Consider the following 56,897-nt stretch of genomic DNA (forward strand, 5'->3'; position numbering starts at 1 on the left):
TCGGCTGGGAGCGACCGCTCGGCCCGATGTACGCCTTCGTCGGCATCAAGGGCATGGCCAAGATGTCGTCGTCGCGCGGTGGCGTGCCGACACCGGCCGACGCACTGCAGATCATGGAGCCGCAGCTGCTGCGCTGGCTCTACGCACGTCGCAAGCCGGCGCAGTCCTTCAGCGTCGCCTTCGACGCCGAGGTCGAGCGGATGTATGACGAGTGGGATTCCCTCGCCAAGAAGGTCGAGTCCGGCAAGGGGCAGCCGGGCGACGTCGCGGCATACACCCGGGCATCGTCGACGGCGATCGGCTCGTTGCCGTCGACCAAGCGACCGGTGTCCTACCGCACGCTCGCGTCGATCGTGGACATCACCACCGGCGACGCCGACCAGACGCTGCGGATCGTGAGCGCGTTGGACAGCGATGAACCGGTCGAGTCGCTCGATGTGCTGCGGCCCCGGCTGAGCTGCGTGGAGCAGTGGGTCAAGACCCAGATGACCGACGAGGAACGCACCGTCGTGCGCGCGTCGGCCGACACCAAGCGCCTGAAGGCGCTGTCGAAGCAGGAGCGCGAAGGATTGCGAATCCTGTTGGACGGCAACGGCGCTGACCTGCATGCGCTCGAGGAGTCCTGGTCGCTCGACGGGCTCACCCACCAGGTCTACGGCGTGCCGAAGGTGCAGCGTGGGCTGGCCGCCGACCAGATCGTCAAGGGCGACAAGGAGCTCGGTGCTGCGCAACGGGAGTTCTTCAAGCTGCTCTACAACCTGCTGGTCGACAAGGACACCGGCCCGCGCCTGCCGACGCTGCTGCTGGCGGTCGGTGCCGAGCGGACGCGGAGCCTGCTCGGCGGCTGAAGTGGTCTTGGCGACAGCCAAGATCGGGTGACCTCGACCAAATTTGTGCCGAGTGACGGCTTCTTCGCCGAGTGACGGTGCGATTCGACCGTCACTCGGCGAAGAAGCCGTCACTCGGCATTGTGGTGGGTCAGTGGGTGCCGGGCTCGTGGGCGGAGTGACTCGCCGGCTCGAGCTGGAACGTCGAGTGCTCGACGTCGAAGTGACCGTGCAGGCACGCCTGCAGGTGGTCCAGCAACTGCGGCGCGTGACCGTCGGCGAAACACTCGTCCTCCACGACCACGTGCACGGACACGGCGGGCAGGTCCGAGGTCACGGTCCACACGTGCAGGTCGTGCACATCGCGAACGTGCTGTGTTTCCAACAGATGCGCCCGCAGGTCGTCCAGGTCGACGTTGCGGGGAGCGCCTTCCAGCAGGATGCGGCCGCTGTCGCGGAGCAGCCCCCAGGCGGCATACAACATCAGGGCGACGACGACGAGCGACGCGATCGGGTCGGCGCGCGTCCACCCGGTCAGGAGTATGACGACCCCGGCGACCACGGTCCCGATGAAGCCGTAGAGGTCGGTGAGAATGTGCTGGTAGGCGCCCTCGACGTTGAGGCTGGAGCGGTTCGCCCGAGCGAGCAGCCAGGCCGCCGCGATGTTGACCACGACACCGACCAGCGCGACCACGACGACCGCGCCGCCCTCGACCTCGGGCGGATGGATCAGCCGCCGAATCGCTTCGAACGCAATGATTCCCGAGACGACGAGCAGGGTGACGCCGTTGCCCGCGGCAGAGAGGATCTCGGCGCGCTTCCAGCCGTAGGTCCACCGGCCACGGGCCGGTTGGGCAGCCAGGTGCATGGCCCACAGCGCCGCCGCGATCGCGCCGACGTCACTGAGCATGTGTCCCGCGTCGGACAACAGCGCCAGTGAGCCGGACATGAAGGCGACGATGATCTCGCCGACCATGAACAGGGCGAGCAAGCTGAGCGCGCCGACGAGATAGCGCCGGTCCGCGTTGACACTCACGCCGTGTGAGTGGCCGGCATGACCGCCGTGTTCGTGACCCTCGTGCTCCTGCCGGGCGGTCGGCTGCACACCGGTATCGCCGCCGCACAACGGTGTCGGGTCGGTCATCGGGGCCGCCTCACAGGAGAATGATGGTGACTCTCATTATCGTCATCTGCGCACTTGCGAATATATGAAGAACTATAGTCGGTGCCCATGGCGGCTTCCGAACGGGTGAACCCCCGACAGGTGAATTCACGCGAGCCCGCAGACCGGCATACCGAGGAGTTGTCCGCGGAGCAGGTCGACGCCGCGGTGACGACGTTCGGGCTGCTCGCGGATGCGACCCGGGTGCGCATCCTGTGGGCCTTGCGAGATGACGAACTCGATGTCGCCACGCTCGCCGAGCTGGCCGGCTGTCGTCCCACGGTCGCGAGCCAGCACCTGGCGAAACTGCGACTGGCCGGCCTCGTCGCCGGCGAACGTGATGGACGCCGGGTCGTCTATCGCCTGCAGGGCGCGCACCTGCGGTCGTTGCTGACCGAGGCGCTCTTCCACTCCGACCACCAGGTCGGCGGCTGACTCAGCCCGACTCGCGGATGCGCTCGTGGTGGTGGATGACCTCGTCGATCACGAAGCGCAGGAACTTCTCGCTGAACTCCGGATCGAGCCCGGATTCGGTTGCCAGTGCACGCAATCGGGCGATCTGTCTCTCCTCACGCGCCGGGTCGGCGGGCGGGAGCTCGTGGGTGGCCTTGTATTCGCCGACCGCCTTGGTGATGCGGAAGCGCTCGGCCAGGATGTGGATCAGGGCAGCGTCGAAGTTGTCGATGGAGCGGCGGTATGCGTCAAGCATGTCGTTCGTCATACGTCGTGCACCTCCAGAACTGTCATGCGATGTGCGGCGCGGGTCAGGGCGACATACAGAACCCTTGCGCCACCTGGTGATTCGGCGATGATCTCGGCGGGGTCGACCACGACGGTGGCGTCGTGCTCGAGACCCTTGGTCGACATCGGGTCGACGAGTATGACGCGCTCGTGCGCTTCCTGCGGCACGTGCGCCAGCGACTCGCGGTGCCGGGCGGGGGAGATGATGGCGATGCTGCCCTCGACCTCGTCCAGGAGGTTCTTGACCGCCCCGCGCACCTCGTCCGGCAACGCGTGCTGCGACGTCGTCACCTGCACCGGCAGGACGCCGGTCTCGCGGACGGCCTGCGGGATGTCGGCATCGGGCACCACGGGCAGGATCTGCTCCGCCGCGTAGTCGAAGATCTCGCGGGCGTTGCGGTAGTTGGTGTCCATGTGGAAGCGCCGGTGCGCCTTGTTGCCGAACGCCTCGTCGCGCGCCCGCACCGACTCCTCGGCCAGCGGCCACGAGCTCTGTGCGGCATCGCCGACGACGGTCCACGAGGCGTAACGGCCGCGGCGTCCGAGCATCCGCCACTGCATCGGGGAGAGGTCCTGCGCCTCGTCGACCAGCACGTGCGCGTAGTCGTCGGAGCGGCTGACCTTGCCGACCAGCAGCCGTTCGCGCGGGTCGCTGGGGGTGACCTCATAGCCGACCTGGTCGCTCCGGAAGCGTTGCTGCACACCGAGTTCGGCGACTCCGCGGTCGTCGAGCTCCTCGATCTCGTAGAAGCCGCGTTCCTCGCGCGGCGCGTCCGGCACGACCCCGACGCGGGAGAGCACGTCGTCGACCAGGCCGACGTCGGCGACCGACCAGGTGCCCTCGGCGAGTGCGACGCGCATCGAGTCACGCAGCAGGGTCGTCTGCTCCGCGCTGAGGATGCCGCGCGTGTATGACGCGACGCGCTCGTCGTCGGCCAGCCACAACAGCACCTCACGCGGGTCGACCGGTCGCCACCAGTCGCGCACGAAGGCCTCGACCTCGCGATGGTCGGTGAAGTGGTCGATGAACTCGGACTTCTCGTCGGCGGTGCTGACCTGCCGCCAGGCGGCTTCGGCGAGTGCCGCGGTCGCGGCCTCGGCGGCCGCGTTGTGCTGGTGATGGCGCAGCACCTGACGCCGGATCCGCAGCAGCTCGGGTGTGTCGATGCGGATCGGCTGGCCGTCGACCATCACCCGCAGCTGCGTCGCGGAGTCGGGCGCAGTGTCGCGGGCGGCACGGCTGAGTACCTGCCGGATGCGTGTCGAGCCCTTCACCTCCGCGGCGTCGGGGGAGTCGAAGCGGGTTGCCGTCATACCGTCGACGAGGTCGCCGAGCGAGCGCAGGGTGACGCTGTCCTCGCCGAGCGAGGGCAGCACGCGCTCGATGTAGGCGGTGTATGCCGCGGACGGGCCCACCACCAGGATCCCGCCGGCTTCGAACTTCCGGCGCTGGGAGTAGAGCAGGTATGCCGCGCGGTGCAGCGCGACCACGGTCTTGCCGGTGCCCGGACCACCGGTGATCTCGGTGACGCCGGAGCTGTCCGCGCGGATCGCTTCGTCCTGATGCCGCTGGATGGTGGCGACGATGTCGCGCATCCGGGCGCCGCGGGAGCGGGTGAGCGCGGCCATCAGTGCGCCGTCGCCGACGACGACCATGCCCTCGGGCGCCTCCGGCACCATCAGGTCGTCCTCGACACCGAGTACCCGTGAGTCGCGGCAGCGCAGCACGCGCCGCCGGATGACGCCCTGCGGCTCGACCGGGGTGGCGCGGTAGAAGGGCGAGGCCGCCGGTGCGCGCCAGTCGATGACCAGCGGGTCGTAGGTGTCGTCACGCACGCCGAGGCGGCCGATGTAGCGGACCTCGCGCGTCTCGCCGTGCTCGTCCGGCTTGTCGTGCTCGAGGTCGAGACGGCCGAAGACCAGGCCTTCGTACTGCGTCTGCAGGCTCTGTCGCCGGCGTCCGGCGTTGAAGACCAGCGCATCCCGCTCGAAGAGGCCGGTGACCTCTTCCTCGCGTGCCTCGCCGGTCCGGTCGGTGCGGCCGCGAGCCAGGCCCTCGGCCTCCACGAGCGCCGCGCGCTCGCCGGCCTTGGTCAATTCGGCATAGACCTGATCGACATGCGCCTGCTCGCCCGCGATCTCGGCTGCGACGGCAGCCGACACCCCGGGAGCCGTTCCCTCGGCTCGATCGACACTCACAACGCCCCCATGAGGTGGGTGGATGGACCACTGCGAATGCAGCGAACCGCCAAGTCTAATCGGCTCATCAGATGAGACCCTGCCGGGCGGCCAGCACGCCCGCCTGGAAGCGGGTGGTCGCATTCAGCCGGTCCAGCAGGACGCGCACACGACGTTCGACGGTGCGTGAGGAGATGCCCAACTGGCGGGCGATCGCGGCGTCCGACACGCCGCCGGCCATCAGGCGCAGGATGCTCCGATCGCGGGGGTCGAGGACGTCGGAATCCGAAGCCGGCGCGTTCGACGGCCGCCATGGCGTGCCGGCCCGCCAGGCGAACTCCAGCACCGCCTGGACGCGCGCACCTCCGGCCGGACGATTGAGCAGGATGCCGACCGGGGAGCCGCCGTCGTCGCCCAGATCGATCATCGCCAGGCCCTGGTCGTTCACGGCGCCGGTGAACGGGACGTCGCGGGTGAGTCGCACGTCGTCGCCCGCCTCGAAGCGTGCCTGCATGATCTCGAGCACGTTGGGCTCGGGCAGCAGGCCCGGGTCGATGTCCAGCCGCACATCCAGCGGATCGCCCTGACTGTTGACGAACGGAGTGGTCGAAACGGTCCGCGGTGCCTCGAGCAGGTAGCGCGACAGCGGCGAGTCGGCGCGGCTGGACAGGACCCATTCCTGTGCGGTGGTGGTGACCTGGTGCAGAGCCTGTGCGACGTCGACCAGCGACTCCAGCAGGACCGCGCCCGAGGTGGTTTCGGTGCGTTCGGCGGAGCGGGTGCGCAGGTAGACCCGGGACAAGGACTGCGCCGTGTTCCGCACCATCCGGGCACGCGCTTCCAGTGCTGCGGCGAACGCGGGCATCGCGACGTCCGGTGGCACCACGGACCACGACTCGCCGTCCAGCGGCTGGATCATCCCGCGCTTCTCCAGGACGGGCAGCAGGCGCTTCAGCTGATCATCCGTAAAGCCTTGGGCCAGAAGGGATTTGCGCGATGGATTGCCGGTCTCGAGGATGGCCAGGTAGAGCGGGGCGACCTCGTCGTCGTCGGGGTCGAGTTGGGCCACCGGGGCAGTGATCGGAGGGGTACGGCGCTTCGGCACAGGCGGCTGCTCCTCGTGCGGTGGTGGCGTGATGACGACGTGATCGCGGCGCGCTGATGGTGCGCTCATGGTGCGCTTCGTGGACATAGTATGGCGGATTGCCGACATTGACGACAGTCCGACAGCAGCTGTTTAACAAGTTCGCCGCGTGCATGTCATAGTGGGTTCAACGACCTTCGGGTCGTGACGAGCGCGGAAGCGTCGCCGAGTCCCCCTCCGGCTGACCCTGTGTTCGTTGGTGGGTCCTTCCCGGGAGACCTCCCCCCTGACTTTCGGGAAGGGCCCACCGCCATTTCTCCCACACTTCGGCGCCCACCGGGTTCATCCGTCCGGCCACGTTAGGCTCATGGCCCGTGAGAGCCCTTGTCATCGGTTCAGGTGCCCGAGAGCACGCCATCGTTCGCGGACTGTTGGGCGACCCCGACGTCACGCAGGTCGACGCCGCGCCGGGCAATCCGGGCATCGCCGCCATCGCGGAGTGCCACCCGCTGGCCGGCGGCGTCACCGACACCACGGCGATCGTCGAGCTGGCCCGCACCCTCGGCAGCGAGCTCGTCGTGATCGGCCCCGAGGTGCCCCTCGTCGCCGGTGTCGCGGACGCGCTGCGTGAGGCCGGGGTCGCCGTCTTCGGTCCGTCCGCGAAGGCCGCGCAGCTCGAGGGCAGCAAGGCCTTCGCGAAGGAAGTCATGGCTGCGGCGGACGTGCCGACCGCGCGTAGTTATGTGTGCGCGACCCCGGAGGAGGCGACCGCCGCTCTCGAGGCGACCGGCGCTCCGTATGTCGTCAAGGACGACGGCCTCGCCGCCGGCAAGGGTGTCGTCGTGACCGATTCGCTGCAGGACGCGCTCGACCATGCGCGCGGCTGCTTCGCCGCCGGCGGCACCGTTGTCGTCGAGGAGTTCCTCTCCGGTCCGGAGGTGTCCCTCTTCTGCATCACCGATGGCACGACGGTCGTCCCGCTGGAGCCTGCTCAGGACTTCAAGCGCGCCGCAGACGGCGACGAAGGCCCGAACACCGGTGGTATGGGGGCGTATTCGCCGCTTCCGTGGGCACCCGAAGGCTTGGTGAGCGACGTCGTCGCGCGGGTCGCACAACCGACCGTGGATGAGATGCGGCGACGCGGCGCGCCCTTCGTCGGTGTCCTGTATGTCGGGCTGGCGCTGACCGCCGCCGGTCCGCGGGTCATCGAGTTCAACGCCCGCTTCGGTGATCCGGAGACGCAGGTCGTGCTCGCTCGGCTGCGCTCGCCGCTCGGAACGCTGCTGCGCGCCGCCGCCGACGGAAAGCTGGACGAGCTGCCGCCGCTGGCGTGGCAGGACGACGCGGCCGTCACCGTGGTCATCGCCAGTGAGGGCTACCCCGCGTCACCGAGCACCGGTGACCCGATCTCGGGTGTCGAGGGTGTTGACGGTGGCTCGGACGAGGCCTATCTGCTGCACGCCGGGACCGCGCGTGACGACTCGGGTGAGTTGGTGTCGGCCGGTGGACGGGTGCTGTCCGCTGTCGGCGTGGGCGCGGATCTGGCCACGGCTCGTGCCGCGGCATACGACGTGGTCGACCGGGTGCAGCTGCGCGGCTCACATCACCGCACGGACATTGCGCTGGCGGCGGCGGAGGGCCGAGTCACGCTGCCGACGGCATAGCGAAGGCCCCGGACAACAGCGGTAGCTGCCGTTCGGGGCCCTCGCGAGAAGCAGAGCGAAAAAGCTCAGTCGAGCGCGTCCTTGGCGTCGTTCGCGGCGCCCTTCAGGTCGCCGTCCTTGAGGTTCTCACCCGCCTGCTTGAAGTTGGCCGACGACTGGGTGGCTTCTCCCTCGGCCTGCTGGCCCTGGTCGCCCGTCGCCTTGCCCATGGCTTCCTGCGCCTTGCCCTTGGCTTGTTCGGCAAGGTTGCTCAGGTTGTCCTTCAGACCCATGTCGAATCTCCTTCGTGGCTGGTGTGTGGCTTACAGCCCGTCCAACGTACCGCGCGGCGGATCGTCCCCCGAATGCCCGGGTCGTTCCGGTGGCTGGGAGAATCTGCGCATGACCAGCGCCCTTGAGCTGCCCGGATTCACCCACGTCTACTCCGGCAAGGTCCGAGACCTGTATGCCCCGCTCGACGACTCGGGCGCCCCGCGGACCGACCAGGTGCTGCTCGTGGCATCCGACCGCATCTCCGCCTACGACCACGTGTTGTCGACCCCCATCCCCGACAAGGGGAAGGTCCTCACGCAGCTGTCGCTCTGGTGGTTCGAGCAGCTCGAGTCGCTGGTCCCGAACCAGATCGTGTCGACCGATGTCCCGGACGCCGTCGCCGGACGTGCGGTCCTGGTCGAGAAGCTCGACATGGTGCCCGTCGAGTGTGTGGCGCGTGCGTATCTCACCGGCGGTGGACTGTCCGAATACGAAGCGACCGGAACGGTTTCCGGTCTCAAGCTGCCGACGGGTCTGGTCGATGCGTCGCGCATCGAGCCGGCGGTCTTCACACCGTCCACCAAGGCGCCGGCCGGGGAGCACGACCAGCCGATGCCGTTCGAGGACGTCGTCGCCGAGGTCGGTGCCGATCGGGCCGCGGAGCTGCGCGACCTCACCGTGCGGATCCTGGAACGCGGTAACGAGATCGCGGCGCCGCGCGGCATCCTGATCGCCGACACCAAGGTGGAGTTCGGCATCCGCCCCGACGGCACCGTCGTGCTCGCCGACGAGGTGCTCACGCCCGACTCGTCGCGCTTCTGGCCGGCCGCCGGCTGGGAGCCGGGGCACCGGCAGGCGTCATACGACAAGCAGTTCGTGCGTGACTGGCTGACCTCGGCGGCCAGTGGCTGGTCGAAGGAGTCCGGCGAGGAGCCGCCGGCGCTGCCCGACGAGGTCGTCGAGCAGACGCGCGCCAAGTATGTCGAGGCCTACGAGGTGCTGACGGGGCGCACCTTCGCCTGACGGTGTGTCTTCCGGATTGAGCGGCATAGTCCCGCATTGAGCGGCGTACGAAATCGGGCCGATTTCGTACGCCGCTCAATGCGTATGTATGCCGCTCAATGAGAAGGGGTGTGAGGGGAGGCTGCGCGGCTGGCTAGCCGACGTGGGCCCGCGCGTTGCGGAACATCCGCAGCCACGGGCTCGGGTCGCTCGCCGGGGCGTCGGTCCACGACAGCTGGATGTTGCGCTGCACCCGCTCGGGGTGCGGCATCATCGCGGTGAACCGGCCGTCCGGCGTGGTGACCGCGGTCAGGCCGTCGGGTGAGCCGTTCGGGTTGAGTGGGTATGTCGTGGCCGGTGCACCCGTCGCGTCGACGAATCGCATTGCGCGCTCGACGGTTTCGAGGTGGCCGCGCTCCGAGAAGTCGGCCCGGCCCTCGCCGTGGGCGACCGCGATCGGGAGGCGGCTGCCCGCCATACCGGAGAAGAAGATCGAGGGGGAGTCGAGCACCTCGACCTGGCTGAGCCGGGCTTCGTACTGCTCGGACAGATTGCGGGTGAAGCGCGGCCAGGCGTGTGCGCCGGGGATGAGATCGGCGAGCGCGGCGAACATCTGGCAGCCGTTGCAGATGCCCAGGCCGAACGTGTCCGGCCGGCCGAAGAACGCCGCGAACGTCTCGCGCAGGCCGTCGTTGAAGAGCACCGAGCGGGCCCAGCCCTCGCCGGCGCCGAGGGTGTCGCCGTACGAGAAGCCACCGCAGGCGACCAGGCCGGCGACGTCGGTGAGGTCGTGACGACCGGCCTGCAGGTCGGTCATGTGGACGTCGATGGCCTCGAATCCCGCACGGTGGAAGGCGAATGCGGTCTCGACGTGGGAGTTGACGCCCTGCTCGCGCAGGATCGCGACGCGCGGCTTCGCGCCGACGTTGAGGTAGGGGGCCGCGATGTCGTCGGTGGGGTCGAAGGACGGCTGTACGACGAGACCACCGCGCCGGGTGCCGACCTCGGCGTGCTCCTGTTCGGCGCACGTGGGGTTGTCACGCAGCGAGCTGATCCGCCAGGACACGTCGTCCCACGCCTGCGCGAGGTCGACCGTCGGCTCGCTCAGCGCGGCGGCGCCATCGATGGTGACCTCGACGGTGGACGCCACGGTGGGGCGACCGATGAAGTGCGCGAGGTCGGCCAGCCCGGCGTCGCGCAGCGCCGCCTCGACGGCTGCACGCCGGTCGGCCGGCACCTCGAGGACGGCGCCGAGTTCCTCGGCGAAGAGCGCGGCGACCGACGGCACGTCGATGCTGACGCCGCAACCGCCCGCGATCGCCATCTCGGTCACCGTCGCCCACAGGCCGCCGTCGGAGCGGTCGTGGTAGGCGCTGACCAGGTCGTCCCGACGGAGTCGGGCAAGCAGGTCGACCAGGTTGAGGAGGTGTGTGGGATCAACGAGATCGGCTGGTGCGCCGCCGAATTCGTCGCGCACCTGCGCGGCGATGGAGCCGCCGAGGCGCGTGTTGCCGGCGCCGAGGTCGACCAGCAGCAGCTCGGTGTCGGCGTCCGGGTGCAGTTGCGGGGTCAGGGTGCCGCGGACGTCCGGGAGGGACGCGAACGCGGTGACGACCAGTGAGACCGGCGACTGCACCTCGCGGGCCTCGTCGCCGTCGGTCCACCGGGTGCTCATCGACAACGAGTCCTTGCCGACCGGGACACCGATGCCGAGCGCCGGGCACAGCTCCATCGCGACCGCGTGGACGGTGTCGAACAGGGCGGCGTCCTCGCCGTCGCGACCGCAGGCCGCCATCCAGTTGCAGGACAGCTTGACGCCGTCGAGTGCGGCGATCGGGGCGGCGATCAGGTTCGTGATGGCTTCACCGACGGCCATCCGGCCGGAGGCGGGACCGTCCACGGACGCGATCGGCGTGCGCTCGCCCGAGGACATTGCCTGACCGGTGAATCCGACCAGATCCGAAAGGGTTACGGCGACATCGGCGACCGGCACCTGCCACGGTCCGACCATCTGGTCGCGGTGGGTGAGGCCACCGACGGTGCGGTCGGCGATCGTGATGAGGAAGCGCTTGCTGGCGACGGTGGGGTGGCGCAACACGGCATACGCGAGGTCGCGCAGGTCAGTCGAGGCCAGGTCGAGTTCCGGTGTCGATCGCGTGACGCGCTTCGCGTCGCGGACCATCCGCGGGGGCTTGCCGAGCAGCACCTCCATCGGCATCTCGATGGGAACGTCGGTGCTGTCCGATCTCGATACACCTCCCCCGCTTCGCTCCTCCGGCACTCGACCAGCAGTTACGATCAGCTGACCGTTGTCGGCGGCGGTGCCGATGACGGCGAACGGGCACCGCTCGCGAGCGGCGAGCTCGGCGAACTGCTCCAGCGAATCCGGTGCGATCGCAAGCACGTAGCGCTCCTGCGACTCGTTGCACCAGATCTCCTTCGGCGACAGGCCCTTCTCCTCCAACGGGACCGCGCCGAGGTCGAAGCGCGCGCCGAGACCGGCGTCGTCGACGAGCTCGGGGAAGGCGTTGGACAGGCCGCCCGCGCCCACGTCGTGGATGGCGAGGATCGGGTTCGCGTCGCCGAGCGACCAGCAGTGGTTGATGACCTCCTGCGCGCGTCGCTCGATCTCGGGGTTGCCGCGCTGCACGGAGTCGAAATCGAGGTTCGCGGCGTTGTCACCGGATGCCATCGAGGAAGCGGCACCGCCGCCCATGCCGATGCGCATACCCGGGCCGCCGATCTGCACCAGCAGCGATCCGGCTGGGAACAGGACCTTTTCGGTCTGGTCGGCGCTGATCGCACCGAGGCCGCCGGCGCTCATGATCGGCTTGTGGTAGCCGCGGCGCACCCCATCGACGGTCTGCTCGTAGACACGGAAGAAGCCGCCGAGGCCGGGGCGACCGAACTCGTTGTTGAAGGCTGCCGCGCCGATCGGGCCGTCGAGCATGATGTCGAGCGGCGTCGCGAGGTGGTCGGGGGCGCCATACGTCTCGCGCTCCCAGGGCTCGTCGGTGCCCGGCAGGTGCAGGTTGGACACGACGAAGCCGGTCAGGCCGGCCTTCGGCTGGGACCCGCGACCGGTCGCGCCCTCGTCACGGATCTCGCCGCCGGCTCCGGTGGCCGCGCCAGCGAAGGGCGAGATGGCCGTCGGGTGGTTGTGCGTCTCGACCTTCATCAGCACGTGCACGTCGTCGGGGCGTTCGACATACGCGCTGGGTGCGTCGGGCGTCTCCGGCAGCCATCGGGTGATGCGGCCGCCCTGCATGATGGAGGCGTTGTCCTTGTAGGCGACCACGGTGCCGGCGCCGGAGACCTTCTCGGTATGGCGGATCATCCCGAACAAGGAGGTCGTCTGCGGCTCGCCGTCGACGATGTAGTCGGCATTGAAGATCTTGTGCCGGCAGTGCTCGGAGTTGGCCTGCGCGAACATCATCAGCTCGACGTCGGAGGGGTTGCGGCCCAGGCCCTCGAAAGAATCGACGAGGTAGTCGATCTCGTCGTCGGAGAGGGCGAGTCCGAGCTCGAGGTTGGCAGCCTCCAGCGCTGCGCGACCGCCGCCGAGGACGTCGATCCGCTGCATCGGCTCCGTGTCGGGCTCGTCGAAGAGCGCGGCCGCCGCCTCGCGGGACGGCAGGACGCTCTGGGTCATCCGGTCGTGCAGGACATCGACCACGGCGGAGCGTTCGGCATCGGTGAGTTCGCCTGCGCGCACTGCGAATTCGGTCACGCGCTCGACCCGGTGGATGTCCAGCCCGCAGCTGTGCGCGATGTCGGTCGCCTTGGACGCCCATGGCGACAGCGTGCCGAGGCGCGGACTGACGACGAAGATCTCGGTCGCGTCGGCGAGCGGCTCGTCGGCAGGGCCATAGGTGAGCAGCTCACGCACCCGTTGCTCCGCCTGCTGGTCGAGAGCGGAGTCGGTGGCGACGAAGTGCACGAAGCGTGCGCTGACTGCGGAGACCGAGGGTGCGACGGCCTGCAGCCGGGTCAGCAGCGCGGCGGCGCGGAACGGCGACAGCGCGGCTCCGCCGTCAAAAGTGGTCAGCACCTGGCCGTGGGTCGGCGTCATGGGTTGTGAAGGCTCCTTGTGCAGTCAATCAAAAACAGCTGGCCGAGGCGGCCAAGGTTGCTGGTCAGGCGCGCAGCGGCGGTCCAGCAACCTTGGACGTACCGCACCAGGGCGAGGCTTTGAGTGTGACGGGACAAGGGTATCGACCGGCGAGGTGGAGCCTGTTGGCGCGCTCGTCACTTAGTCTGACCGTGTGCGACCCCGTCCCCATGTCCCGCGTGCGACGATCGCGGACGTCGCCCGTGCCGCGGGGGTCTCGGCAACCACGGTGTCGCACGCGCTCAGCGGCTCCGGCCGTGTCAACCAGGTCACTCGCCAGCGCGTGCTGGACGCTGCGACCCGACTCGGCTACCGGCCGAGTCCGCGCGCTCAGGCGTTGCGTCGCGGCAGGTCGCAGGCACTGGCGATCGCGTCGTCGATGGACGTCGCCGTGGCCGGCGGTGCCGCGCACCAGGGCTTCTTCCTCGAGCTGGCCGCCGCTGCCGCCGAGCGGGCCTTCGACCACCGGCAGACGATGGTGCTTCTGCCCCCGATGGGGCCGAGCCTCCCGGACGCCCTGCCGGGGTTGTCCGTCGACGGCGTCATCGTGGTCGAGCCAGCCGAGGGCGACCCCATCATCGACCGATTGCGAGCAGACGCAGTGCCGTTCGTCGCGGTCGGAAGTTTTCCGGGTGCGCGGGACGACGAGCTCGTCATACCGCTGCAGACGGAAGCCGTCGCCACGATCCTCATCGAGCACCTCGTCGGGACCGGCAGCCGCAGGCCCGCGTTGTTGCTCGGCGACCGGGATCGCGTGACCTACCGCGACGCCGAGGCGACCTACCGCCGCATCGCCGAGCGGGAGGGGTGGCAGCCGATCATCCGGACGGTTCCCGAGGCGGACGGTGAGGACGGTGGCTACGCCGCCACCCGGCAACTGCTGCGCGACGACCCGGAGGTCGATGCGGTCGCGGCGTGGGTCGACGCCTTCGCGTCCGGTGCGGTCCGCGCCGCTGCGGAGGCGGGCCGGATTCCTCCCGAACTCACGGTCGTCACCCGGTATGACGGACCGCGCTCGCGGGCCACGCGCCCGCCGATCACCGCGGTCCAGCTGCGCCTGCCGGAAGCCGCTCGCGCCGCAGTGGACCTACTGCTCGCCCGGATAGCCGGCGAACCGGCCGGGCCGGTCTCGTTGCCGGCACCCGAGCTCGTCATACGGGAGTCGTCAGGACAGCATCAGCACGACGCCTGACACGAGCGCGAAGGTCAGGACGAGCAGCCGGAGCCGCTTGCTGTCGATCCGGTGGTGCACCCGCGAACTGAGCAGCAGCCCGATCACGAGCGCCGGGATCAGCCAGGCGGCGTCGAGCACGCTTCGGGCGCTGCCGACGCCGCGCACCAGGAGCAGCCCGACCGAGACGAGCTCGCCGAGGAAGAAGGACGCCGCGACGGTCGACCGCAGTTGCGGCGCGGGGGCGTGCTGGTAGACCAGCGCGAGTGGCGGGCCGCCCACCCCGGTGGCCGTCTCACAGAGCCCCGTGGCCACGCCGGCGCCGAGGAACGCGCCGCGTGACGGGTGGAAGTCCGGGGTGATGAGGCTGACGACAGCTGCGAGCACGGTGGCTGCACCGATCAGCAGGCCGAGCCGCCCCTTCGGCACCACGGTGAGCACGAACAGGCCGAGCGGTGTCGAGGCGACGCGGGCGACAGCGATCCAGCGGAAGCCGTGCCAGTCGACCGCGGAGCGCTCGCGCCAGGTGACGAACGCGTTGAGCGGCAGCATCAGCACCAGAAGGGTGACCGGCAGCATGCCGGGGTTGATGAGACCGGCGATCGGGGCGAAGATCAACGCGAAGCCGATGCCGCTCAGACCTTGGACGAACCCGGCCGCGATCACGGTCACGGAGAGTATGACGAGGGCGGTGATGCTCATCGCTGCCGACGCGCTCGCAGGCCCGCACGGCTCGTGGCCGCGTGCGCGGCCGCGGAGGCCCGCTGCAGGAGGTCCTCCTGATCCGAACCGACCAGGCGTCCGTCGATGATCCGTGGCCGCCCGGCGGTGACGACGGCTCTGAGCTGATCGCGATTGCCGGTCCGCACCAGATCCCAGGCTAGGTCGTGGCTCGGGGTCAGCTCCGGGACGCGCAGGTCGAGGACGAGGAAGTCGGCAGGGGCTCCCGGCCGGATCGTGCCGGCGGTGTCCGCCATACCGATCGCATCGGCTCCGCCACGGGTCGCGGCGTCGAGCCACGCGCGCCCTTCGCCGGCGAACGGGTCACCGACCCGGCCGGCGGAGGCGAACCGGGCGGCGGTCTCCGCGGCGTCCATCAGCCGGAACCCGTCGCCTCGGGTCCCGTCGGTGCCGAGACCCGTGCGGACTCCGAGAGCGAGCATGGTGAGAGCGTCGGCGATGGCGTTTCCCTTCCACGAGCTGGCGACCGGGTTGTAGGACCATGCTGCGCCCCGGTCCCGCAGCAGCATCATCTCCTGCGGTGTCAGCAGGACGGCGTGCGCCGCCAACAGCCACGGCCCGACGGCGGAGACCGCGTCGAGGCGCTCGAGCGGTCGTCTCCCCTCGGCGAGGAGGGATCGTTCGACCGACGCCAGGTGTTCGTTGACGTGCGATTGGAGCACCGCCCCGGACTCCTCGCAGAGTCGGGCCAGCCGGTGCAACGTCTTATCGGTGGCCATCTCGGGGACGGCCACGGCGAGCGACGGGACGACCCACGGGTCGTGCTCGTAGCGCGACAGGTGCTGCTCCGCGCGCCGAATGACGTCGTCCGCGGATGCAGCGTCGGGTCCGACGTCGTGGCAGATCAGCCCGAGCACCGTCCGCAGCCCACAGCGACGCGCGACGTCGGCGATGAGACCCACGTCGTGCGACGAGCGGGTGCCGGCCTCGGCGACCGCGGTGAAGCCGCCGCGCATCGACTCGAACGCTGCCAGCTCGGCGCTCAGGGTCAGCTCTTCCTCGGTCAGCGACTGCTCCAATGGCAGCCAGACCCGGCGGAATATCTCCGATGGCTCGCCGTAGGCGAAGGTCGAGCCGAAGCTCTGGGTGAGGTGCTGGTGCGCGTCGACGAAACCGGGGATCACCGCGTGTCCGGGCAAGTCGTGTCGTTCATGTTGTCGATGCTGCGGCGGCAGGTCATCCCGCGGACCGACCCACGAGATCGTTTCGCCTTCGATGGCGATTGCGGCGTCATCGACGAATCCCGTTGCCAGCAGCACCTTTTCGGGAAGTATGACGTAGTCGGTGTCGAGGTCTTCGGGATGGCTGATCATGCTGCCTTCTTGAGTGCGGCGGTGGGACTGGCGGCCTCTCGACGTCGTGCGAGCGGTCCGAAGTTGAGGAGTGCGTTGAGAACGACGGCGCTGAACGTGCTCACCGCGACACCGCTCTCCAGCAGGATGCGTGCGTTGTCCGGCAGGACGGCATACGGCGCCGGGAGCAGGATGGGGATCAGGCCGAGGCCGAGCGACACCGCGACGACGAACATCGTGCCGTGGTCCTCCAGGTCGGCCCGGGCGAGCATCTGGATGCCGAGCACGACGACGACGGCGAACACGACCACCGAGGTGCCGCCGACGACGGCGGCCGGCACGACGCTGATCAGACGGGGTATCGGAGCGAGCAGTCCGAAGACGACGAGCATGACTCCGGCCGCCGCGGTCACGTATCGGCTACGCACACCCGTCATCCGCACGATGCCGACGTTCTCACCGCTGGTCACCATCAGCGGCATACCGAAGAAGCCGCCGACGGTCGAGACAACGGCATCGCCGCGGATCGTGCGGGGCGCATCGCGGGCGATGTCGGGCTTCCGCCCGACGGCCTCGGAGTTGATGACGGTCTGGCCCGTGGCCTCGGCCATCGACGCGATGCTGAACAACAGCAGCGGTATGGCGGCGACGACGTCGAATCGCGGTGTGCCGAACGGTAGGAAGGTGGGTGCGTGCATCGCTCCTGACGCGAATGCATCGGGGGAGTGGACGCGTCCCATCGCGCAGGCCACCAGCGTTCCCGCGAAGAGACCGATCATCGGTGCGATGCGCCGCACGACGCCGCGGCCGACCAGGATGGCGGTGACGATGATGCCGATCGTGATCATTCCCAAGGCGATCGAGTGCCCGTCGCCATACCCGGGCTTCTTCGGGTCGCCGAACATCAGCTGCGCACCGACCTTGACCAGGTTGATGCCGACGACGGTGATCATCGTTCCGATCACCAGTGGCGGGAAGAAGCGCAGCAGCTTGGTGAAGAGGGGAAGCACCAGGAAGTAGAAGAGTCCGGTGAGGATGACTGCGCCGGTGGCGGTTCGTCCGCCGTGCGCCTGCGCGATCCCGATGAAGAGGATGACCGGTGCGCCGCCGGGGAGCATCACGAACGGGAGCCGGGCGCCGATCGGCCCGGCTCCGATCGACTGCACGAGCGAGCCGATCCCGGACAGGACGAGCGATGCGGCGAGCAGGTTGAGCGTGACCCGCTGGTTCAGGTCCAGGACTCCGGAAATGAGGTAGACGCTGGAGATCGGGGTCGCGGCCATGACCATCAGGTGCTGCAGGCCGAAGAGCAGGGTCCGGCCGATCGGGCGGTATTCGTCGACGTCCGAGTCACGAGTGCTGTGCAACATGGGGCCTCCAGTGGCCGTTTGCCAAATCGATTTGGCAAATATGCCGTGAGCTGGGCCACACGTCAAGGGGTGTGACAGATCGGTCGCCGGCGAACCGACGACGGTCAGGACCGCTGGTGCTCGATGCAGGCGCGCGCGGCCAGGCCGATCGAGGCGTCGATCCGCGGCCGGCGCCGGCCGAGGTCGTGCGCGCGGGTGAAGACGGCGACGGCGTATGACGTGCCGTCCGGGTAGCTGATGACCCCGGCCTCGTTGCGGATGCTCGGCAGGGTGCCGATCTGTCGGGCGTGCACGAAGCCCGTCGCGCCGGCCCGGTCGAAGATCTCTTGCAGCTCAGACTCCACCGTGGTCGTGACGGTCATGCAATCACCCGACGGTCGGCCCGGCCCGTGTGCAGGTAGAGCGCCCGTCCCTGACCGTCGTCGCCGACGAACGCGTGCGGCATGTACATGCCCATCGTCGGAGTCCGTGGCACCAACGTGTCGGCGCGCCACGGCAGCAGCTCGACAGGCTCCGGGTCGGGCGCCATCTCGGCGAAGATCCCCTTCATGACCTGCGCCAGCCAGATGCGGCCCTGCTCGTCCACCGTCACGGTGGAATCGGACACGGACGAACTGTAGGTGCCCTCGATCCGGTGCGCTTCCGGCGCCGGACCGGCCGAGTCCCCTGGGGCGGGTTTGGCCGGCTCCGTGACGCCGGCGAGCTCGTCGAGGAGGCGCGGCATGAGTGCGTCATACAGCGTGAAGGGGTTGCCGCCATTGGTGAGGATCGCCACGGCGACGTTGCTGCCGGGGACGATGCGCAGGAACGACGCCTGGCCGATGGTGTTGCCGTCGTGCCCGATCACCGGACCGCCGTCCCACGCGTTGTACTCCCAGCCGAGGCCCCAGTCGGTGCCCAGCAGCCCGAGGTCGGGCAGGTGCACCTGGGGTTGCTGCATCGCCGTCGCGGACTCCTCGGAGAGCACCCGCGTGCCGTCCGGTGCGGTGCCGCCGGCCAGGTGCATCGCCGCGAAGGTCAGCAGGTCCCGCGCGGTCATCGACAACATCGACCCGGCCGGGGCGTTCGAGCGCGCGAGGTTCCAGGTCGGCGCCGGCACGAAGCCACCGTCAGGAGCCGGCACGTGCCCGAGCGCCGCCCGGAAGCGGATCGCCTCATAGGCGTCGGTCGCGAAGCGCGTCATACCGAGCGGCTCGGCGATGCGCTCCCGCAACACCGCGTTGTATGGCGCACCGCGCAACACCTCCACCAGCCGGCCGAGCATGATGAAGCCGGCGTTGTTGTAGGAGAAGCGCTCTCCCGGCGGGAAGAGCTGCGGCGCCTTCGCCAGGACCGGGACGAACTTCTCCACGCAGTCGTCGCCCATGCCGGTGTCATCGAAGTAGTCGCCCTCGAAACCTGCTGTGTGGCAAAGCAATTGACGCACGGTCAGCTTCGGCGCCGCGTCCTCGTCCGCGATCACGAAGTCGGGGACGTACGTCCGGAACGGCTCGTCCAGCTCGACAAGGCCGTCGTCGACCAGCTGCATCACCAGCGTCGCGGTGAACACCTTGGTGACGGACCCGATCTGGAAGACGGAGTCGTCGGTGGCCTCGACCCCGGTGCCCTTGTTCAGGACTCCGGCGGCGCGGCTCAGCACCTCCCCGTCGGCGAGTATGGCGACGGACGCGGCGGGGATCTGCGCTTCTTCGAGCACACGGGGCAGTTCGGCGTCGATCCAGGCGCCCAGCTCTTCCAGCGTTGGCATGGAGGCTCATTCTCCTTTGGCGTTGCGACTCGCAAGCTCGCTGCAACGCCAACGGAGCTTGAGCTTCCTGTGCTTGTTCTGAATCAACTTCATGGTCTTCCTTTCGCGAGGGACTGACCGGGCAGTCCTCACCGGTCAACACCCACAGTGAAGCCGACCCCCGCCCACGGTGACTTGTCCAGCGCGACAACCCGGCACACGCCGATTCGTTCGCGAGGACGAACCACCACCGCCGATCCGCGGGCAGTCTGACGAGCGACGATGCACCCCGCCCAGGACAAGGAGTCCCACCATGGGCCGCTCAACCAGTCGCAGTCACAAGACCCTCGGCCTGCTCGCCGGCGGCTGCGCCGTCGCCGTCGCGGTCGCCGGTTGCTCCTCGAGTTCGGGCAGCGGCGGCAGCGCCAAGGGCGGCGGCAAGGTCGTCGACGGGGCGACATTCTCGATGGCCCTGAACTCCGACCCGGGCAACCTGGATCCGCAGGGCTCGGCGTCCAACAACGTGCTCCAGGTCGCCGCCCTCGCCTATGACTACCTGGTGAGCACCAGCGCGAAGGGCAAGATCCAGCCGCAGCTCGCCAGCAGCTGGAAGGTCAGCGGCAAGACCGTCACCCTGAAGCTCAAGTCCGGGATCACCTGCTCGGACGGCTCGGCGTTCACCGCGGCACAGGCGGCGCAGAACATCAACTACGTCGGCAATCCGAAGAACAAGAGCCCGCTGCTCGGTGCCTTCCTGCCGGCCGGTGCCACGGCGAAGGGCTCCGGCAACACCGTCACGATCTCGCTGGCGGGAGCCGCGCCCTTCATCCTCGAGGGTCTGGCGTCACTGCCGATGGTGTGCGCCAAGGGAATGGCCAACCGCAAGTCGCTGGCCAGAGCCACCGACGGCACCGGGCCCTACCAACTGACCGACGCCAAACCGAACAGCAGTTACACGTTCACCAAGCGCACCGGCTACACGTGGGGACCGGCGGGCGCGATGACTTCGACGGCGGGTCTGCCATCGAAGATCGAGCTGCGGGTCATCACCAACGAGACGACCGCGGCGAACCTGATGCTGTCCGGGCAGCTCAACGCGGGCACCTTCATCGGTCCGGACACCTCGCGGCTGCAGTCGGCCAAGCTCTACTCGGTGTCGACCGCGACGATCATCGGCCAGACCTGGTACAACCACGCCGCCAGTCGCGCGACGTCGGATCAGAAGGTGCGACAAGCACTTTCGATGGCGACCGACAGCACGCAGCTGCAGAAGGTGCTGACCTCCGGGCGTGGCTCCGGGCCGACCAACTTCGCCGTATCGCCACCGGCCGCGTGCACCGGCAACTCGGTCGCCGCCGCGATGCCGAAATTCGACCTGGCGAAGGCGAAGTCGCTCCTCGACGCCGACGGCTGGAAGGCGGGCTCGGACGGGATCCGCAGCAAGAACGGCAAGCAGCTGACCCTGCGGTTCCTCTACAGCACGACCTTCGGGTCCGCCGGCACCTCGGCCGCGGAACTCGCCGCCGCGCAATGGAAGAAGCTCGGTGTCAAGGTCAGTATGACGGGGCAGGACACCAACACACTCCTCTCGACCATCTTCACCACGGGCAACTGGGACATCGGGTGGGTCCCGTTGAACGTCAGCTCCCCGGACCAGCTGGTCGGCTTCATGTCCGGCCCAGCTGCGCCCAAGGGCAACAACTTCGCCGGGATCGACAATCCGACGTACCGGGCCAAGGTGGCGAAGGCGGAGACGATGACCGGTGCGGCCGGCTGCAGCACCTGGCTCGCCGCGGAGAGCAGCCTCGTCAAGGCCGCCGACGTGATCCCATGGGCCAACCAGAGCCGGCTCACCTTCGGCAAGGGCAGCACGTTCGACATCAACGGTGTGCTGCAGCCGACCAGCATCCGCATGGTCCGCTGAGTTCGCGCACGTGACGACCACCTCACCGGCGCAGAAGGCGTCCGTCGGCCCGACGTCATACGGCCTGCGCGACAACGCCTGGGTGCGCTTCGCGATCCGGCGCGCGGGTCAGCTGCTCATCTCGCTGTGGGCTCTGGTCACCGCGGCGTTCCTGATGATCCATCTCGTGCCCGGCGATCCGGTGCGTGCGTCGCTCGGCCTGACCGCACCGCAGTCCCTGGTCAACGCGCGGCGGCGCGAGCTCGGGCTCGACGACCCGATCGTCGTGCAGTACTGGCACTACCTCGGTGACCTCTTCACCGGGAACTTCGGAACCTCGATGTCGTCCCAGCTGCCGGTGTCCGAGGTCATCTCACAGCGGCTGCCCGCGACGTTGTCGCTGGCCGTCGCGGCGTTCGTGCTGGCGCTGCTCATCGCCATACCGCTGGGAGCCCTGATGGGCGTGGTGACCCGCGGCGGGCGCGCGCAACGCAGCGAGCTCGGATTCACCACGCTGAGCGTCATCATCGGCGCCATACCCGACTTCGTGGTCTGCATCATCCTGGTCTGGATCTTCGGCGTGAACCTGCACCTGCTCCCGGTCGCGGGCAAGAGCGGACTCGACTCCTACGTCCTGCCGGTGGTCGCCCTCGCGGTCGGGCCGGGCGTGATCCTCGCGCGGATCCTGCGCGTGGAGATGATCTCGGTGCTGCGGGCCGACTACGTCCGGACCGCACGCGCCAAGCGGCTGCCCGCGGTGTCGATCTACCTCAAGCACGCACTGCCGAACGCGCTGACCGCCACGCTCACCCTCAGCGGGCTGCTGCTCAGCGGCCTCATCGCCGGCACCGTGCTGGTCGAGAACGTCTTCGCCTGGCCGGGCCTGGGCAGCACGATCGTGTCGTCCATCCAGAACAAGGACTATCCCGTCGTCCAGGCCATCGTGCTCGTGTATGGCGTGCTCGTCCTGCTCATCAATCTGGTCGTCGACATCGCGCTCGCGCTGCTCGACCCGCGCTCCACCATCAGGGAGAACTGAGCAATGGCAGCCAATCTCGCGACCGAGATCGTGTCGGCGGGCGGACGCCGTGGCAATCGCCGCAAGTGGGTGACGGTCGTGCGGACCCCGGTCGGCGCGGCCGCCACCGTCGCGCTCTCCGCGCTGCTGGTGCTCGCCGTCATCGCACCGATCCTCTGGACCGACTGGGCGAACCGGACCGACACCGCGCAGATGTTGCACGGACCGTCGAGCGCGCACTGGGCCGGCACCGACAACCTCGGCCGCGACATCCTCGCCCGGGTGCTGGTGGCCACCCGCCTGTCGGTCGAACTCGCCCTGCTGGCAACGCTCATCATGGTCGGCGTCGGCCTGGTGCTCGGCACGCTCGGTGTGCTGTTCGGCCGACGCGTCGGACGGGTGGTGGCCGCCGTGATCAACATCGCCGTCGCGTTCCCCGGGTTGCTGCTCGCGTTGTTCTTCGCGGTCATCTTCGGCATCGGGAGCAAGGGCGCCGTGCTGGCCATCGGGTTCGCCGGCGCACCCGGTTTCGCCCGGCTGGTCCAGACGCTGGTCGCCGGTGTCGAGCAACGCGACTTCGTGCTCGCGGCGCGCGTCGCAGGGGTGAACCGGTTCCGGATCCTCGTGCGGCACGTCCTGCCGAACGTCGGCGAGGCACTGATCGTCAATGCCACGATCGGGGCGGGCGCCGCGCTGCTCGCCTTCGCCGGGCTGTCGTTCCTCGGGCTGGGAGTGCAACCGTCGGACTACGACTGGGGGCAACTGCTGGGCAACGGCCTCACCGGGATCTTCGAGCACCCGGTCGCCGCACTCGCACCCGGCATCGCGGTCGTGCTCGCGGGGCTGGCGTTCAACTTCTTCGGTGAGGCGATGGCCAAGAGCATCGGGGTGACCACGACCATCGGGAAGCTGCGGCTGCCCGTGGTCAAGCCTGCCGGGGAGGGCGCCATACCCGCGAAGGACGGAGCCACCGACGACGACACGGTCCTGACGGTGCGCGACCTGCGGGTCAGCTTCCCGAGCGCCCACGGCGCGATCACCCCGGTCCGCGGGGTCAGCTTCGGTATGACGCGCGGCGAGACCGTCGGCGTGGTCGGTGAGTCGGGCTCCGGCAAATCCCTGACCGCGCTCGCGGTGGCACAGCTGATCGAGCGACCCGCACGGGTCACCGCCGCCGAGCTGAACTTCCTCGGGACGGACCTGAGCAGCGGCGCCACTCGCGCCGACCAGGACCTGCTGGGCGTGCACTTCTCGATGGTCTTCCAGGACCCGATGACCTCCATGAACCCCACGTTGCGCGTCGGCGGGCAGCTGGCTGAGGTGGCCCGGCGGCACGGCGGACTCTCCCGGACGGAGGCTCGCGACCGGGCCGTCGACCGGCTGGACGCGGTGCAGATCCCGGAGCCGGAGCGCCGCGCCGGCCAGTACCCGCACGAGTTCTCCGGCGGCATGCGGCAACGCGCGATGATCGGCATGGGCCTGATGGGCGACCCGGCGCTGATCGTCGCCGACGAGCCGACGACCGCGCTGGACGTGACGGTGCAGAGCCGGGTGCTGCAGCTGCTGGAGTCGATCCGCCGCGAGCGGAATGTCGCGCTGCTGCTGATCAGCCACGACATCTCGGTGGTCCGCCAGGTGTGCGACCGCGTGCTGGTGATGTATGCCGGGCAGATCGTCGAGGACCTGCCGACGGCCGACCTGCACTCGGCGGCCCGCCACCCCTACACCAGGGCGCTGATCTCGGTGGTTCCCGACATGCACACCGCACTGGACGAGCCCCTGGCCGTCATACCCGGCCGGGCGCCCGACCCGGCGTCGTTCCCCGCCGGTTGTGCGTTCGCGTCCCGCTGTCCGCTGGCGACCGAGCGCTGCCGGGCCGAGATGCCGCCGCTGGAGACCGACGCGGCCGGCCGCCGGGTGGCGTGCTGGCACGCCGATGCGTCGGCTGCGTCGGGCTCCTCGGGCGCATCGGCACCCGAACAGATGGAGGCTGCCCGATGAGCACCCTGCAATTCGACGACGTGTCAGTGCATTACGGCACCCAGCGGCGCGGCACGACGGCCGTCGACGGCGTCAGCCTGACCGTGCCGGACGGTGAGATCGTCGGGCTGGTCGGCGAGTCCGGCTCCGGCAAGTCCACTCTCGGCCGGGCCGCCGTCGGGCTGGCACCGCTGTCCGGTGGTCGAATCCTGTTGAACGACAAGCCAGTCCCGCTGCGTGGTCGCAACCGTCCGATCCAGATGGTCTTCCAGGACCCGTCCTCCTGCCTCGACCCGCGTATGACGATCGGCGCGAGCCTGCGCGAGACGATCCCGGGGCGAGCGAAGACCGACCGCAGCAAGGAGGTCGCGCGCCTGCTCGACCTGGTCGAACTGGATCCGGAACTCGCCGCGGCATACCCGAGCCAGCTGTCCGGCGGGCAGCGGCAACGCGTCGGGCTGGCGCGTGCGCTCGGCGCGCAGCCGGACGTCGTCATCGCCGACGAAATCACCTCTGCCCTGGACGTTTCCGTGCAGGGGACCGTGCTCAACCTGATCCGCGACCTGCAGCGTGAGCTGTCCACCTCGATGCTGTTCATCTCGCACAACCTCGCGGTCGTGCGGTATGTCGCGAGCAGCATCGCGGTGATGCACCAGGGCCGCATCGTGGAGTACGGCCCTGCCGAGGAGATCCTCACCAACCCGCAGCAGCCCTACACCCAGGAACTGCTGGCCGCCATACCCGATTCCGTCCATCCCACGAGGAGAGCATCATGACCCGTCGCCTGCGCATCGCCGATCTGGCGGACATCGCCATCCCGGAGCAACCCGCGATCTCCCCGGACGGGCGACGGGTCGCCTATGTGCTGCGGACCCAGGACCTGACCGAGGACAAGCCCGTCACCAGCCTGTGGCAGGTGGCGACCGACGGGACGAAGCCGGTGCGACTGACGCGCGGACCCGCCGACAGTGCACCGGCCTGGTCGCCGGACGGGTCGCAACTGGCCTTCCTGCGTGCGTCGGACGGACCGGCGCAGGTGTGGCTGCTGCCCGCTGCCGGCGGCGAGGCGACCCAGCTGACCGAGCTGCCGCTCGGCGCGGGCGCGCCGCTGTGGAGCCCGGACGGCACCCGCATCGCCTTCGGAGCGCCGGTGGATCGAGCGGCCGCGACCGACGGCAGCGACACGTCCAGCGCGCCGATCGTCACCGACCGGGTCGACTACCAGGCAGACGGTGCCGGCTACCTGCGCGAGATGCGCAACCACCTGCACGTGCTGACCGTCGAGGACAAGTCGTGCCGCCAGGTCACTGATGGCAATTGGCATGCGGGACAACCGGATTGGTCACCCGATGGCACCCACCTCGCGTTCCCTGCGGGTATGGCGGAGGACGCCGACCTGCGCTTGGTCATCCCAGTGCACCGGGTCGACGTGACCGGCACCTGGTCCGAACCGGAGCTTGTCGGCTTCGCCGACGGGGTGGCCCAACTCGCGACCTGGACCACCGACGGCACGGAGCTGCTCGTCATCGGCAGCACCACCGGTCCGACCGGGCAGGCGGGGCTGTACCGGCTGCCCGCCGAGGGTGCGTCGACGGTGCCGGCCGCGGACCTGGTGGATCTGGCCGGACCGCTCGACCGGAACGTGATGGCCGGTGGCCCGGCATACCCCGGAGCGACCCCGCAACTCATCGACGACGGTCGTGGGGTGCTCTTCTGCGTGCGCGACCGCGGCTGCACCCATCTCTACCGCGCGGCTCTCGACGGCGGCTCGCCGGAGCTGGTGCTCGGCGGCGCGGACCAGGTCGTGTCCGGCGCTTCGGCGGCCGGTGGCACCGTGGCGGTCGTGCTCGGCACGGCCACGTCGTTCGGCGAGATCGTCACCGTCGACCTCGCGTCGGGCGAGCGGACGGTGCGCACGCAACACGGCGAGGATCTCGCGAATGTCGAGTGGTTCCAACGCGAATCGCGCGACTTCACCATCTCCGACGGCACCGTCGTGCAGGGGTGGCTGATCCGCGACCCGGCGCAGTCAGGGCCGCGACCGCTGCTGCTCGACATGCACGGCGGCCCGCACAATGCGTGGAACGGCGCGGCCGACGACATGCACCTCTACCACCAGGAGCTGGTCGCGAAGGGCTGGGCGGTGCTGCTGCTCAACCCGCGTGCGAGCGACGGGTACGGCGCGGAATTCCTCACCTCGACGATCGGCGCCTGGGGCACCGGGGACGCCGCGGACTTCCTGGAGCCGCTGGACACACTCGTCGCCGACGGCGTCGCCGACCCGGACCATCTCGCGGTGAGCGGCTACAGCTACGGCGGTTTCATGACCTGCTACCTCACCAGCCGCGACCAGCGCTTCGCCGCCGCGGTCGCCGGCGGAGTGTGCGCCGACCTGAACAGCCTCGCCGGCACATCCGACGCGGGGCACCTCCTCGCGGCATACGAGCTGGAGCTGCCGACCCGCCACCCATCCACCGAACTGGACGAGATGTCGCCGTTCAGCAAGGTCACCGACGTGACCACCCCGACTCTCGTCCTGCAGGGCGCCGCGGACGTTCGCTGCCCGATCGGGCAAGCGCAGCAATGGTTTTCGGCGCTGCGTGAGCAGGACGTGCCGACCAGGCTGGTGCTCTACCCGGACGGTTCGCACCTCTTCCCGGTGAACGGTCGCCCGTTGCACCGTGTCGACTTCAACCACCGCATCATCGACTGGCTCGAGCAGTATGCCGGGACGGGCAGCCGCCGCCCGAAGCTCGACCTGGCGCACTGGCAGCGCCGGCTGAGCACCCTGGCCGCACGGCACAAGGTGCCCGGTGCGCAGCTGGGCATCCTGCGGCTCGGCGAGCGCGACGACGATCTGGTGGAGGCCGCAACCGGCGTGCTCAACGTCGACACCGGCGCCGAGGTGACGACCGACTCGATCTTCCAGATCGGCTCCATCACCAAGGTGTGGACCGCGACCGTCGCCATGCAGCTCGTGGACGAGGGCAAGCTCTCCCTGGACGCACCCGTGCAGGAGGTGCTGACCGAGCTGAACCTCTCCGACCCCGAGGTGACCAAGAAGGTCACGCTGCGCCACCTGCTGACACACACCAGCGGCATCGACGGTGACGTGTTTACGGACACCGGTCGCGGCGACGACTGCCTGAGCAGGTATGTCGAACTGCTCAGCGACGCAGCGCAGAACCACCCGCTCGGAATGACCTGGTCCTACTGCAATTCCGGCTTCTCGATGATCGGGCTGATGATCGAGAAGGTCACCGGCAAGACGTGGGACGCCGCGATCCGCGAGCGCCTCTTCACACCGCTCGGACTGACCCGTACGGTGACGTTGCCCGAGGAGGTGCTGCTGCACGGCGCCGCGGTAGGGCACGTCGGGGAGGGCGACGAACCGCCGAAGGTCGCGCCGATCTCGTTCCTGCCGCGCTCGGTCGGGCCGGCCGGACTCATCACCTCGACGGTCGGGGACGTGCTGGCCTTCGCGCGGATGCACCTGCGCGGCGGAGCCGCACCGGACGGCACACAGGTGCTGCGGCCGGAGACCGTCGCGCTGATGCAGGAGGAGCAGGCGCAGCTGCCGGACAAGGACACCCTCGGGGACTCCTGGGGACTGGGCTGGATCCGCTTCGACTGGTCCGGGCACTGGCTCTTCGGGCACGACGGCAACACGATCGGCCAGTCGGCGTTCCTGCGGGTGCTGCCCGAGCAGAACCTCGCGGTCGCGCTGCTGACCAACGGAGGCAACACCCGGGACCTCTACCAGGACCTCTACCGCGAAATCTTCGCGGAGGTGGCGGGCGTCGAGATGCAGCAGCCGCTGGCGCCGCCGGCGGAGCCGGCGCACGTCGACATCACACCGTGGCTGGGCACCTACCAGCGCGAGTCGATGACGATCGAGGTGTCCACCGACGACGACGGGCCGCGGCTGAGGGCCACGGTGAGCGGCCCGGTCGCCGAGACGATGGACGATCCCACTGAGGAGGCGCCGCTGGTGCCGGTCGACACCGACCTGTTCGTGATGCGGCTGCCGGGCGTCGAGACCTGGACCCCGGTGACCTTCTACCGACCCGACGGTCAACGGCGGTACATCCACTTCGGGGCGCGCGCCACCCCGGAGGTGTCCTGACGTGGACCTGCTGGAACGGTTCCGCGACGCGCTGCCGCGGGTCGTCGACGACATCCGGACGCTGGTGACGTGTGAGTCACCCTCGGACGACCTCGCCGCGCTCGCCGCGAGCGCGAAGCTGACCGCCGAGCTCGGCACGGCATACCTGGGCAGTGAGCCGGAGCAGATCGTGCTGGACGGGCGGCCGCACCTGCGCTGGCGGCTGGGCGACGGTCCGCGGCGTGTGCTGGTCCTGTGCCATCACGACACGGTGTGGCCGATCGGCACACTGGACAACCATCCCTTCGCGGTGGCCGACGAGGTGCTGCGCGGGCCGGGCTGCTTCGACATGAAGACCGGCACGGTGATGGCCTTCCACGCCATCGCCGCGCTGGCGGAGACCGACGGCATCACCGTCCTGGTGACCGGTGACGAGGAGTTGGGATCGCCCAGCTCCCGGCAGCTGATCGAGGAGGAGGCGCGCGGTTGCGTCGCCGCTCTGGTGCTCGAATCCGCAGGCGCCGCAGGCGCTTTGAAGACCGAGCGCAAGGGCGTCTCGCTCTACCAGGTGACGGCCGTCGGGCGGGCGGCGCACGCCGGACTCGAGCCGGAGAAGGGCGTGAACGCGAGTCTGGAGCTGGCCTTCCAGCTCTCGGCGGTCGCCGCGCTCGGCGCTCCGGAACGGGGAACCACCGTGACGCCCACCGCGCTGCAGGCGGGCACGACCACCAACACCGTCCCCGCGCAGGGGCGATTCGCAGTCGATGTGCGGGCCCGCACCGTCGTCGAGCAACAGCGGGTCGACACCGCGATCAGGGCGCTGCGACCGCACCTGCCCGGAGCAGAGCTGCACGTCACCGGAGGGCCGAATCGGCCACCGTTGGAAGCGGTTTCGTCGGCTGAGCTCTTCGAGCGCGTATGCCGCCTGGCCGCCGGCCAGGGCCTCGCGGAGCCGGCGCAGGTGTCGGTGGGCGGAGCCTCGGACGGCAACTTCACCGCGGGGATCGGCGTGCCGACACTGGACGGTCTCGGCGCCAGCGGTGGCGGAGCGCACGCGGATGACGAGCACGTCCTCGTCGACGAGCTACCCGGCCGGATCGCCCTGCTGGCCGCACTGCTGGCGGATCTGCTGACCTCTGCGCTGCCCGACCCGGCAGGTGCGCGGTGACCAGCGTGGCGGCTCCGGCGGTCCTCGCCGGAGAACAGGCCGCGCAGGCCGCACGATCCGCCGCGGTCACGGTCCGCACGGTGACCGGGCTCGACGAGCTCACCGCGGTCGAGCGTCTCTACGAGCAGATCTGGCGCTCGCAGCACCATGCGCCGATCGGCACCGAGATGTTGCGGGCCCTGGCGAAGGCCGGCAACTACGTCGGCGTCGCCTACGCCGGCGACACCATGGTGGGTGCCTGCGTCGGCTTCTTCGCCGCACCGTCCGACCTGACCCTGCACAGTCACATCGCCGGTGTCCTGCCGCAGAGCTCACGCCGCGGTGTCGGCTATGCGCTCAAGCTGCACCAGCGTGCGTGGGCGCTGCACCGCGGGATCGGGGTCATCGAGTGGACGTTCGATCCGCTGATCGCGCGCAATGCCTACTTCAACCTGGTCAAGCTCGGGGGCCGGCCCACCGAGTACCTGCCGAACTTCTACGGCGGCATGCGTGACCGGATCAACACCGGGGACGACACCGACCGGCTGCTGCTGCGCTGGGACCTGCAGGACCCGCAGGTCGTCGCGGCCTGCTCCACGCAGTGGCAGCAGGTGCCGGTCGCCGAGCTCGATCGTCCGGGGTGCGCCGTCGCGCTCGGGCGTGGCCCGTCGGGCGAGCCGATCACCGGCGCCACCGACGCCCCGACGCTGCTGGTCGCGGTGCCTCCGGACGTGGAACGGTTGCGGGTCAGCGACCCGCAGCTGGCGAGCGCCTGGCGGCTCGCAGTGCGCAACACCCTCGGCGAGCTGCTCGGGCGCGGTGCCCGGGCCCACGCCTTCACCCGCGACGGCTGGTATCTGCTGGACACCACCGACATCCCGAATCACCCCTGAGGAGAGGCAGATCCATGAAGCTGACCGGAATCGAACTGCGCCGTGTGGGCATGCCGTTGGTCGCACCGTTCCGGACGTCGTTCGGTGTCCAGCACGAACGCGACATCCTGCTCGTGCGTGCCGTCACCGACCAGGCCGAGGGGTGGGGCGAGTGCGTGGCGATGGGCGATCCGCTCTATTCGCCGGAGTATGTCGACGCGGCGGCCGACGTGCTGCGCCGCTTCCTGATTCCGGCGCTGGCGGACGCGGATCGGCTCGATGCGAGCCTGGTCGGTCCGATCCTGCACGGCTTCAAGGGGCACCGGATGGCCAAGTGCGCGCTCGAGGCGGCACTGCTGGATGCCGAACTGCGGGCCGAGGGGCGGCCGCTCGCGCGGGAGCTGGGCGCTGTCCGGGACCGCGTGCCGTGTGGTGTCTCGGTCGGGATCATGGACTCGATCCCGCAACTGCTGGATGCGGTCGACGGCTACGTGGACGCGGGCTACGTGCGGATCAAGCTCAAGATCGAGCCGGGGTGGGATGTCGAGCCGGTCCGTGCGGTGCGGGAGCGGTTCGGGGACGACCTGCTGCTCCAGGTCGATGCGAACACCGCATACACACTGGCCGACGCGGCACAGCTGGCGCGGCTGGATCCCTTCGAGTTGTTGCTGATCGAGCAGCCGCTCGACGAGGAGGACGTGCTCGGGCACGCCGAGCTGGCGAAGCTGGTGCGGACCCCGATCTGCCTGGACGAGTCGATCACCTCCGCGGCGACGGCGGCGGCCGCGATCACGCTGGGCGCCTGCCGGATCGTCAACATCAAGCCCGGCCGTGTCGGTGGCTATCTGGAGGCGCGCCGCATCCACGACGTCTGTATGGCGCACGGCATCGCGGTCTGGTGCGGCGGCATGCTGGAGACCGGCATCGGCCGGGCGGCCAACGTCGCGCTGGCCGCGCTACCCGGCTTCACACTGCCGGGGGACACCTCGGCGTCCGACCGTTACTTCACCTCGGACGTGACCGAGCGGTTCGTGCTGGACGCCGGCCATCTGACCGTGCCGACCGGACCCGGGCTCGGTGTCGCCCCGATACCGGAACAACTTGCCGCGATCACGACCGCCACCGAATGGATTCCGCTGTAGCGCAACGATTTCGGCAGGAACGCCCGGGTGTCGTGCCCGGACCTTGTAGCGTCATCAGGTGGTGGTGTCGATGAGCGGACGACCGGGAGCCGACCTGGCACGGCTGCTCGACGAGCTCGGCAGCACGTTGCTCGAGCTGGTCCATGCGCCGGCGTCGTCCGTGGGCGCGGCTCTCGCACCGATCGCGGCCGCTCCCATCCATGACCCGGTCGACAAGGAACGGGTGGTGCCCAACTCGCTCGTGCTCGGTGTCGGCGTCACCGGCACCGACCAGATCGTCCGGTTGCTGCACGAATTCGGCGAACAGGGTGCCGCCGGCCTCGTCGTGCGAGCCCCGGTGGCGGCGGATGCTCGCACGCGCGCCGCGGTCGATGAGACCGGTGTGGCGCTGCTGGCCTTCACCCGCGGTGCGTCCTGGACCCAGCTGAGCGCGCTGCTGCGTGCGTTGCTGGCCGAGGGTGAGGTCGGCGGGGCGGAGCCGGACACCCTCGGCGGGCTCCCGTCCGGGGACCTGTTCGCCGTGGCCAACGCGATCGCCGCCCTGCTCGATGCGCCGATCACGATCGAGGACCGCAACTCCCGGGTGCTGGCCTTCTCCGGGCGCCAGGACGAGGCGGACTCGTCGCGGGTCGAGACGATCCTGGGTCGGCAGGTGCCCGAGCGATACGCCCGACTGTTGTCGGAGCAGGGCGTCTTCCGCGAGCTGTACCGCACCGATCAGCCGGTCTACATCGAGCCGTTGCCCGCGACCGGAGTCACCATGGCGCGTGCCGCGATCGCCGTCCGCGCCGGCGACGAACTGCTCGGCTCGTTGTGGGCGGCGGTGCGCGGCCCGCTGAGTGCGGAGCACCACCGCGCCCTCTGCGAGGCGGCCAAGCTGGTCGCGCTGCACCTCCTGCAGCAACGCGCGGGGTCCGATGTCGAACGCCGGCTGCGGGCCGACCTGCTCGGGACCGCCCTGGAGGGAGGGGCCGGTGCACGTGGCGCCCTCGACCGCCTCGGCCTCGCCGACCAGCCGATGGTCGTGCTGGCACTGACCATCGACGGCGCGGCGACACCGGCGGGCGTCGCTGCCGGGGCAGAACTCGTCGGCGAACGGCAACGGCTCAGCGATGCGTTCGCCATGCACCTCGGCGCGGTCCATCCGTCGTCCGCGGTGGCGGCCCTGAGTGACGTGGTCTACGGCCTGGTGCCGCTGCCGCACCAGGGGGAGCGGTATGCCGTGGGCATCGCGACCGATTTCCTGGACCGGATCGGCGGCCGCGGACACCATGCATTCATCGGTGTCAGCCCGGTGGCCGAGGACATCGCCGGCCTGGCGCGCGCACGGGACGCCGTGGATCGGGTCCTGCGGGTGCTGCGCGAACGCGACGGTCCCCGGGTGGCGCAACTGGCGGACGTGCACGTGGAGTCACTGATGCTCGAGCTGCGCGATCTGGTGGCTGCGCGTGGTGACCAGCCGACGGGGCCGGTCGCCCGGTTGCTCTCGTATGACGACGCACACCACACCTGTCTGGTGCAGACCCTGCGCGCCTGGCTCGACAATTTCGGGGACACCGTCGCGGCCGCGGCCAGCCTGTACGTGCACCCGAACACCTTCCGGTACCGCCTGCGCCGGGTCGCCGAGGTCGGCCGGATCGACCTGGAGGATTCGGAGGCGCGGTTCGCCGCCATGTTGCAGCTGCGCGCCGTGGTGTCGCGCTGACCTGACGCGAGCTGTATGACGCAGCGGCTCAGCGGACCAGGCCGTAGACCCGCTCGACGTGCAGGTGCAGGGGGAGCCGGTGGTCCTCGACCATCGCGCGGCGGTAGTCGTCCCAATCGGGGTGCTCGCCGCCGATGGCGCGATAGATCGAGATGAGTTCCTCGACGCTGTCGTCGTCCGGCGCGCCAGCCACCGGGAGCACGTCCGCGGTCACGTCCGCTGCGGCATACGACCAGCCGTCCTTGGCATTGACGAGGACGGTGGCACGCGAATCACGGCGCAGATTGGCGGTTTTCGCCCGGTCGTCGGTGATCGAGACGCGGATCAGGTCGCGCTCGCGGTCGTAGGTGTAGCTGACGTTGGACAGCTGCGGGCGCCCGTCGCGGCGGATGGTGGCCAGCGTTGCCAGGTGGCTGTCGGCGATGAGATCGCGCAGTGCGTCGTCGTTGCTCATGAGGTCTCCTCCGGGTGAGGGTGCACCGTCAGCGTATGACGGCCGGTGGCCTCGACACGTCGCTCGACGCATCGCTCGACGCGTGGCTCGTCCGTCGCGACTGGTCGACCCGCAGGAGTGCTCAGGGCCTGACGGTGCGCCGACGCGACCGGGGCTGGCACTTCTTGCACCAGAAGAGGTTGCGGCCGGCGAGGATCTTGGTGCTGACCGGGGTGCCGCAGACGTGGCACTCCTGACCGGCGCGGCGGTAGACGTAGACCTCGCCGCCGTGCTTGTCGACGCGCGGGTCGCGGGCCATCGCCTCCGGCGTGTGCTCGGGGTAGACGGTGTCGATCCGGCCGTCGCGGACACCGAGCGGCATCAGCTCGACCAGGTCGTCCCAGAGCAGGTCGAACTCGTGGGCGCGCAGGAACTTGCCCGCCATGAACGGGTCGATGTGGTGCCGGTAGAGCGTCTCGGCGCGGTAGATGTTGCCGACGCCGGCGAAGATCTTCTGGTCCATCATCAGCACGCCGATCGGACTGGCGGACCGACGGATTCGAGCCCTCGCGACCTCCGGATCGGCGTCCGCGCGCAGCGGATCCGGGCCGAGCTTGGACACGGTCGCGGCGATCTGCTCGGGGGAGCTGAGCTCGCACACGTTGGGTCCGCGCAGCTCCATCGTCACGTCGGGGGAGAAGGCGGTGAGGCGCCAGCGGGCGTTCTCGGTCGGCGGGTCGGCCTCGGGGAAGAAGAAGAACTTGCCGATCAGCCCGAGGTGGATGTGCACCTGCTCAGGGACGCCCTCGAAGGCCAGGTACATGTGCTTGCCGAAGGCCTGCGCGGTGTCGAAGACCCGCCCGTCCAGCAGGTCGGCGCCGGTGAATTTCCCCTGGGGAGAGGTCGATCGGACCTCGTGCCCGCCGAACTCGCGGTTCAGCTCACCGCTGATGCGGTGGGTGACATGTCCTTCCGGCATACGTCAGGATGCGGCGCGCGCCGACTTCAGGCCGCTGCCGGCCGGTGCGAAGCCGGGGTCGTCGCCGATCGAGATCTGCCGGTTGGCGGCGTCGACGAAGACGACCGCGCCCTTGAAGTCGCGCGCCTCGGCGTCCTCGACCTGGCCGTAGCCGATGATGATGACCAGGTCGTCGGGCTTGACCAGATGAGCCGCGGCGCCGTTGATGCCGATGATGCCGCTGCCGGCTTCGCCTTCGATCACGTAGGTCGACAGGCGGTTGCCGTTGGTGATGTCGACGACGTCGACCTTCTCGCCCTCCAGCAGGTCCGCGGCGCGCAGCAGATCCGCGTCGATCGTGATCGAGCCGACGTAGTCGAGGTCGGCCTGGGTCACCGTCGCGCGGTGGATCTTGGACTTCATCATCGTCCGGAGCATGCGAAGAGGGTACCGGCACGAAACGGCCGACCCCTCATCGAGCGGCATACAACAGCATTGAGCGGCGTACGAAATCGGTCCGATTCGGTACGCCGCTCAATGCGTGGGTATGCCGGTCAATCAGGAGGTGGCCTTCTTGGCGAACTCCGTGGTGTAGGTCTTGCTGATGTCGATCTGGTCCTTCTTCGGCTTGACCGCGGGTGAGAACGAGCCGAGCACGTTCAGCGCGTTCTTGGCGCCGGCTTCGTCCATCAGACCGTCCGTGTTGAAGATCCCCTTGGAACCCTTGAGCGCCTCCACGTAGAGCGCGGGGTCGCTGCCCTTGTAGTCACTGGGCATCTTGTCGGAGATCTGCTGCGCGCTGTGGCTGTTGATCCACTTCAGCGTCTTGACGAACGCGTTGGCGACCTTCTGCACCTGCTGCGGGTTCTTCTTGACGTACTCGCACGACATGTAGAGCGAGCTGGCCGGGTAGAGCCCGCCGAGCGCCTTCCTGGTGCCGGCCTCGGTGCGCATGTCGAACAGCACCTTGCCCTCGCCGGTCTTGGTCAGCCGGGCGACGGTCGGGTCGGTCGTCATACCGGCGTCGATGCCGCCGGACTTCATCGACGCGATGAACGTCGCATCCGCGCCGGCCTTGACCGTCGTGTACTGCTTGGTGGTGATCCCGGCCTTGCCGGTGAAGTACTGGGTCAGGAAGTCGGTCGAGCTGCCCTGGCTGGTGACTCCGAGCTTCTTGCCCTTCATGTCCTTGGCCGACTTGATCGTGCCGGCGCTCTTCTTGGACACCATCTCGACCTCGCCGGGCACGTTGGCGAATTGCACGACGCTCTCCAGGCACTTGCCCTTGGCCTGCATGTCGATCGTGTGGTCGTAGAAGCCGACGACGCCCTGCGCCTTCCCGGCGATGAGCGAGGTCTCCGCCGTGACGCCCGCGGGGGTGTCGATCAGCTGGACCTTGACGCCCTCGTCCTTGAAATAGCCGAGCTGCTGGGTGAGCGCTGCAGGCATGTAGATGACCTTGCTCATGCCGCCGACCATGATCTTCACGGTGCCCGACGATGCGGCGCCACCGCCGCCGGCCGCGGCGGAGGAGCCGTGGTCGTTCTTGGTGGCGCAGCCGCTGAGGGCGAGCGCTCCCGCCATACCGATGGCGGCGAGTCCGGCGAGTTTCTGGTGCATGGCTGATTTCCTGACTGTGGGTGGGATGGGGTGGAGGAGGGGATCAGACGGCGACGGATTCGCTCTGCGATGGCGGTCGCCATTTGAGGAGTCGCCGCTCGAGGTAGCCGAGCAGCAGCTCGGCGATGAGGGCGAGCACGGTGCTGATGAGCATTCCGGCGTAGATCCCTGCGGAGTTGAAGGACGCCTGAGCGGTGCTGATCAGCAGGCCGATGCCCTGCGTGGCGCCGGTGTATTCACCGACGATCGCGCCGATGAGTGCGAAGCCGAAGGCGGTGTGCAGGGAGGCGAGGATCCACGAGGTGGCGCTCGGGACGACGATCGACCGCAGCACCTGCAGCCGACTGGCGCCGAGAATGCGTGCGTTGTCGATCAGATTGCGATCCACCTCGCGAGCTCCCTGGAACGCGTTGAAGAAGACCGGGAAGAAGACGAGGACCGTGGCCGTCGCGATCTTGGACGACATACCGAGGCCGAACCAGATGATGAACAGCGCCGCGAGCACGATCCGGGGGACGGCGTTCGCCGCCTGGATGTATGGCGACAAGACCTCGGCCAGCAGCCGTGCCCGACCGAGCAGGATGCCGAGCAGCACGCCGGCGATCGCGCCGATGGCGAAGCCGATGACCGCTTCCTGCAGGGTGATCGAGATCTGCGCCCAGATGGGACCCTGCGCGGTGCCGTCCGTGAACCACGAGCTGAGCTGCTTCCAGATCAGGCTCGGTTTGGAGTAGAAGAACGGGTCGAACCACAGGTTGACCGAGATCTCCCAGATGGCCAGGACACCGACCAGGACGAGGACCCGCAGGCTGTAGACGAGCGTCTTGTGCTTGCGTAACTGCGCGCGGGGGTCACGCTTGTGCGCTGCCGGCGGCGGTATGGCGCCGTTCGTCGTGCCGGCGTCGGCGGTGAGGGTGTCAGGCGACACGGGATGCTCCTTCGGCCCGGGCGGTCGCGACCTCGGAGGACAGCGACTGCCAGATCTTGGAATAGGTTTCGATGAACTCCGGCGTCATCCGCAGCTCCTCGACGTTGCGCGGCCGCGGCAGGTTGATCCGGAAGTCGTCCTTGATGCGCGCCGGGCTCGCGGTCATCACGACCACCCGGTCGGAGAGGACGATCGCCTCTTCGAGGTCGTGGGTGACGAAGATGACGGCGGTGCCGGTGCCGGACCACAGGTCGAGAAGTTCGTTCTGCATGAGCGCACGGGTCTGCACGTCGAGCGCGGAGAAGGGCTCGTCCATCAGCAGGATCTTCGGCTCGTTGACCAGGGTCTGGGCGAGGGCGACGCGCTTGCGCATGCCTCCGGAGAGCTGGTGCATGTAGGACTTCTCGAAACCGGCCAGGCCGACGCGGGTGATCCAGTCCATCGCCTTGGCATGTGCGTCGGTCTTCGACATACCGCGCCAGAGCGGGCCGGCGGCGACGTTGGCGAGCACGTTGCGCCAGGGAAGCATCGCGTCGGCCTGGAACATGTAGCCGACGCCGTCCGGAATCCCTTGCACGGGAGCGCCATTCACCCGTACGGCGCCGTCCGAGGGCGGCTCGAGGCCGGAGACGAGTGACAGGGTGGTGGACTTGCCACATCCGGTCGGGCCGACGACGGCCACGAACTCGCCGGGGTCGACGGTCATGGTGATGTCGGCGGCGGCCACGTGGATGCCACCACCGGCCTTCACGAAGCGCTTGGTCGCGTGCGACAGCTCGACGAGGTGCGACATACGCGTCCTTTCTGTTGCGGGGAGTTGTGACCCCACTCACATCGAGGAGGGCACGGCGCAGGACGCTAGGGGCTGTCGGCGGGCGGTGTCTGCCTTGTGGCCGTTGCCTGGTTTTCGGACGCTGAGCGCGTTTTGCACGTTTTGCATCCGGCGCGCGGATGCAGCCGAACGCCCTATCGTTGTCGGCCATGAGTCGTGCCAGGCGGTTGCCCTTCACCCGCCAGATGATGATGCTGCAGGTCGCCGTCGTGGCCGCGCTCGGTGTGGTGACGCTCTTGGTGGCCGGCTTCTTCCTGCGGTCGACGTTGCAGCACCAGTACGAACAACGCGCACTCTCGGTCGCGCGGACGATCGCCGCCGACCCCGGGCTGGGTGACCTGGTGGCGCGCGGCGATCAGCCGAAGGTCGCTTCCGCCGCTGCCGCGCAGGAGCGATCGACGCACGCACTGTTCGTCGTCATCACCAACGATCGCGGTGTGCGGCTGGCGCATCCGAACCCCGACGAGGTCGGCAAGATGGTCAGCACCGACCCGGATGAGGCGCTGGCCGGCAACGAGAACACGTCGATCGAGCGTGGCACCCTCGGGCTCTCGGCGCGGGGCAAGGTGCCGCTGCGGGATACGGCGGGTCGGATCGTCGGCGAGGTGAGCGTCGGATTCGCGGCCACGGACATCAGTGACGCGCTCTGGCGGGTGCTCTTCATCGTGCTGCCATGGGCGCTCGCGGCGGTGCTGGTCGCCGTCCTGCTGACCGCGCTGCTCGGGCGACGGCTCAAGCGGCTGACCCTCGGCCTGGAGCCCTCCGAAGTCGCCGACCTCGTGCGAGAGCGCGAGGCGGTGCTGCACGGGATCAGTGAAGGCGTCCTTGCCGTCGACACCCAGCGCCGGGTGACGATGTGCAATGCCGAAGCAATTCGCTTGCTGGGTAAGGAAGTTCGGCTCGGCGCGGATCTGGACGAGCTGGCTCTAGCTCCGGATCTGCAACGCCTGATGCAGCATCCGGTGGAGGGCGGGCGCGCGGTGACGGCGGTGTCCGGCCGGAGGGTGCTGGTCGCCAAGCACCGCCCGGTGGCGTTGGAGGACGGCACCGATCTCGGTGGTGTGCTCACCGTCCAGGACCGGACGGAGCTGGAGCAGCTGACCAGTGAACTCGCGGGCGTGCGGAGTATGACGAGCGCGTTGCGCGCGCAACGGCACGAATTCGCCAACCGGATGCACACCGTGATGGGACTGCTGCACACGTCCGACGTGGACGACGCGATCGAATACCTCAGTGACAGCGTGAAATTCGCGACCAACAAGGAAGTGAGCGAGAACCCGGCCGTGCAGTCCAGCACGATCAGGGCGTTCTTCGCCGGCAAGCAGTCGGCCGCAGGTGAATCCGGCGTCTCGCTGGTCCTGTCCGAACAGAGCTGGGTCCCACGAAAACTCGTCGCGCCGGTCGAGGTCATCACCGTGCTGGGCAATCTGGTCGACAACGCGATCGAGGCGGCGCGCAGTTCCACGACGCGGCCGGCCCGTGTCGAGGTGGATCTGTTGTCCGAGGAGCGGAACCTGGTGATCTCGGTGGCGAACACCGGTGACGGCGTTCCCCCGGAGCGGGCGGAGTCGATCTTCGTCGGCGGCGTGAGTTCGCGGGGTGATGGCCGCGGGATGGGGCTGGCGATCGCACGTGCGACGGCCGAGGGTCTCGGTGGTGATCTGCGGTTGACGGCGACGGGGGCCGAGGACACGGAGACGGTCTTCGTCGCCGTACTGCCGAATGTGTTGGCAACAGGCGAGGTTCAGGAAGAGCTATGACGAAGGTACTTGTCGTTGACGACGATTTCCGGGTGGCGTCGGTCCACGCGTCATACGCCTCGGCGGTGGAGGGGTTGGAGGTCGTGGGCGTAGCGCACACCGCCGCCGATGCGATGCGGGCGGTCGCGGAACTGCAACCGGACCTCGTGTTGCTGGACAACTACCTGCCGGACGGGTCCGGACTCGACGTCTGTGTGCAACTGGCCGGATCCGGGTGCGACGTCATGCTGGTCACGGCCGACGGCTCCGCGGAGTCGGTGCGTGCCGCGTTGTCCGCGGGTGCGGTGAATTACGTCATCAAGCCGTTCGGCGCCGATCAGTTGGTGCGCCGGCTGAAGGCGTGGCAGCGCTACCGGGGCCGGGTGCGCGACGGGCTGCTGGACCAGGACCAGATCGACACCGCCATGCGGGTGCTGCGCGAGGGTGACCGGCCGCAGGCGCCGAAGGGGCAGTCGCCAGTGACCGCGTCGTTGGTGCGCGAGGCCCTTGAGTCGGCGGATGGTCCGGTGTCGGCGGCGGCGTTGGGCACCGAGTTGGGCATTGCCCGCGCGACCGCGCAGAGGTATCTCGCAGCCCTCGTCGAGGAGGGTGTCGCCGTGATGCGGTTGCGGTATGGCGGCACCGGCCGCCCCGAGCACGAGTACGACTGGAAGCGTTGAGCGGGTCGAGTGCCGGAGGAGCGGAGCGGGGGAGATGTATCGAGACCTCAGCGCGCTCGCCAGGCGCCCAGGTCGGGCGGTTGCGGCGATGGCACGACGTCCTCGTCGGTGAAGGGCTTCGCGGTCGCACGTAGCGCGGATGCCGGTCGAACGGCGGTCGTGGCAGCCAAACGTGTTGCGCGGCGGCGGATCTCGTCGATGTCGAATGCCGTGTCGGACGCGATCACGACGTAATTGCCGAAGCGGCGGCCCTTCATCACGTCGGCCAGTGCAAGAACTACAGCGTGCGGGAAAGACGCTGTCACTGTTGCGAGTTCGCGGGCGAGATGCCGTCGGCTCGGCTCATCGGCAAGGTTGAGCAGGGCCAGGCCACCGGGGCGCAGCACGCGGGCGAAGTGCTGAATTGCGGTGGGAGAGAGCAGGTTTGCCGGGACGCGGCCCTCGTCATACGCATCGAGGACGATGGCGTCGGCCGAGCCGTCCCGCAGGGCGGCGATGCCGGTGGCGCCGTCCTGCGGTCGGATCCGGATGCGGTGATTGCGGGGGAGGGGCAGCTCGCGGCGGACGGCTTCGGTGAGCGCGGTGTCCGGCTCGAGCACGATCTGCGGTGACCCGGGGCGGGTGTGCTGCACGTAGCGCGCCAGGGTCAGCCCGGCTCCACCGATGTGCGTCACTCCGGCCGGCCCGGGTGGCAACAGGTCGATCCCGATGGCGAGCTGGGCGACATACTCGAAGACCAGCAACTCCGGGTCGCGCAGGTCGACGTGTGACTGCGGGTGGCCGTCGCGCAGGACCGTCACCCCGCCGCGATCGTCGGCCTGGAAGTCGAAGTGCGGTTCGTCGTGTGGCTGCTCGGGCTGTGGCTGGTCGGTCACCGCGTCAGCGTATGCCGTCGTGCTCGTGCCAGTCCGCCACCGTTCGTGCTCGTTGCTGCCAGAGCGCAACAGCCGGGCCGTTCGCGTCCCACGCATTCGTGAACGCCTCCAGCCACCGGCACCGACGGATCATGGCGGCTTGGCGCTGGGCCCAGGGAGGTGTCGAGCCGTTTGCGGCAAAGAAGGCCGGCAGCTCGGCCAGTGCGTCGGGATGGTGCATTCGAACGATCCACTCACACCAGGCAATGTCCGTGATGGCTTTGCCGACTCCGCTGAACTTCATGAATCATGCTGGAAAACGAAGGTTTTCGTGGTCGAGTGTTATACACACCCCCTCCGTGCCGGGGTTCGTGGTCGAGGCGATGTGGATAAGTTCCGGGTCTCGATACGCCGCTCGTTCTTCACGGCTACTCAGGGCGGCGCTCGACCCGCGTTGGCACGTTTCGCGCGCTGCGCCGAGGGTTGTCGGTGGGCGCGCATATCGTCACGGGATGAGCCACACACCCGCCATCGGCGTCTGTTTCGATCGCACCTTCGCGGCGTCCGAGGTTGCTGATTACGCCAGGCGCGCGGAGGCCGCCGGCCTGCAGGAGCTCTGGCTGATCGAGGACTGCTTCTTCACCACGGCGCCGCCGCTGGCGGCGGTTGCGCTGGCGAGCACGCAACACCTGCGAGTCGGGCTCGGCATCCTGCCGGCGGTGGCGCGCACTGCTGCCATGACGGCGATGGAGATCGCGACCCTGGCGAGTCTCGCCCCTGGCCGGGTGATCGGTGGCATCGGGCACGGCGTCCAGTCCTGGATGCAGCAGATGGGAGTGCGCCCGGCCTCACCCGTGACTGCACTCGACGAGGTCCTGACGACTGTGCGCCAGCTGCTACATGGTCAAAGCGTCGACATGGCAGGCAAATACGTCACGGCCAAGGACGTCAAGCTCGAGCACGCCCCGAGTCCGGTGCCGCCTGTGGTCGCCGGGGTGCGTGGGCCGAAGTCGCTGGCCATGGCAGGGCGATCAGCCGATGGCGTGCTGCTGGACGGGCCGTGTCCGGTCGACTACTTCGAGCGCGCCAAGACGCTGTGCAAACGCGCCGTGGACGACTTCGAATACCGTTGTTTCGCAACGCTTTGCGTGCTGCAGGACCGTCAGGAAGCGCGCCGCGCCGCTGCACCGTTCCTCGCGGAGATGGTGGGCTTCGGGCACGCCGGTTTGGCCGTGTTGCCGTTCCACGCCGACCTCGAGCAGTTGTGCGAGCGGTATGGCGCAGACTGGGCCGACCACGCGCCCGACGACTGGTGGACCCGCATCGGTGCCATCGGCAATGTCGACGATGCCCTGGCGTATGTCGAAGCCATGGCCGACGCTGGCGCCAAGAGCATCAGCTTCTTCCCCGCCGACGACCTGGAGATCGCGCACGCCCAGTTGGAGACGGCCGGGGTGATCGCCCGGCAGATTCATGCGGGAGGATGACGGGTCGAAAGGAGCCCGTGGATGCCGACCCGGAAGATCGACGCGGAGCGCGGACGTGCCGCCGTGCTTGCGTGGTGTGCTGACCCGACGGTGGGCCGCGCCGTGCTCGCCATGGCCGTGCGCTTCAGCCTGCAGGAGCTGGCACTGCAAGCGCCCGGGCGCAGTGTCGAGGTGCGGGTGCCGCCATACGGCGCGGTTCAGGTGGTCGAAGGCCTGACCCACCGACGCGGGACACCGCCGAATGTCGTGGAGCTGAGCCCGGATTCGTGGATGCGGCTCGTCGTCGGCGACCTCACCTGGGCAGAGGCCGAGACGGCGGGCATCGTGTCGGCCTCGGGGTCGCGGGCGGACCTCTCGGCATACCTGCCGTTGCTGCGCCGCCCGTAGGTGCCACTCCATTTAGGCTGCTGGCATGCGCGTTGGCATCACGATCCTCCCGGAAGCCCGCTGGGCCGACATGGCCCCCAAGTGGCAGGCGGCCGAGCGATACGGCTTCGACCACGCCTGGACCTACGACCACTTGGTCTGGGGTGGATTGCCGGACTCGCCGTGGTTCGGCACCACGCCGACCCTGACTGCGGCCGCGATGGTGACCTTGACGATCCGGCTGGGCACGTTCGTGACGTCGCCGAACTTTCGCCATCCGGTGGCGTTCGCTCGCGACGTGCTCGCGCTCGACGACATCTCCGGCGGGCGCTTCATCTGCGGTATCGGCCGCGGCGGGGACCTCGACTCGGGCCTGCTCGGCGAGGAGCCGTCGGTCAGTGAGCGGACCGAGCGGTTCACCGAGTTCACTCGCTTGCTCGATCAGGTGCTCACCGAGGATCACGTCACGTATGACGGCAAGTTCTTCTCATCCCACGACTCGCGCAACGTGCCCGGGTGTGTGCAGCAGCCACGTGTGCCATTCATCGTCGCGGCGAACGCGCCGAAGGGGATGCGGCTGGCAGCCGAGCTCGGGCAAGGTTGGGTCACCTACGGCAAACCGGCTGGCACCGAAGAGGATTGGTGGTCCGGGCTGCGCGAGGCCGGCGAGCGAATGACCGAAGTACTCGAGGCGGCAGGGCGTGACAACGCGACGTTCGAGCGGCACCTGAATGCCGACGGTGCGCGCGGGTCCGTCTATGAGAGCGTCGACCGTTTCGAGGACGCCGTGGGCCGCGCTGAGGAGGCCGGTTTCACCGATCTCATCACGCACTGGCCGCGTCCGGACAAGCCCTACGCGGCAACGGTCGATGTGCTGGAAACCGTTGCCGCGCAGGTGCTTCCGAAGCTCAGCTGACTGCGACACCCGCGCTTTCGTTGCCGGCCCGGTCCACTGCGCTCACGACATACACGTGGGGCTGACCGCCCGGCTCATTGTCGGTCCAGCTGCGCTGCTCCGCGGGTATGACGGCCGCGAGGTATCGGGCATCTGCGAGGTCACGACTCTTGGCGTTCGCGCGCTGGCTCTCGACCGGCACCCGGTAGATCGCGAAGTGTGCCGTGTCGCGCGAACCATCCTGCCACTGCAGGGAATTGCCATCACGGCGCAGGTTCGATGCGCGTGCAGGGGCACGATGCTTCAGCCACGGGCTGGCCGGCAGCAACGCCGGACGCGAGTACCACTTCTCGTTGAGCAGCGTCGTCGCGCCGAGCTCGTCCTTGCGGACCGGGACCGCGGAGAAGTAGATGTTGCCCTGCACCTGCGGGTAGTTCGTGTTGAACTGCAGGTGCGACGAGAGTTCCTCCGGGTTGAGCCAGTGCGGATCGACCGCGCCGTTGGTGTTCACCTTGTAGGTGGCCTGCCCGATGTAGAGGTGGACCGGCGTCCCCGCCACGACATCGGACCACCACGGCACGAGCTTGGCGTAGTCCGCCGGGGCGAAACCGATCGACCAGTAGATCTGCGGGCAGATGTAGTCGATCCACCCCTTCTTGACCCAGCCGCGGGTGTCGGCATACAGATCGTCATAGGTCTCGGCGCCGGCGGTCGTGTCGGATCCGGTGGGGTCGGTCGCCTTGTTGCGCCATACGGCGAAGGGGGATATTCCGAACTGGCACAACGGTTTTGAGCGCTTGATGCGATTGCCGAGACGGACGATGAGGTCGTCGATGTTCGACCGCCGCCAGTCGTCGAGCGACAGGCCGGCGCCGTACTCGGCGTACTGCTGCTCGTCGTGGAACACCTTGCCGGCGACGGGATAGGGATAGAAGTAATCGTCGAAGTGCACGGCGTCGATGTCGTAGCGATCGACTGCGTCCATGATCGCGTCCTCGACGAACTGGCGGACGACCGGTTCACCGGGGTTGTAGTAGAGCTTGCCGCCATACGGCAGGACCCACTCGGGGTGCTGCCGCGCGGGATGCGACGGGATCAGCGTGCTCGGGTCCTCGCTCATCGCCACGCGGAACGGGTTGAACCACGCGTGCAGTTCGAGGTTGCGCTTGTGTGCCTCCTCGACGGCGAAGCCGAGCGGGTCGTAGCCGGGGTCCTTGCCCTGCTCACCGGTCAGCCAGACCGACCACGGCTCGTGCCGCGAGGGCCACAGTGCGTCGGCGGTCGGGCGTACCTGGAGCACGACCACGTTGTGGCGCTGCGCCACGGCGAGGTCCAGCCAGGCGATCAGCTCGGCCTGTTGGGCTTCGGCGGACAAGCCGGGCTTCGACGGCCAGTCGATGTTGGCCACCACGGACAGCCAGAACGAGCGAAGCTCGTGCTTCGGCGTCGTCGGATCCGTGGGGTATTCACCCGGGCGGGGTTGCGGCACAACGTAGTTGCGCCCATCTCCCGGGCTGGCATCAGCGGCGCAAGTCGTCGCTGCGGCCACGAACGGTGCGGCAGCGATGCCGAGCAGCACGCTGCGACGGGCGGGGTGTTTCGAATGGTCGACGGACATGTCGGCTCCTTGGTCCAGGGGGGTATGCCGACTCTGTCACCGCCACTCGCACGCCGGGTGGTTTACGCAGTGACCATTTTGAAGGAAATTCCTAACGCTGCGCCGGGTCCCAGTGCCGGAAGCCGGCGGCAGCGGCCGTCGCCTCATCGCGGAAGTAGACCTCGGCCTCGGTCGAGTCGTATGCCGGCGACTGCGGCGAGTGGAAGATCATCGAGGCCGCGTCACCCTTGACCCAACCCGCCGGTCCGGAGCCATCGTCGGCAGGAGCTGCGGAGCCGGGTCCGAGTGGGCCGTCCTCCTCGGCGCCGGCCGATGCCGGTGCGCTCTCCTCCGGTGCACCACCGAACTCGGCCAGCGGCAACGGTGGGGTGTCCCAGTCGTCGCCGCCGGATGTGGTGGCCGGTGCTGCCGGCTGCGTCGGCTTGGCGGCAGCGGCCGGGGCTGCTTCCGGCTGCTTCGGTGCTTCGGGCGCTTCCGTGGGTGCGGGTGTCGCAGGGGCGGCGGCGTCGTCGATCGGTGGCGGGGGCGTGTCCCAGTCGTCGCCGGTCGAGGCTGCCGGTGTTGCTGGCTGCTTCGGCTCGGCGGCAGCGGCTGAGGCTGCTTCCGGCTGCTCCGGCGCTTCCGTGGGTGCGGGTGTCGCAGGGGTGGCTGCGTCGTCGATCGGGGGCGGCGGGGTGTCCCAGTCGTCGCCGCCGGATGTGGTGGCCGGTGCTGCCTGCTGCGTCGGCTCGGCCGCCGCGGCCGGGGTCGCTTCCGGCTGCTTCGGTTCTTCCGTGGCTGCGGGTGCCGCGGGGGCGGCTGCGTCGTCGATCGGGGGAGGCGGGGTGTCCCAGTCGTCGCCGGAGGATGCGGCCGGTGCGGGTGAGGCCCCTTCGGAGGGAGCGGCGGCGGGCTCGGCTGTGCCTGCACTGTCGTCGAGTGCTGGTGGCGGGGTGTCCCAGTCGTCGCCGGAGGATGCGGCCGGTGTTGTCGTTGCGGGGGCGGTCGGAGCGGACGAGTCGTCCAGGGGCGGTGGAGGTGCGTCCCAGTCGTCGCCGGAGGCGGCGGGTGTTGCTGCGGCCGGCTTGTCGTCGAGGGCCGGTGGCGGTGCGTCCCAGTCATCACCCGAAGCAGCGGCGGGGGCGGGGGCCGGGGCATCGTCGAGTGCGGGCGGCGGGGCTTCCCAGTCTTCGCCGGAGGCGGGTGCGGCAGTGGTCGGAGCGGACGAGTCGTCCAGCGCGGGCGGTGCGGCATCCCAGTCGTCGGCGCCGGAGGCGGCCGGTTCTGCTGCGGTGGGCTTGTCGTCCAGCGCGGGCGGTGCGGCATCCCAGTCGTCGGCAGCGGGGGCGGCCGGCGTGTCGGCAGGCGAGTCCTTCGGGGCCTCGTCGTCGGACGCGGAGGACGAAGCCGCGGCGGCCACCCCGGCGACCCCGACTCCGGCGGCAGCGCCCGCCGCCACCTTGCTCGCAGTCGCCGGCTTCTTCTCGCCGACGTCCTCGTGTGATGCAGCTTGGTCCGATGCAGCTTCGTCCACGGTTCCGGCGTCCGAGCCGCCGATCTTGTGGCTGCTGCTGACGCCGTGGATGCCCACCGAACGGCCACGCTTCGGGTCGCGCAACAGCAGCCACAACACGACTGCGAGCACCACGACGATCAGGGCCAGGACGAGCCACACCATGCGGAACACCTCGGAATCAGACGGGACAGAACTCGCGCATCACCCTAACGAGTCCCGGAAGCTGCCGCCGACCCGTCTACCCGTCGGTAACAACGGCGTCATACCGTGCGACACCCGCCGACACAGGCCGCCGGTATGGCGAACAACCCGCGCGGGCTACCGTTCTCCGCGTGACAGAGCAGGACGAGCCGACCGGTCCGACAGGCCGGGAAGGCCACCACGAGGGCCGCGAAGGTCAGGTCGGCGAGCAGCGGGAGCCGCGCGTGGTGCGACGGCGGGTCCGCCGGGCCCCCGATTTCCGGCGGTTCATCATCACCGGCGCCATCGTCGGCTTCATCGTCGGCGCGATCATCGCCAGCGGCGGGCCGGACATCCAGGGCTACTCCGACCGCACCGGGGTCGCGCTCATCGGTGGCGTGCTGGCTGCGCTCGGGGCACTCGCAGGTGCGGTCGTCGCGCTGATCCTCGAACGCCTGCTCAACCGCCCCTGACGCGCCGCCAAATAGAGGTCACCAATTACGGGGACTCCGCCCGGCGTGTCACACTGGTGCCGTGGCGCGTGGAGATGGACGGCTGACACACGATCTCTATCCCGGTGAGAAGGCACCCCAGGACGAATGCGGTGTCTTCGGTGTCTGGGCTCCCGGTGAGGAAGTCGCAAAACTCACCTATTTCGGGCTCTACGCCCTGCAACACCGCGGTCAGGAGTCAGCCGGCATCGCGACGAGCGACGGCCACAGCATCCTGGTCTACAAGGACATGGGCCTGGTCTCACAGGTCTTCGACGAGTCCAGCCTGACCTCCCTGCGCGGTCACCTCGCCATCGGACACACCCGCTACTCCACGACGGGTGGCAGTACCTGGGAGAACGCCCAGCCGACCCTCGGCGGCAGCGACCGCGGCACCGTCGCGCTGGCGCACAACGGCAACCTGATCAACACCGCCCAGTTGCGCGACCTCGTCGACGAGAAGCTCGACGGCCGCGCCGCCCGCGGCGAGCTCGCCCGCGGCAACACCTCCGACACGGCCGTCGTCACCGCGCTGCTGTCCGAGAACCCCGACAAGCCGCTCGAGGAGACCGCACTCGAGGTGCTGCCGAAGCTGCAGGGTGCCTACTGCTTCGTCTTCATGGACGAGCACACGCTGTATGCCGCCCGCGACCCGTATGGCGTGCGACCCCTCGCCCTCGGCCGGCTCGACCGAGGCTGGGTGGTGGCCTCGGAGACGGCCGCGCTGCAGACGATCGGTGCGAGCATCGTCCGCGAGATCGAGCCCGGCGAACTGATCGCGATCGACGAATACGGCCTGCGCAGCCACAAGTTCGCCGAGCCGAAGCCCAAGGGCTGCGTCTTCGAATACGTCTACCTGGCCCGCCCGGATGCCGTGATCCGCGGCCGCGTCGTCCACGAGGCCCGTGTCGAGATGGGGCGGGCCCTGGCCCGCGAGCACCCGATCGACGCCGACATGGTGATCGGTGTGCCCGAGTCCGGAGTCCCTGCGGCGACCGGCTACGCGCAGGAGGCCGGCATACCGTTCGGCCAGGGGTTCGTGAAGAACGCCTACGTGGGCCGCACGTTCATCCAGCCGAGCCAGACCCTGCGGCAGCTCGGCATCCGGCTGAAGCTCAACCCGCTGCAGCACGCGGTCAAGGGCAAGCGACTTGTCGTCGTCGACGACTCGATCGTGCGCGGCAACACCCAGCGCGCCCAGATCCGGATGCTGCGCGAGGCCGGCGCCGCCGAGATCCACGTGCGCATCTCGTCCCCGCCGATCACCTGGCCGTGTTTCTACGGCATCGACTTCGCCACCCGTGCGGAACTGATCGCGACCGGCCTGGGGACCGAGGAGATCCGGGCGTCCATCGGCGCCGACTCGCTCGGTTACATCTCCGAGGACGGGATGATCGCGGCCACCGAGCAGCCGAAGAACGAGCTCTGCCGGGCCTGCTTCACCGGCGAGTACCCGATCGCGCTGCCCGAGGACGGCCGCATCGGCAAGCACGTCCTGGAGACCCTGCCGATCGAGGTCCGCACCGGCCACGACAGCTCGGTGGACGTCGCCGAGCAGGACCGCCGCAGCGATGCGGAGGGGGTGTCACTCGGCGTGTCCGGTGGCGCCGAGAACTCCCTGCTGCAGCCCTGACCCCTGCCACACCCACACACCTGAAGAAGGACGCGATGCCCGACTCCCCGCAGATCACGTATGCCGCAGCCGGTGTCGACGTCGAGGCGGGTGACAAGGCCGTCGAGCTGATGAAGGAGTCGGTACGGCGCGCGACCCGGCCCGAGGTGATCGGCGGGCTCGGCGGCTTCGCCGGGCTCTTCGACGCATCCGCGATCGCGCGCTTCGCGCACCCGGTGCTCGCCACCTCCACCGACGGCGTCGGCACCAAGGTCGCGATCGCGCAGGCGATGGACGTGCACAACACGATCGGCTTCGACCTGGTCGGCATGGTCGTCGACGACATCGTGGTGTGCGGCGCCGAACCGCTCTTCATGACCGACTACATCGCCACGGGCAAGGTTGTGCCGGAGCGCATCGCCGCGATCGTCCAGGGCATCGCCGCGGCCTGTCAGCAGGCGAACGTCGCGCTCGTCGGTGGCGAGACCGCCGAGCACCCCGGACTGCTCGAGCCCAGCGAGTATGACGTCGCCGGCGCGGCCACCGGTGCGGTGGAGCGCGCCGAGCTGCTCACCCCGGACCGGGTGCAGGCCGGAGACGTCGTGCTCGGAGTGCCCTCCAGCGGCCTGCATTCCAACGGCTTCTCGCTCGTCCGCCGGGTCATCGCATCGGCCGGGTGGCAGCTCGACCGTGACGTGCCCGAGTTCGGTCGCACCCTCGGCGAGGAACTGCTCACCCCGACGCGCGTGTATGCCGCCGACCTGCTGCGGCTGGTGCGGGAGCTACCGATCCATGCCCTCTCGCACGTCACCGGTGGCGGGCTCGCCGCGAACCTCGCACGGGTGCTGCCGACCGGCCTCACCGCGGTGGTGGACCGCAGCAGCTGGACGCCGCCGGCGGTCTTCTCGGTGATCGGCGCACTCGGCAATGTGCCGCAGGCCGACATCGAACGCACCCTCAACCAGGGAGTCGGCTTCGCCGTCGTGCTGCCCGAAGCCGCGGTCGACGACGCGCTGGCGCTGCTGGCGGCGTGCGAACTGCCCAGCTGGGTGATGGGCACCGTCAAGGCGACCGACGAGGTCGACCGTGCGACGGCGGAGGTTGTCACCGGCGCCAAGGGAGCACAGTCCGGTGGTGCACAGCTGATCGGTGCGCACCGGAAGTGATGTGCCGGGCGCCAGGTGTCGACGACCTGGCCTCAGTGGGGTGGTGGACTGCAGAACTGACGGAACCACGGGTGTCGGCCCGTGGAATCCGTCAGGGTGCAGCGCTGGGGGACGGGGTCAATCGCGATGCGACGCCCAGTCGGCGTAGTCGCCGTAGTCGTCGTCGTTGCGCGACGACTCCTCGGCTTCATCCGCCGTTTTGCGAGTACTCGAGCTGAGTTCGCGCTCGAGTGCATTCAGATCGGTGTCGGGAGAGAAGTACTTCAACTCCCGGGCAACCTTGGTCTGCTTGGCTTTGGCCCGGCCGCGCCCCATGGCGAGACCCCCTCGTGTGTGTTGCCGGGGTGCGATCAAGCGGTTGGATCGTGCGTGCACGAGACCGCCCTCGGACCCCGGGATCCTGGGTATCTGTCGTGAGGTAAACGGTACCTCAGCCCACGAACATTCCAAGCATCGACCGTCGCCAGTCGTCACAGATCCGCGTCGTCCCCCTTGCCACGCAGCCGGATCAGAGCCGCGACACCGCCGATCACGAGCACGCCGAGCACCGCCATACCGATGATCAGCAACGGTTCGTTGTTGGTCTTGTCGGTGGGCCGCTGGAAGCTGGCGACCGACGTCGAGTAGCTGGTCTCCGCGCTCGAGGAGGCGGTCCGGCGCTGGAGGCCGCCACTCGCCGTGGACGTCGCCTTGCCGGTCGTGGCGGTCCTCGGTGCGTCGCCGGCATTCACCGAGAAGTTGAAGTTGCCGCTCACCGGGTGACCGTCGGCGGACGTGACCCGCCATACGACGTGGACGGTGCCGGGCGCCTTCGTGGGCTTGAGCCGCTGGGTGACGACGGTGTCGTCGACGACCGGCTTCCCGGTCTGCAGCTGGGCACCCGAGGCGTCCGTCACGCGGACGGCGACACCGATGTCGTGCACGCTGTCGCTGAAGGTGAGCCGCAGCGACGTCGGCGCCTTGTGCAGGTCGGTGCCGGCCGATGGATTGGAGCCGACCAGCTCGTCGTGTGCCGACGCGTGGCCGGCGCCGAGCAGCCACGCCGTCAGGATCAGCGGCAGGAGCAGGACAAGGCCGAGGCGGGGACGCATGGGCTCGATTATGACCATCGGGCCCGTGCGTCCCCGCCTCGCGTGTGGATTCGAGCAGGTTGCTCAGGTGCCGCTCAGTGCAGCTGCACCGTCTTCGCGTCGTCGAAGAGCCCGCCGCTGAAGTCGATCGCCGTCGCCTGCACACCGACCGGCATGTCGTAGACGAGGACACCGTCGACGGCGTTGCCCGGGTTGATCTCCGCCAGCCAGACGTCGTTGTTGTCCATCGCCAGTTCGGCGCCGCTGTCGGGCGAGTAGGTCTTGTTGTCGGCGTCCTTGATCTTCTGGTCCGAGTCGAGCAGCGTCTCGGAGTCGTTGCCGACGTTGCGGACCGTGACGTGGACCAGCGTGTAACTGCCCTGTGCCTTCTGCGCCATGAAGTCCGCGCCCACCTGCTTCTGGCCCCGGACCACCTTGGTGACGGTGAACTCCAGGTCACCGGACTTCACCGGCGTCCCGATGCCCTGCGCCTTGGGGGCCGCCTTCCTGGTCGTCTTCTGGGTCGCCTTTTTGGTGGCCTTCTTCGTCGCTGCCGTCGCCGGCGGCGCGCTGCCTGCCGCGGGCTGTACGGCCTCACTGGTCGCCGGCTGCGTCGCTGCGGTCGTCGGCTCCGGGTTCGACGAACCGCCGCCGGACGTGGTCGCGACGCCGATCACGATGACCGCGAACAGGCCGAGGAAACCGGTCATGATCTTGTGCCGGGCGAACCAGTTGCGCTTCTTGGGCGCCGGTCCCGGCGGCACCGGCGGGTAGGACCCGCCGCTCCGCGGCGGCAGTCCGCTCCACTGCGTCGGGTCCTGGGGGCCGTTGTACTGAGTCATCGCTGCTCCTCCGTTGTCGTTGTTGTTGCGATGGCCCAAGCAGACCGTCTCGGCCGGTCCTGCGACTTCCGGCGGGCGGCTCGTCATACCTCCACCGAATGGGGGAGGGGCAGTTCCCGGAAGGTGGATACGGGCCGTCGGTGCACGGCTCTACAGTGCGGTCATGCCGATCACTTCCGCCCCGCCCCCGTGGCGCTCGCCGCGCGTATGGCGAGGCGTCGTGACGGGCCTGATGGTGGTGTTGTGCATCGGCACTCAGATCACCAACTCGACCTACGCGCAGTACCGCAGCCAGGGCATCACCGACAAGACCATCGCCGCGGCGACCGAGTCGACCGGGCCGTTCATCCTGCTCGGATTCGTGGGCATCGCCGCGGCGGTCGCGCTCGTCTGGCGGCGCAAGTGGCCGGTCTGGATCTCGCTCGGGATCAGCGCGCTGACGGTCGTCCTGCCACTGGACGCGATCACGCCGCTCTTCGCCCTGTATGCCGTGCTGCTCGTCGCGTCGGGCCCGTGGCTGTGGGCCTGCCTGGGGCTCGCGACGGGCGCGGAGTTCGCCAGCGTATGGCGGGACGGCACCGGCACCCAGGCGTCGTCGTGGGCCCGGGACCTGTTCTCGATGGACGACGGCACGCACTTCCCGTGGTGGCTGGTTGTGGTCGAGACGCTCGTCTTCCTGGCCTTGACGATCGGTGTCGCGATGCTCGTCCGCAGCCGAAAAGCGTTGCGGGCCAGTCAGGTTCAGGAGGGCCGCAGCGAGGTCAAGCTGCACGCGCTGGGCGAGGAGGTCGCCCGGCAGGCTGAGCGCGAGCGGATCGCGCGGGAGGTGCACGACGTGCTCGGGCACCGGCTGTCCCTGCTGTCGCTGCACGCCTCCGGGCTCGAGCTGGCCAGCGACGATCCCAGACTCACCAAGAGCGCGGCTCTGGTCCGCGAGGGCGCGCAGGAGTCGATGGCCGACCTGCGCTCACTGCTCGCGGTGCTGCGGCAGCCGGGCGACCAGGACATCAGCAAGACGCTGCCGACACTGGTCGATCTGCCCCAGCTGATCGACCAGTCACTCGCAGCGGGCAGCCCGGTCGTGGCGGCGGTCTTCCTGGATCGCGGCGCGGAGCTGCACGACCAGGTCAGTCGCAGCGCCTACCGGATCACCCAGGAGTTGCTGACCAACGCGCGCCGGCACGCGCCGGGCGCTTCGGTGCGGCTGCAGATCGACGGCGGACCGGACCGTGGTGTCCAGATCAGCACCGCCAATCGGGCGCCGAACCCGGGCGATCACACCATCCGGCCCGGCAACGGCCTGACCGGCATGCACGAGCGGGTGCAGCAGGCAGGCGGCGAGTCCTGGGTCTGGGTCGACGAAGAGGGAGCCTTCCGCACGCTGGTGCGGTTGCCGTGGCAAGCGAGAGGAACGAGCCAGTGACCGAGCCAGTGCCAGAGCCAGTGACGGGACCAGTGACGGGACCAGTGACGGCGCCAGTGAGCGGGGTGCAGGTGCAGCCGATCCGGGTGTTGGTGGTCGACGACGACCCGTTCGTCTTCTCCGCGATGGAGCTGATCTTCTCGACGGTCGACGACATCCGCATCGTCGGCACCGTGAGTGACGGTGACGAGGCCGTGGCCGCGGTGCAGCGGCATTTCCCGGACGTGGTCCTGCTCGATGTGCGGATGGCGCGACTCGACGGGATCGCCGCGACGAAGGCGCTGTGTGCGCTGCCCAACCCGCCACGGGTGCTGGTCATGACGACCTTCGACATGGACGACGTCGTCATGCGCGCGATCGATGCGGGTGCGGCCGGATTCATGCTGAAGACCGCGGGCCCGGAGATCATCGCGGGGGTCCGCAACGTGCACGCGGGCGCGGGTGTGCTGTCCCCGCAGAGCGTGCCGCAGGTCTTCGCGCAGGTCGGTGGCAACGGCGCCGCGCAGGCCGGGGCGCGGGCCGCGGTCGATGCGCTGAGTGACCGCGAGCGCGACGTCGTGCGTCTCGTCGGTGAGGGGCTGAGCAACCAGCAGATCGGCGCGCAGCTGTATGTCGGGGAAGCGACCGTCAAGACACATCTGGCGTCCGCGCAGCGCAAGCTCGGTGTGGAGGGGCGGGTGCAGGTGGCCGTCCTGGCGACGAAGGCCGGGCTGGTCTGAGGGGCGCGCTGCCCGCCATACAACGAAGAGAGCTGCACCTGACCGGGTGACCCTTGACGGGGTCACCCGGTTCGCTTTATCTTCTAATCTAATGTTCATTGGAATAAAGGATATTAGCGATGACCGAACATGACGCACCGAAGTCCAGGGCAACGTGGCGCGACCTCTTCGGGAGGGAGAGCCGGGCGCCCGTCACAGTGCTGGCGGGCGGTGTACTTCTCTTCGCGACCAACGTCTATGTGACGACCAGTCTGTTGCCGAACGCGGTCGCCGACATCGGGGGCAAGGATCTCTACTCGTGGACGATGACGGCGTTCCTGGTCGCGTCGGTGATCAGCTCGATGCTGGTCGGCAACACCCTGGCCCGGTTCGGTGCGCGTACCAGCTACATCGGCGGCTTCGCCGGATTCTCCGCCGGGAGCGTCGTGGCAGCGCTGGCCCCGTCGATGCAGGTCCTGCTCGTGGGCCGCGCGGTTCAGGGCCTGGCAGCGGGTCTGTTGGCCGGTCTGGCCTTCGCCGTCATCCGTGTCGTCCTTCCGCCGCGACTGTGGCAGCGCTCGGTCGCGCTGCTCTCCGCGATGTGGGGCGTCGGCAACGTTGCCGGGCCGGTCATCGGTGGTGTGTTCGCCGAGCTCGGGGTATGGCGTGCGGCGTTCGGATTCCTCGCCCTGGAGGCGACCGTGCTCGCGGTGCTCGCGTGGCGGACACTGCCGAGCCATGCGCGGACGGATGCCGCTCGCCAGGGGGTTCCGGGGTTCGCGTTGCTGCTGATGGCAGGTGGCGCGGCGGCGGTGAGCATCGCCTCGACCGTGCACGGTATGGCGACCGGCGTGCTGATCGGCATCGGCTTGCTCCTCGTGGCCGGCTTCGTGGCCCGGGAGCGTTCCGCAGCGGTCACGGTGCTGCCCGCGATGACCTACCGGGGGCGGTCCCCGCTGCGCTGGGTCTACGCCGCGATAGTCGTCCTCGCCTTCGTGTCGACGGTCGAGACGTTCCTCCCACTTTTCGGTCAGCGTCTCGGGGGTATGGCGCCGCTCGGCGCGGGCCTGTTGGGCGCGTCCCTGTCCTGGGGGTGGAGCCTGGGCTCGATCCTGAACGGTGGCGTGACCCGACCGGCCGTCACCCGGTTCGTGCGCGCCGCCGGCCCGGCACTGCTCGCGATCGGTCTGCTGATCTACGGCGTGCTGCAGCGGCAGCAGCCTGGTCCCATCGTCATCGCCGGCTGGTTCGTCGCGCTCGTGATCGCGGGGTCGGGGATCGGCATGGCGTTCGCGCACTGGGTCCCTGCGGCGTTGCGCGTGAGTGACGACGAACAGGTCGCGAGCAAGGCGTCGGCCGGCATCAACACCAGCCAGCTGATCGCGACGGCGTACGGTTCCGCCTTCGCCGGTGTGCTGGTGTCGATCGGCGGCCCGGACGTGCTCAGCTCGGCACATCTGTTGACCTTCGGCTTCGCAGCGATCGCCGTGCTGGGCATCCCGGTGGCGAACCGAGCGTTGCGCTCGGACCGACGCTGGCAGGGCGAAGCCATGGTGGTGGATGCTCCGCAGAAGGTGCCGAGCCGTGCGTAATACGCTCGACCAAACGCCGAAGGAGTCGAACATGACGGACACCCGCACGTACCTCGAACTCGAGGATGCCGGCGTCTACGAGCAGCTCGCCCGAGTCGGCAAGGCGTTGTCGAGTCCGTTGCGACTGCGGCTGCTCGACCTGCTGGAGCAGGGCGAATATACGGTCGAGGAACTCGCCGCTGCCGCGCATGCGCCGGTCAAGAACACCTCCGCGCAGCTGCAGCACCTACGCGCTGCGCAGTTCGTCATGGCGCGTCGCGACGGGGTCCGCATCCACTACCGGCTCGCCGGCAAGCACGTTTCACACTTCCTGCAGCAGTTGCAGGACTTCGGGGAGGAGTCCATGGCCGGAGTCCGCGACGAGGTCCAGCAACTGCGCGACGCCGGAATGGAGCGGATCGATGTCGCCGAACTCAAGCGGCGGCTGCGCGAGGGGACGGTGACACTCGTCGACGTGCGCAGCGCGAAGGAGTTCGGTCGCGGACACGTCCCGGGTGCGATCTCCATCCCGGCGGAGGAGTTGCGGCAGCGTCTCGATGAGTTGCCTCGCGATCACCAGATCGTCGCCTACTGCGACGGGCCGTACTGCTTCGCCTCGGAGCGGGCCGTCGCGCAGCTGAAGTCCCTGGGTGTCCCGGCCTTCGCGGTTGACGGTGGTCTGGTGCGTTGGGTGCGCTCCGGCGGTGCATTGGGATAGCCGGCACGCGCCATACCAAACGAAAAAG

Annotated in this window: 50 protein-coding genes (1 of these 50 only partly in view); 26 read left to right on the plus strand and 24 right to left on the minus strand. The window is 69.2% G+C overall.

Going from position 1 to position 56,897, the window contains the following annotated elements; translation table 11 throughout:
• Positions 1-848, plus strand: the end of a protein-coding gene (gene lysS / locus VG502_RS19055; protein WP_325551707.1) for a lysine--tRNA ligase. 895 nt of this gene lie to the left of the window's left edge; the window shows 848 of its 1,743 coding nt (coding positions 896-1,743); its start codon lies off the left edge, out of view; the stop codon is at positions 846-848.
• Between the two features lie 130 nt (positions 849-978).
• Here the strand turns inward: lysS and VG502_RS19060 are convergent, their stop codons facing one another.
• The gene (locus VG502_RS19060; protein ID WP_325551708.1) at positions 979-1,971 is read right to left on the minus strand and encodes a cation diffusion facilitator family transporter; all 993 of its coding nucleotides are present in this window, start codon (positions 1,969-1,971) and stop codon (positions 979-981) included.
• 87 nt (positions 1,972-2,058) lie between these two features.
• Between VG502_RS19060 and VG502_RS19065 the strand changes: the two genes are divergently transcribed.
• Positions 2,059-2,424: an ArsR/SmtB family transcription factor gene (locus VG502_RS19065; protein WP_325551709.1), complete on the plus strand. Its 366-nt coding sequence runs from the start codon at positions 2,059-2,061 to the stop codon at positions 2,422-2,424.
• Between the two features lies 1 nt (position 2,425).
• Here the strand turns inward: VG502_RS19065 and VG502_RS19070 are convergent, their stop codons facing one another.
• The 3 genes from VG502_RS19070 to VG502_RS19080 form a co-directional block, all read right to left on the minus strand.
• Complete coding sequence (locus VG502_RS19070; RefSeq protein WP_325551710.1) at positions 2,426-2,710, minus strand: chorismate mutase; 285 nt, start codon at positions 2,708-2,710, stop codon at positions 2,426-2,428.
• On the minus strand, positions 2,707-4,929 hold the full coding sequence (locus VG502_RS19075; RefSeq protein WP_325551711.1) for a HelD family protein: 2,223 nt from the start codon (positions 4,927-4,929) through the stop codon (positions 2,707-2,709). The genes VG502_RS19070 and VG502_RS19075 overlap by 4 nt, the downstream gene beginning before the upstream one ends.
• A gap of 67 nt (positions 4,930-4,996) precedes the next feature.
• A complete protein-coding gene (locus VG502_RS19080; protein ID WP_325551713.1) occupies positions 4,997-6,082 on the minus strand; it encodes a helix-turn-helix transcriptional regulator in 1,086 nt (361 codons plus the stop codon).
• Between the two features lie 284 nt (positions 6,083-6,366).
• Between VG502_RS19080 and purD the strand changes: the two genes are divergently transcribed.
• Positions 6,367-7,656, plus strand: coding sequence for a phosphoribosylamine--glycine ligase (gene purD / locus VG502_RS19085; RefSeq protein ID WP_325551714.1), 1,290 nt, complete (start codon positions 6,367-6,369; stop codon positions 7,654-7,656).
• Positions 7,657-7,721: 65 nt separating this feature from the next.
• On the opposite strand, the gene VG502_RS19090 is transcribed toward purD, so the two are convergent.
• On the minus strand, positions 7,722-7,928 hold the full coding sequence (locus tag VG502_RS19090; RefSeq protein ID WP_325551716.1) for a CsbD family protein: 207 nt from the start codon (positions 7,926-7,928) through the stop codon (positions 7,722-7,724).
• A gap of 109 nt (positions 7,929-8,037) precedes the next feature.
• Between VG502_RS19090 and VG502_RS19095 the strand changes: the two genes are divergently transcribed.
• Complete coding sequence (locus VG502_RS19095) at positions 8,038-8,931, plus strand: phosphoribosylaminoimidazolesuccinocarboxamide synthase (protein WP_325551718.1); 894 nt, start codon at positions 8,038-8,040, stop codon at positions 8,929-8,931.
• A 133-nt stretch (positions 8,932-9,064) separates the two neighbouring features.
• On the opposite strand, the gene purL is transcribed toward VG502_RS19095, so the two are convergent.
• The gene (purL, locus tag VG502_RS19100; RefSeq protein WP_325551719.1) at positions 9,065-12,982 is read right to left on the minus strand and encodes a phosphoribosylformylglycinamidine synthase; all 3,918 of its coding nucleotides are present in this window, start codon (positions 12,980-12,982) and stop codon (positions 9,065-9,067) included.
• 193 nt (positions 12,983-13,175) lie between these two features.
• On the opposite strand from purL, the gene VG502_RS19105 reads away from it, so the two are divergent.
• On the plus strand, positions 13,176-14,213 hold the full coding sequence (locus tag VG502_RS19105) for a LacI family DNA-binding transcriptional regulator (RefSeq protein ID WP_325551720.1): 1,038 nt from the start codon (positions 13,176-13,178) through the stop codon (positions 14,211-14,213).
• On the opposite strand, the gene VG502_RS19110 is transcribed toward VG502_RS19105, so the two are convergent.
• From VG502_RS19110 to VG502_RS19130, 5 genes are all read right to left on the minus strand, one after another.
• Positions 14,187-14,894 carry a sulfite exporter TauE/SafE family protein gene (locus tag VG502_RS19110; RefSeq protein WP_325551721.1) on the minus strand — a complete coding sequence of 236 codons (708 nt, stop codon included), beginning with the start codon at positions 14,892-14,894 and terminating at the stop codon, positions 14,187-14,189. The two genes, VG502_RS19105 and VG502_RS19110, sit on opposite strands and share 27 nt — an antisense overlap.
• Complete coding sequence (locus VG502_RS19115; protein ID WP_325551722.1) at positions 14,891-16,246, minus strand: amidohydrolase family protein; 1,356 nt, start codon at positions 16,244-16,246, stop codon at positions 14,891-14,893. The genes VG502_RS19110 and VG502_RS19115 overlap by 4 nt, the downstream gene beginning before the upstream one ends.
• Positions 16,243-17,595 (minus strand): uracil-xanthine permease family protein, encoded by a 1,353-nt coding sequence (locus tag VG502_RS19120; RefSeq protein WP_325551723.1) that lies wholly within the window; start codon positions 17,593-17,595, stop codon positions 16,243-16,245. Before VG502_RS19120 ends, VG502_RS19115 begins: the two co-directional genes overlap by 4 nt.
• Before the next feature lie 104 nt (positions 17,596-17,699).
• Entirely contained in the window at positions 17,700-17,957 is a 258-nt protein-coding gene (locus VG502_RS19125; RefSeq protein ID WP_325551725.1) for a serine hydrolase, read from the minus strand.
• Entirely contained in the window at positions 17,954-19,342 is a 1,389-nt protein-coding gene (locus tag VG502_RS19130; protein WP_325551726.1) for a serine hydrolase domain-containing protein, read from the minus strand. The genes VG502_RS19125 and VG502_RS19130 overlap by 4 nt, the downstream gene beginning before the upstream one ends.
• Positions 19,343-19,634: 292 nt before the next feature.
• On the opposite strand from VG502_RS19130, the gene VG502_RS19135 reads away from it, so the two are divergent.
• From VG502_RS19135 to VG502_RS19175, 9 genes are all read left to right on the plus strand, one after another.
• The gene (locus tag VG502_RS19135) at positions 19,635-21,245 is read left to right on the plus strand and encodes an ABC transporter substrate-binding protein (protein ID WP_325551727.1); all 1,611 of its coding nucleotides are present in this window, start codon (positions 19,635-19,637) and stop codon (positions 21,243-21,245) included.
• A 10-nt stretch (positions 21,246-21,255) separates the two neighbouring features.
• Positions 21,256-22,263: an ABC transporter permease gene (locus tag VG502_RS19140; RefSeq protein ID WP_325551729.1), complete on the plus strand. Its 1,008-nt coding sequence runs from the start codon at positions 21,256-21,258 to the stop codon at positions 22,261-22,263.
• Positions 22,264-22,266: 3 nt separating this feature from the next.
• Complete coding sequence (locus tag VG502_RS19145) at positions 22,267-24,243, plus strand: dipeptide/oligopeptide/nickel ABC transporter permease/ATP-binding protein (protein ID WP_325551730.1); 1,977 nt, start codon at positions 22,267-22,269, stop codon at positions 24,241-24,243.
• Positions 24,240-24,998 (plus strand): ABC transporter ATP-binding protein, encoded by a 759-nt coding sequence (locus VG502_RS19150; protein WP_325551731.1) that lies wholly within the window; start codon positions 24,240-24,242, stop codon positions 24,996-24,998. Before VG502_RS19145 ends, VG502_RS19150 begins: the two co-directional genes overlap by 4 nt.
• Entirely contained in the window at positions 24,995-28,348 is a 3,354-nt protein-coding gene (locus VG502_RS19155; RefSeq protein ID WP_325551733.1) for a serine hydrolase, read from the plus strand. Before VG502_RS19150 ends, VG502_RS19155 begins: the two co-directional genes overlap by 4 nt.
• Position 28,349: 1 nt before the next feature.
• The gene (locus VG502_RS19160) at positions 28,350-29,495 is read left to right on the plus strand and encodes a M20 family metallopeptidase (protein ID WP_325551734.1); all 1,146 of its coding nucleotides are present in this window, start codon (positions 28,350-28,352) and stop codon (positions 29,493-29,495) included.
• Positions 29,492-30,367 (plus strand): GNAT family N-acetyltransferase, encoded by an 876-nt coding sequence (locus VG502_RS19165; RefSeq protein ID WP_325551735.1) that lies wholly within the window; start codon positions 29,492-29,494, stop codon positions 30,365-30,367. Before VG502_RS19160 ends, VG502_RS19165 begins: the two co-directional genes overlap by 4 nt.
• A 14-nt stretch (positions 30,368-30,381) precedes the next feature.
• On the plus strand, positions 30,382-31,488 hold the full coding sequence (gene menC, locus VG502_RS19170) for an o-succinylbenzoate synthase (RefSeq protein ID WP_325551737.1): 1,107 nt from the start codon (positions 30,382-30,384) through the stop codon (positions 31,486-31,488).
• Positions 31,489-31,558: 70 nt separating this feature from the next.
• Positions 31,559-33,193: a PucR family transcriptional regulator gene (locus VG502_RS19175; protein ID WP_325551738.1), complete on the plus strand. Its 1,635-nt coding sequence runs from the start codon at positions 31,559-31,561 to the stop codon at positions 33,191-33,193.
• 28 nt (positions 33,194-33,221) lie between these two features.
• On the opposite strand, the gene VG502_RS19180 is transcribed toward VG502_RS19175, so the two are convergent.
• From VG502_RS19180 to VG502_RS19205, 6 genes are all read right to left on the minus strand, one after another.
• The gene (locus tag VG502_RS19180) at positions 33,222-33,647 is read right to left on the minus strand and encodes a PPOX class F420-dependent oxidoreductase (protein WP_325551739.1); all 426 of its coding nucleotides are present in this window, start codon (positions 33,645-33,647) and stop codon (positions 33,222-33,224) included.
• Between the two features lie 121 nt (positions 33,648-33,768).
• Positions 33,769-34,605, minus strand: a complete 837-nt coding sequence (locus tag VG502_RS19185; RefSeq protein ID WP_325551740.1) for an Fpg/Nei family DNA glycosylase — start codon at positions 34,603-34,605, stop codon at positions 33,769-33,771.
• Positions 34,606-34,608: 3 nt separating this feature from the next.
• Positions 34,609-35,022: an aspartate 1-decarboxylase gene (gene panD / locus VG502_RS19190; protein WP_325551742.1), complete on the minus strand. Its 414-nt coding sequence runs from the start codon at positions 35,020-35,022 to the stop codon at positions 34,609-34,611.
• A 120-nt stretch (positions 35,023-35,142) separates the two neighbouring features.
• Entirely contained in the window at positions 35,143-36,204 is a 1,062-nt protein-coding gene (locus VG502_RS19195; protein ID WP_325551743.1) for an ABC transporter substrate-binding protein, read from the minus strand.
• Positions 36,205-36,247: 43 nt separating this feature from the next.
• Positions 36,248-37,132 (minus strand): ABC transporter permease, encoded by an 885-nt coding sequence (locus VG502_RS19200; protein ID WP_325551744.1) that lies wholly within the window; start codon positions 37,130-37,132, stop codon positions 36,248-36,250.
• Positions 37,122-37,925, minus strand: coding sequence for an ABC transporter ATP-binding protein (locus VG502_RS19205; protein ID WP_325551745.1), 804 nt, complete (start codon positions 37,923-37,925; stop codon positions 37,122-37,124). Before VG502_RS19205 ends, VG502_RS19200 begins: the two co-directional genes overlap by 11 nt.
• A 188-nt stretch (positions 37,926-38,113) precedes the next feature.
• On the opposite strand from VG502_RS19205, the gene VG502_RS19210 reads away from it, so the two are divergent.
• Together VG502_RS19210 and VG502_RS19215 are read left to right on the plus strand one after the other, a co-directional pair.
• Complete coding sequence (locus tag VG502_RS19210) at positions 38,114-39,724, plus strand: sensor histidine kinase (RefSeq protein WP_325551746.1); 1,611 nt, start codon at positions 38,114-38,116, stop codon at positions 39,722-39,724.
• Positions 39,721-40,383: a response regulator gene (locus VG502_RS19215; protein ID WP_325551747.1), complete on the plus strand. Its 663-nt coding sequence runs from the start codon at positions 39,721-39,723 to the stop codon at positions 40,381-40,383. The genes VG502_RS19210 and VG502_RS19215 overlap by 4 nt, the downstream gene beginning before the upstream one ends.
• A gap of 47 nt (positions 40,384-40,430) precedes the next feature.
• On the opposite strand, the gene VG502_RS19220 is transcribed toward VG502_RS19215, so the two are convergent.
• Positions 40,431-41,258 carry a spermidine synthase gene (locus tag VG502_RS19220; RefSeq protein ID WP_325551748.1) on the minus strand — a complete coding sequence of 276 codons (828 nt, stop codon included), beginning with the start codon at positions 41,256-41,258 and terminating at the stop codon, positions 40,431-40,433.
• 4 nt (positions 41,259-41,262) lie between these two features.
• Positions 41,263-41,478 carry a hypothetical protein gene (locus tag VG502_RS19225; RefSeq protein ID WP_325551749.1) on the minus strand — a complete coding sequence of 72 codons (216 nt, stop codon included), beginning with the start codon at positions 41,476-41,478 and terminating at the stop codon, positions 41,263-41,265.
• Positions 41,479-41,749: 271 nt separating this feature from the next.
• On the opposite strand from VG502_RS19225, the gene VG502_RS19230 reads away from it, so the two are divergent.
• From VG502_RS19230 to VG502_RS19240, 3 genes are read left to right on the plus strand one after another with little or no spacing between them, the layout of a single operon-like run.
• Complete coding sequence (locus VG502_RS19230) at positions 41,750-42,724, plus strand: LLM class flavin-dependent oxidoreductase (protein WP_325551751.1); 975 nt, start codon at positions 41,750-41,752, stop codon at positions 42,722-42,724.
• Between the two features lie 21 nt (positions 42,725-42,745).
• Positions 42,746-43,111, plus strand: a complete 366-nt coding sequence (locus VG502_RS19235) for a sterol carrier family protein (RefSeq protein WP_325551752.1) — start codon at positions 42,746-42,748, stop codon at positions 43,109-43,111.
• Positions 43,112-43,136: 25 nt separating this feature from the next.
• Positions 43,137-44,006, plus strand: coding sequence for an LLM class flavin-dependent oxidoreductase (locus VG502_RS19240; protein ID WP_325551754.1), 870 nt, complete (start codon positions 43,137-43,139; stop codon positions 44,004-44,006).
• On the opposite strand, the gene VG502_RS19245 is transcribed toward VG502_RS19240, so the two are convergent.
• Positions 43,999-45,603, minus strand: coding sequence for a glycoside hydrolase family 10-like protein (locus VG502_RS19245; protein ID WP_325551755.1), 1,605 nt, complete (start codon positions 45,601-45,603; stop codon positions 43,999-44,001). The genes VG502_RS19240 and VG502_RS19245 overlap by 8 nt on opposite strands.
• 91 nt (positions 45,604-45,694) lie before the next feature.
• The gene (locus tag VG502_RS19250; RefSeq protein WP_325551756.1) at positions 45,695-47,260 is read right to left on the minus strand and encodes a sunset domain-containing protein; all 1,566 of its coding nucleotides are present in this window, start codon (positions 47,258-47,260) and stop codon (positions 45,695-45,697) included.
• A 170-nt stretch (positions 47,261-47,430) separates the two neighbouring features.
• Between VG502_RS19250 and VG502_RS19255 the strand changes: the two genes are divergently transcribed.
• From VG502_RS19255 to purM, 3 genes are all read left to right on the plus strand, one after another.
• Positions 47,431-47,751, plus strand: a complete 321-nt coding sequence (locus VG502_RS19255) for a hypothetical protein (RefSeq protein WP_325551757.1) — start codon at positions 47,431-47,433, stop codon at positions 47,749-47,751.
• 61 nt (positions 47,752-47,812) lie between these two features.
• Positions 47,813-49,402: an amidophosphoribosyltransferase gene (gene purF, locus VG502_RS19260; RefSeq protein WP_325551758.1), complete on the plus strand. Its 1,590-nt coding sequence runs from the start codon at positions 47,813-47,815 to the stop codon at positions 49,400-49,402.
• A gap of 35 nt (positions 49,403-49,437) precedes the next feature.
• On the plus strand, positions 49,438-50,547 hold the full coding sequence (gene purM / locus VG502_RS19265) for a phosphoribosylformylglycinamidine cyclo-ligase (protein WP_325551760.1): 1,110 nt from the start codon (positions 49,438-49,440) through the stop codon (positions 50,545-50,547).
• Between the two features lie 117 nt (positions 50,548-50,664).
• Here the strand turns inward: purM and VG502_RS19270 are convergent, their stop codons facing one another.
• The 3 genes from VG502_RS19270 to VG502_RS19280 form a co-directional block, all read right to left on the minus strand.
• Positions 50,665-50,862 (minus strand): DUF3073 domain-containing protein, encoded by a 198-nt coding sequence (locus VG502_RS19270; RefSeq protein ID WP_325551762.1) that lies wholly within the window; start codon positions 50,860-50,862, stop codon positions 50,665-50,667.
• Positions 50,863-51,017: 155 nt separating this feature from the next.
• Positions 51,018-51,638 carry a copper resistance CopC family protein gene (locus VG502_RS19275; protein ID WP_325551763.1) on the minus strand — a complete coding sequence of 207 codons (621 nt, stop codon included), beginning with the start codon at positions 51,636-51,638 and terminating at the stop codon, positions 51,018-51,020.
• Between the two features lie 74 nt (positions 51,639-51,712).
• The gene (locus VG502_RS19280) at positions 51,713-52,459 is read right to left on the minus strand and encodes a DUF4352 domain-containing protein (protein ID WP_325551764.1); all 747 of its coding nucleotides are present in this window, start codon (positions 52,457-52,459) and stop codon (positions 51,713-51,715) included.
• 163 nt (positions 52,460-52,622) lie between these two features.
• Between VG502_RS19280 and VG502_RS19285 the strand changes: the two genes are divergently transcribed.
• The 4 genes from VG502_RS19285 to VG502_RS19300 all read left to right on the plus strand — a co-directional run bounded on the left by VG502_RS19285 (position 52,623) and on the right by VG502_RS19300 (position 56,869).
• Complete coding sequence (locus VG502_RS19285) at positions 52,623-53,882, plus strand: sensor histidine kinase (RefSeq protein WP_325551765.1); 1,260 nt, start codon at positions 52,623-52,625, stop codon at positions 53,880-53,882.
• A gap of 44 nt (positions 53,883-53,926) precedes the next feature.
• Positions 53,927-54,601 carry a response regulator transcription factor gene (locus VG502_RS19290; RefSeq protein ID WP_325551766.1) on the plus strand — a complete coding sequence of 225 codons (675 nt, stop codon included), beginning with the start codon at positions 53,927-53,929 and terminating at the stop codon, positions 54,599-54,601.
• A gap of 119 nt (positions 54,602-54,720) precedes the next feature.
• Positions 54,721-56,172 carry an MFS transporter gene (locus VG502_RS19295; RefSeq protein WP_325551768.1) on the plus strand — a complete coding sequence of 484 codons (1,452 nt, stop codon included), beginning with the start codon at positions 54,721-54,723 and terminating at the stop codon, positions 56,170-56,172.
• 31 nt (positions 56,173-56,203) lie between these two features.
• On the plus strand, positions 56,204-56,869 hold the full coding sequence (locus VG502_RS19300) for a metalloregulator ArsR/SmtB family transcription factor (protein ID WP_325551770.1): 666 nt from the start codon (positions 56,204-56,206) through the stop codon (positions 56,867-56,869).
• Positions 56,870-56,897: the final 28 nt, after the last annotated feature.

Origin of the sequence: Flexivirga sp. (assembly GCF_035551235.1) — a bacterium.
Lineage (GTDB): Bacteria > Actinomycetota > Actinomycetes > Actinomycetales > Dermatophilaceae > Flexivirga.

Bases quoted from the DNA above. Each gene is read 5' to 3' on its own strand.
- VG502_RS19060 (WP_325551708.1), bottom strand. From the start codon at position 1,971: ATGACCGACCCGACACCGTTGTGCGGCGGCGATACCGGTGTGCAGCCG.
- VG502_RS19065 (WP_325551709.1), top strand. From the start codon at position 2,059: ATGGCGGCTTCCGAACGGGTGAACCCCCGACAGGTGAATTCACGCGAG.
- VG502_RS19070 (WP_325551710.1), bottom strand. From the start codon at position 2,710: ATGACGAACGACATGCTTGACGCATACCGCCGCTCCATCGACAACTTC.
- VG502_RS19080 (WP_325551713.1), bottom strand. From the start codon at position 6,082: ATGAGCGCACCATCAGCGCGCCGCGATCACGTCGTCATCACGCCACCA.
- VG502_RS19090 (WP_325551716.1), bottom strand. From the start codon at position 7,928: ATGGGTCTGAAGGACAACCTGAGCAACCTTGCCGAACAAGCCAAGGGC.
- VG502_RS19095 (WP_325551718.1), top strand. From the start codon at position 8,038: ATGACCAGCGCCCTTGAGCTGCCCGGATTCACCCACGTCTACTCCGGC.
- purL (WP_325551719.1), bottom strand. From the start codon at position 12,982: ATGACGCCGACCCACGGCCAGGTGCTGACCACTTTTGACGGCGGAGCC.
- VG502_RS19110 (WP_325551721.1), bottom strand. From the start codon at position 14,894: ATGAGCATCACCGCCCTCGTCATACTCTCCGTGACCGTGATCGCGGCC.
- VG502_RS19115 (WP_325551722.1), bottom strand. From the start codon at position 16,246: ATGATCAGCCATCCCGAAGACCTCGACACCGACTACGTCATACTTCCC.
- VG502_RS19120 (WP_325551723.1), bottom strand. From the start codon at position 17,595: ATGTTGCACAGCACTCGTGACTCGGACGTCGACGAATACCGCCCGATC.
- VG502_RS19125 (WP_325551725.1), bottom strand. From the start codon at position 17,957: ATGACCGTCACGACCACGGTGGAGTCTGAGCTGCAAGAGATCTTCGAC.
- VG502_RS19130 (WP_325551726.1), bottom strand. From the start codon at position 19,342: ATGCCAACGCTGGAAGAGCTGGGCGCCTGGATCGACGCCGAACTGCCC.
- VG502_RS19135 (WP_325551727.1), top strand. From the start codon at position 19,635: ATGGGCCGCTCAACCAGTCGCAGTCACAAGACCCTCGGCCTGCTCGCC.
- VG502_RS19145 (WP_325551730.1), top strand. From the start codon at position 22,267: ATGGCAGCCAATCTCGCGACCGAGATCGTGTCGGCGGGCGGACGCCGT.
- VG502_RS19150 (WP_325551731.1), top strand. From the start codon at position 24,240: ATGAGCACCCTGCAATTCGACGACGTGTCAGTGCATTACGGCACCCAG.
- VG502_RS19155 (WP_325551733.1), top strand. From the start codon at position 24,995: ATGACCCGTCGCCTGCGCATCGCCGATCTGGCGGACATCGCCATCCCG.
- menC (WP_325551737.1), top strand. From the start codon at position 30,382: ATGAAGCTGACCGGAATCGAACTGCGCCGTGTGGGCATGCCGTTGGTC.
- VG502_RS19175 (WP_325551738.1), top strand. From the start codon at position 31,559: ATGAGCGGACGACCGGGAGCCGACCTGGCACGGCTGCTCGACGAGCTC.
- VG502_RS19180 (WP_325551739.1), bottom strand. From the start codon at position 33,647: ATGAGCAACGACGACGCACTGCGCGATCTCATCGCCGACAGCCACCTG.
- VG502_RS19185 (WP_325551740.1), bottom strand. From the start codon at position 34,605: ATGCCGGAAGGACATGTCACCCACCGCATCAGCGGTGAGCTGAACCGC.
- panD (WP_325551742.1), bottom strand. From the start codon at position 35,022: ATGCTCCGGACGATGATGAAGTCCAAGATCCACCGCGCGACGGTGACC.
- VG502_RS19195 (WP_325551743.1), bottom strand. From the start codon at position 36,204: ATGCACCAGAAACTCGCCGGACTCGCCGCCATCGGTATGGCGGGAGCG.
- VG502_RS19205 (WP_325551745.1), bottom strand. From the start codon at position 37,925: ATGTCGCACCTCGTCGAGCTGTCGCACGCGACCAAGCGCTTCGTGAAG.
- VG502_RS19210 (WP_325551746.1), top strand. From the start codon at position 38,114: ATGAGTCGTGCCAGGCGGTTGCCCTTCACCCGCCAGATGATGATGCTG.
- VG502_RS19215 (WP_325551747.1), top strand. From the start codon at position 39,721: ATGACGAAGGTACTTGTCGTTGACGACGATTTCCGGGTGGCGTCGGTC.
- VG502_RS19225 (WP_325551749.1), bottom strand. From the start codon at position 41,478: ATGCACCATCCCGACGCACTGGCCGAGCTGCCGGCCTTCTTTGCCGCA.
- VG502_RS19230 (WP_325551751.1), top strand. From the start codon at position 41,750: ATGAGCCACACACCCGCCATCGGCGTCTGTTTCGATCGCACCTTCGCG.
- VG502_RS19235 (WP_325551752.1), top strand. From the start codon at position 42,746: ATGCCGACCCGGAAGATCGACGCGGAGCGCGGACGTGCCGCCGTGCTT.
- VG502_RS19240 (WP_325551754.1), top strand. From the start codon at position 43,137: ATGCGCGTTGGCATCACGATCCTCCCGGAAGCCCGCTGGGCCGACATG.
- VG502_RS19245 (WP_325551755.1), bottom strand. From the start codon at position 45,603: ATGTCCGTCGACCATTCGAAACACCCCGCCCGTCGCAGCGTGCTGCTC.
- VG502_RS19250 (WP_325551756.1), bottom strand. From the start codon at position 47,260: ATGGTGTGGCTCGTCCTGGCCCTGATCGTCGTGGTGCTCGCAGTCGTG.
- purM (WP_325551760.1), top strand. From the start codon at position 49,438: ATGCCCGACTCCCCGCAGATCACGTATGCCGCAGCCGGTGTCGACGTC.
- VG502_RS19270 (WP_325551762.1), bottom strand. From the start codon at position 50,862: ATGGGGCGCGGCCGGGCCAAAGCCAAGCAGACCAAGGTTGCCCGGGAG.
- VG502_RS19275 (WP_325551763.1), bottom strand. From the start codon at position 51,638: ATGCGTCCCCGCCTCGGCCTTGTCCTGCTCCTGCCGCTGATCCTGACG.
- VG502_RS19280 (WP_325551764.1), bottom strand. From the start codon at position 52,459: ATGACTCAGTACAACGGCCCCCAGGACCCGACGCAGTGGAGCGGACTG.
- VG502_RS19285 (WP_325551765.1), top strand. From the start codon at position 52,623: ATGCCGATCACTTCCGCCCCGCCCCCGTGGCGCTCGCCGCGCGTATGG.
- VG502_RS19295 (WP_325551768.1), top strand. From the start codon at position 54,721: ATGACCGAACATGACGCACCGAAGTCCAGGGCAACGTGGCGCGACCTC.
- VG502_RS19300 (WP_325551770.1), top strand. From the start codon at position 56,204: ATGACGGACACCCGCACGTACCTCGAACTCGAGGATGCCGGCGTCTAC.